59 protein-coding genes (2 of these 59 cut by a window edge) are annotated in these 54,681 nt (G+C 67.9%); 28 read left to right on the forward strand and 31 right to left on the reverse strand.

The window, feature by feature from the left end; genetic code table 11:
• The 6 genes from HNO88_RS03705 to HNO88_RS03730 all read right to left on the reverse strand — a co-directional run.
• Window positions 1-1,333 carry the 5' portion of a prolyl oligopeptidase family serine peptidase gene (locus HNO88_RS03705; protein ID WP_184242722.1) on the reverse strand. Its footprint begins 860 nt before the window's first position, so 1,333 of the gene's 2,193 nt are visible here — the first part of the coding sequence; it begins with the start codon at window positions 1,331-1,333; its stop codon lies off the left edge, out of view.
• Between the two features lie 99 nt (window positions 1,334-1,432).
• Window positions 1,433-2,317, reverse strand: coding sequence for a LysR substrate-binding domain-containing protein (locus HNO88_RS03710; protein ID WP_184242723.1), 885 nt, complete (start codon window positions 2,315-2,317; stop codon window positions 1,433-1,435).
• 67 nt (window positions 2,318-2,384) lie between these two features.
• Window positions 2,385-3,308 carry a hemolysin family protein gene (locus HNO88_RS03715; RefSeq protein ID WP_184242724.1) on the reverse strand — a complete coding sequence of 308 codons (924 nt, stop codon included), beginning with the start codon at window positions 3,306-3,308 and terminating at the stop codon, window positions 2,385-2,387.
• Between the two features lie 8 nt (window positions 3,309-3,316).
• Window positions 3,317-3,823 carry an rRNA maturation RNase YbeY gene (gene ybeY / locus HNO88_RS03720; RefSeq protein WP_184242725.1) on the reverse strand — a complete coding sequence of 169 codons (507 nt, stop codon included), beginning with the start codon at window positions 3,821-3,823 and terminating at the stop codon, window positions 3,317-3,319.
• 118 nt (window positions 3,824-3,941) lie between these two features.
• Window positions 3,942-4,244, reverse strand: coding sequence for a GIY-YIG nuclease family protein (locus tag HNO88_RS03725; RefSeq protein WP_184242726.1), 303 nt, complete (start codon window positions 4,242-4,244; stop codon window positions 3,942-3,944).
• 111 nt (window positions 4,245-4,355) lie between these two features.
• On the reverse strand, window positions 4,356-5,381 hold the full coding sequence (locus HNO88_RS03730) for a PhoH family protein (protein ID WP_184242727.1): 1,026 nt from the start codon (window positions 5,379-5,381) through the stop codon (window positions 4,356-4,358).
• Between the two features lie 254 nt (window positions 5,382-5,635).
• Here HNO88_RS03730 and HNO88_RS03735 point away from each other — a divergent pair, with 254 nt between their 5' ends.
• Window positions 5,636-6,127 carry an RcnB family protein gene (locus HNO88_RS03735; RefSeq protein ID WP_184242728.1) on the forward strand — a complete coding sequence of 164 codons (492 nt, stop codon included), beginning with the start codon at window positions 5,636-5,638 and terminating at the stop codon, window positions 6,125-6,127.
• 90 nt (window positions 6,128-6,217) lie between these two features.
• On the opposite strand, the gene miaB is transcribed toward HNO88_RS03735, so the two are convergent.
• Window positions 6,218-7,564 carry a tRNA (N6-isopentenyl adenosine(37)-C2)-methylthiotransferase MiaB gene (gene miaB / locus HNO88_RS03740; RefSeq protein ID WP_184242729.1) on the reverse strand — a complete coding sequence of 449 codons (1,347 nt, stop codon included), beginning with the start codon at window positions 7,562-7,564 and terminating at the stop codon, window positions 6,218-6,220.
• 83 nt (window positions 7,565-7,647) lie between these two features.
• On the opposite strand from miaB, the gene HNO88_RS03745 reads away from it, so the two are divergent.
• The 10 genes from HNO88_RS03745 to tatC all read left to right on the forward strand — a co-directional run bounded on the left by HNO88_RS03745 (window position 7,648) and on the right by tatC (window position 15,265).
• Window positions 7,648-7,893: a type II toxin-antitoxin system ParD family antitoxin gene (locus HNO88_RS03745; protein ID WP_184242730.1), complete on the forward strand. Its 246-nt coding sequence runs from the start codon at window positions 7,648-7,650 to the stop codon at window positions 7,891-7,893.
• 3 nt (window positions 7,894-7,896) lie between these two features.
• Complete coding sequence (locus HNO88_RS03750) at window positions 7,897-8,199, forward strand: type II toxin-antitoxin system RelE/ParE family toxin (protein WP_184242731.1); 303 nt, start codon at window positions 7,897-7,899, stop codon at window positions 8,197-8,199.
• 48 nt (window positions 8,200-8,247) lie between these two features.
• Window positions 8,248-9,993, forward strand: coding sequence for an arginine--tRNA ligase (gene argS, locus HNO88_RS03755; protein ID WP_184242732.1), 1,746 nt, complete (start codon window positions 8,248-8,250; stop codon window positions 9,991-9,993).
• A gap of 2 nt (window positions 9,994-9,995) precedes the next feature.
• Window positions 9,996-10,766, forward strand: a complete 771-nt coding sequence (locus HNO88_RS03760) for an SPOR domain-containing protein (RefSeq protein ID WP_184242733.1) — start codon at window positions 9,996-9,998, stop codon at window positions 10,764-10,766.
• A gap of 240 nt (window positions 10,767-11,006) precedes the next feature.
• Window positions 11,007-12,011 (forward strand): beta-N-acetylhexosaminidase, encoded by a 1,005-nt coding sequence (nagZ, locus tag HNO88_RS03765; RefSeq protein WP_184242734.1) that lies wholly within the window; start codon window positions 11,007-11,009, stop codon window positions 12,009-12,011.
• Window positions 12,008-12,793, forward strand: coding sequence for a segregation and condensation protein A (locus HNO88_RS03770; RefSeq protein ID WP_184242735.1), 786 nt, complete (start codon window positions 12,008-12,010; stop codon window positions 12,791-12,793). Before nagZ ends, HNO88_RS03770 begins: the two co-directional genes overlap by 4 nt.
• Before the next feature lie 186 nt (window positions 12,794-12,979).
• Window positions 12,980-13,567, forward strand: coding sequence for an SMC-Scp complex subunit ScpB (gene scpB, locus HNO88_RS03775; RefSeq protein WP_184242736.1), 588 nt, complete (start codon window positions 12,980-12,982; stop codon window positions 13,565-13,567).
• Between the two features lie 151 nt (window positions 13,568-13,718).
• Window positions 13,719-14,027, forward strand: a complete 309-nt coding sequence (locus tag HNO88_RS03780) for a twin-arginine translocase TatA/TatE family subunit (RefSeq protein WP_184242737.1) — start codon at window positions 13,719-13,721, stop codon at window positions 14,025-14,027.
• Between the two features lie 25 nt (window positions 14,028-14,052).
• Complete coding sequence (gene tatB / locus HNO88_RS03785) at window positions 14,053-14,430, forward strand: Sec-independent protein translocase protein TatB (protein ID WP_184242738.1); 378 nt, start codon at window positions 14,053-14,055, stop codon at window positions 14,428-14,430.
• 25 nt (window positions 14,431-14,455) lie between these two features.
• A complete protein-coding gene (gene tatC / locus HNO88_RS03790) occupies window positions 14,456-15,265 on the forward strand; it encodes a twin-arginine translocase subunit TatC (RefSeq protein WP_184242739.1) in 810 nt (269 codons plus the stop codon).
• Between the two features lie 9 nt (window positions 15,266-15,274).
• On the opposite strand, the gene HNO88_RS03795 is transcribed toward tatC, so the two are convergent.
• The 3 genes from HNO88_RS03795 to HNO88_RS03805 all read right to left on the reverse strand — a co-directional run bounded on the left by HNO88_RS03795 (window position 15,275) and on the right by HNO88_RS03805 (window position 18,716).
• Window positions 15,275-15,910 (reverse strand): SOS response-associated peptidase, encoded by a 636-nt coding sequence (locus HNO88_RS03795; protein WP_184242817.1) that lies wholly within the window; start codon window positions 15,908-15,910, stop codon window positions 15,275-15,277.
• A 7-nt stretch (window positions 15,911-15,917) separates the two neighbouring features.
• Window positions 15,918-17,684, reverse strand: a complete 1,767-nt coding sequence (locus HNO88_RS03800) for an amidohydrolase (protein WP_184242740.1) — start codon at window positions 17,682-17,684, stop codon at window positions 15,918-15,920.
• A 135-nt stretch (window positions 17,685-17,819) separates the two neighbouring features.
• Window positions 17,820-18,716: an NAD(P)-dependent oxidoreductase gene (locus tag HNO88_RS03805; RefSeq protein ID WP_184242741.1), complete on the reverse strand. Its 897-nt coding sequence runs from the start codon at window positions 18,714-18,716 to the stop codon at window positions 17,820-17,822.
• 355 nt (window positions 18,717-19,071) lie between these two features.
• Here HNO88_RS03805 and HNO88_RS03810 point away from each other — a divergent pair, with 355 nt between their 5' ends.
• The 4 genes from HNO88_RS03810 (at window position 19,072) to HNO88_RS03825 (ending at window position 24,306) form a co-directional block, all read left to right on the forward strand.
• Entirely contained in the window at window positions 19,072-20,373 is a 1,302-nt protein-coding gene (locus HNO88_RS03810; RefSeq protein WP_184242742.1) for a threonine ammonia-lyase, read from the forward strand.
• Between the two features lie 63 nt (window positions 20,374-20,436).
• Complete coding sequence (locus HNO88_RS03815; protein ID WP_184242818.1) at window positions 20,437-21,204, forward strand: SDR family NAD(P)-dependent oxidoreductase; 768 nt, start codon at window positions 20,437-20,439, stop codon at window positions 21,202-21,204.
• A 202-nt stretch (window positions 21,205-21,406) separates the two neighbouring features.
• Window positions 21,407-22,252: an arginyltransferase gene (locus tag HNO88_RS03820; protein ID WP_184242743.1), complete on the forward strand. Its 846-nt coding sequence runs from the start codon at window positions 21,407-21,409 to the stop codon at window positions 22,250-22,252.
• Between the two features lie 758 nt (window positions 22,253-23,010).
• Window positions 23,011-24,306 (forward strand): sensor histidine kinase, encoded by a 1,296-nt coding sequence (locus HNO88_RS03825; protein WP_184242744.1) that lies wholly within the window; start codon window positions 23,011-23,013, stop codon window positions 24,304-24,306.
• 64 nt (window positions 24,307-24,370) lie between these two features.
• Here the strand turns inward: HNO88_RS03825 and HNO88_RS03830 are convergent, their stop codons facing one another.
• From HNO88_RS03830 to HNO88_RS03855, 6 genes are all read right to left on the reverse strand, one after another.
• Window positions 24,371-24,673 (reverse strand): hypothetical protein, encoded by a 303-nt coding sequence (locus HNO88_RS03830; RefSeq protein ID WP_184242745.1) that lies wholly within the window; start codon window positions 24,671-24,673, stop codon window positions 24,371-24,373.
• A gap of 190 nt (window positions 24,674-24,863) precedes the next feature.
• The gene (gene glnA / locus HNO88_RS03835; protein WP_184242746.1) at window positions 24,864-26,273 is read right to left on the reverse strand and encodes a type I glutamate--ammonia ligase; all 1,410 of its coding nucleotides are present in this window, start codon (window positions 26,271-26,273) and stop codon (window positions 24,864-24,866) included.
• Between the two features lie 120 nt (window positions 26,274-26,393).
• Window positions 26,394-26,732, reverse strand: coding sequence for a P-II family nitrogen regulator (locus HNO88_RS03840; protein WP_159873057.1), 339 nt, complete (start codon window positions 26,730-26,732; stop codon window positions 26,394-26,396).
• A gap of 449 nt (window positions 26,733-27,181) precedes the next feature.
• A complete protein-coding gene (gene argC, locus HNO88_RS03845; RefSeq protein ID WP_184242747.1) occupies window positions 27,182-28,117 on the reverse strand; it encodes an N-acetyl-gamma-glutamyl-phosphate reductase in 936 nt (311 codons plus the stop codon).
• A complete protein-coding gene (locus HNO88_RS03850; protein ID WP_184242748.1) occupies window positions 28,114-28,467 on the reverse strand; it encodes an SH3 domain-containing protein in 354 nt (117 codons plus the stop codon). Before HNO88_RS03850 ends, argC begins: the two co-directional genes overlap by 4 nt.
• Before the next feature lie 106 nt (window positions 28,468-28,573).
• The gene (locus tag HNO88_RS03855; protein ID WP_184242749.1) at window positions 28,574-29,962 is read right to left on the reverse strand and encodes a leucyl aminopeptidase family protein; all 1,389 of its coding nucleotides are present in this window, start codon (window positions 29,960-29,962) and stop codon (window positions 28,574-28,576) included.
• 46 nt (window positions 29,963-30,008) lie between these two features.
• Between HNO88_RS03855 and HNO88_RS03860 the strand changes: the two genes are divergently transcribed.
• The 3 genes from HNO88_RS03860 (at window position 30,009) to HNO88_RS03870 (ending at window position 33,011) form a co-directional block, all read left to right on the forward strand.
• Entirely contained in the window at window positions 30,009-30,827 is an 819-nt protein-coding gene (locus tag HNO88_RS03860) for a DUF4163 domain-containing protein (RefSeq protein ID WP_184242750.1), read from the forward strand.
• A 71-nt stretch (window positions 30,828-30,898) separates the two neighbouring features.
• Complete coding sequence (gene map / locus HNO88_RS03865) at window positions 30,899-31,726, forward strand: type I methionyl aminopeptidase (RefSeq protein ID WP_184242819.1); 828 nt, start codon at window positions 30,899-30,901, stop codon at window positions 31,724-31,726.
• 241 nt (window positions 31,727-31,967) lie between these two features.
• On the forward strand, window positions 31,968-33,011 hold the full coding sequence (locus tag HNO88_RS03870; RefSeq protein ID WP_184242751.1) for a DUF7064 domain-containing protein: 1,044 nt from the start codon (window positions 31,968-31,970) through the stop codon (window positions 33,009-33,011).
• A 183-nt stretch (window positions 33,012-33,194) separates the two neighbouring features.
• On the opposite strand, the gene HNO88_RS03875 is transcribed toward HNO88_RS03870, so the two are convergent.
• From HNO88_RS03875 to HNO88_RS03925, 11 genes are all read right to left on the reverse strand, one after another.
• Entirely contained in the window at window positions 33,195-33,857 is a 663-nt protein-coding gene (locus tag HNO88_RS03875) for a CDP-alcohol phosphatidyltransferase family protein (RefSeq protein WP_246381169.1), read from the reverse strand.
• Window positions 33,858-34,201: 344 nt separating this feature from the next.
• Window positions 34,202-35,455, reverse strand: a complete 1,254-nt coding sequence (locus HNO88_RS03880; RefSeq protein WP_184242752.1) for an adenosylmethionine--8-amino-7-oxononanoate transaminase — start codon at window positions 35,453-35,455, stop codon at window positions 34,202-34,204.
• Complete coding sequence (bioD, locus tag HNO88_RS03885) at window positions 35,452-36,084, reverse strand: dethiobiotin synthase (protein WP_184242753.1); 633 nt, start codon at window positions 36,082-36,084, stop codon at window positions 35,452-35,454. Before bioD ends, HNO88_RS03880 begins: the two co-directional genes overlap by 4 nt.
• A gap of 5 nt (window positions 36,085-36,089) precedes the next feature.
• Window positions 36,090-36,881, reverse strand: a complete 792-nt coding sequence (locus tag HNO88_RS03890) for a methyltransferase domain-containing protein (protein WP_312856985.1) — start codon at window positions 36,879-36,881, stop codon at window positions 36,090-36,092.
• Window positions 36,839-37,480, reverse strand: coding sequence for an alpha/beta fold hydrolase (locus tag HNO88_RS03895; RefSeq protein ID WP_184242754.1), 642 nt, complete (start codon window positions 37,478-37,480; stop codon window positions 36,839-36,841). The genes HNO88_RS03890 and HNO88_RS03895 overlap by 43 nt, the downstream gene beginning before the upstream one ends.
• Window positions 37,471-38,634, reverse strand: a complete 1,164-nt coding sequence (locus tag HNO88_RS03900) for an aminotransferase class I/II-fold pyridoxal phosphate-dependent enzyme (protein WP_184242755.1) — start codon at window positions 38,632-38,634, stop codon at window positions 37,471-37,473. Before HNO88_RS03900 ends, HNO88_RS03895 begins: the two co-directional genes overlap by 10 nt.
• A 199-nt stretch (window positions 38,635-38,833) precedes the next feature.
• Window positions 38,834-39,034, reverse strand: a complete 201-nt coding sequence (locus HNO88_RS03905; RefSeq protein ID WP_184242756.1) for a hypothetical protein — start codon at window positions 39,032-39,034, stop codon at window positions 38,834-38,836.
• Window positions 39,034-39,213 carry a DUF4169 family protein gene (locus HNO88_RS03910; protein ID WP_184242757.1) on the reverse strand — a complete coding sequence of 60 codons (180 nt, stop codon included), beginning with the start codon at window positions 39,211-39,213 and terminating at the stop codon, window positions 39,034-39,036. The genes HNO88_RS03905 and HNO88_RS03910 overlap by 1 nt, the downstream gene beginning before the upstream one ends.
• A 9-nt stretch (window positions 39,214-39,222) precedes the next feature.
• Window positions 39,223-40,677 carry a helicase HerA domain-containing protein gene (locus tag HNO88_RS03915; protein WP_312856986.1) on the reverse strand — a complete coding sequence of 485 codons (1,455 nt, stop codon included), beginning with the start codon at window positions 40,675-40,677 and terminating at the stop codon, window positions 39,223-39,225.
• An 80-nt stretch (window positions 40,678-40,757) separates the two neighbouring features.
• Window positions 40,758-41,273, reverse strand: coding sequence for a hypothetical protein (locus HNO88_RS03920; protein ID WP_184242759.1), 516 nt, complete (start codon window positions 41,271-41,273; stop codon window positions 40,758-40,760).
• Window positions 41,274-41,391: 118 nt separating this feature from the next.
• Entirely contained in the window at window positions 41,392-41,937 is a 546-nt protein-coding gene (locus HNO88_RS03925; RefSeq protein WP_184242760.1) for a hypothetical protein, read from the reverse strand.
• A 136-nt stretch (window positions 41,938-42,073) separates the two neighbouring features.
• On the opposite strand from HNO88_RS03925, the gene HNO88_RS03930 reads away from it, so the two are divergent.
• Together HNO88_RS03930 and HNO88_RS03935 are read left to right on the forward strand one after the other, a co-directional pair.
• Window positions 42,074-42,847, forward strand: a complete 774-nt coding sequence (locus tag HNO88_RS03930) for a DUF72 domain-containing protein (protein WP_184242761.1) — start codon at window positions 42,074-42,076, stop codon at window positions 42,845-42,847.
• Between the two features lie 10 nt (window positions 42,848-42,857).
• Complete coding sequence (locus tag HNO88_RS03935; protein ID WP_184242762.1) at window positions 42,858-43,310, forward strand: COG3650 family protein; 453 nt, start codon at window positions 42,858-42,860, stop codon at window positions 43,308-43,310.
• Between the two features lie 63 nt (window positions 43,311-43,373).
• Here the strand turns inward: HNO88_RS03935 and HNO88_RS03940 are convergent, their stop codons facing one another.
• Window positions 43,374-43,799, reverse strand: coding sequence for an OsmC family protein (locus HNO88_RS03940; protein WP_184242763.1), 426 nt, complete (start codon window positions 43,797-43,799; stop codon window positions 43,374-43,376).
• A 121-nt stretch (window positions 43,800-43,920) separates the two neighbouring features.
• Here HNO88_RS03940 and HNO88_RS03945 point away from each other — a divergent pair, with 121 nt between their 5' ends.
• From HNO88_RS03945 to HNO88_RS03960, 4 genes are all read left to right on the forward strand, one after another.
• Window positions 43,921-44,250 (forward strand): Rieske (2Fe-2S) protein, encoded by a 330-nt coding sequence (locus HNO88_RS03945; RefSeq protein ID WP_184242764.1) that lies wholly within the window; start codon window positions 43,921-43,923, stop codon window positions 44,248-44,250.
• A gap of 130 nt (window positions 44,251-44,380) precedes the next feature.
• Window positions 44,381-45,469 (forward strand): PAS domain-containing protein, encoded by a 1,089-nt coding sequence (locus HNO88_RS03950; protein ID WP_184242765.1) that lies wholly within the window; start codon window positions 44,381-44,383, stop codon window positions 45,467-45,469.
• A gap of 34 nt (window positions 45,470-45,503) precedes the next feature.
• Window positions 45,504-45,875, forward strand: coding sequence for a response regulator (locus tag HNO88_RS03955; RefSeq protein WP_184242766.1), 372 nt, complete (start codon window positions 45,504-45,506; stop codon window positions 45,873-45,875).
• Window positions 45,875-46,183 (forward strand): hypothetical protein, encoded by a 309-nt coding sequence (locus HNO88_RS03960; RefSeq protein ID WP_184242767.1) that lies wholly within the window; start codon window positions 45,875-45,877, stop codon window positions 46,181-46,183. The genes HNO88_RS03955 and HNO88_RS03960 overlap by 1 nt, the downstream gene beginning before the upstream one ends.
• A gap of 365 nt (window positions 46,184-46,548) precedes the next feature.
• Here the strand turns inward: HNO88_RS03960 and HNO88_RS03965 are convergent, their stop codons facing one another.
• Together HNO88_RS03965 and HNO88_RS03970 are read right to left on the reverse strand one after the other, a co-directional pair.
• Window positions 46,549-46,830, reverse strand: coding sequence for a DUF427 domain-containing protein (locus HNO88_RS03965; protein ID WP_184242768.1), 282 nt, complete (start codon window positions 46,828-46,830; stop codon window positions 46,549-46,551).
• Between the two features lie 53 nt (window positions 46,831-46,883).
• Window positions 46,884-48,491: a GMC family oxidoreductase gene (locus tag HNO88_RS03970; RefSeq protein WP_184242769.1), complete on the reverse strand. Its 1,608-nt coding sequence runs from the start codon at window positions 48,489-48,491 to the stop codon at window positions 46,884-46,886.
• A gap of 150 nt (window positions 48,492-48,641) precedes the next feature.
• Between HNO88_RS03970 and HNO88_RS03975 the strand changes: the two genes are divergently transcribed.
• The 3 genes from HNO88_RS03975 to HNO88_RS03985 all read left to right on the forward strand — a co-directional run bounded on the left by HNO88_RS03975 (window position 48,642) and on the right by HNO88_RS03985 (window position 51,908).
• Window positions 48,642-49,502, forward strand: a complete 861-nt coding sequence (locus tag HNO88_RS03975; RefSeq protein WP_184242770.1) for a TIGR03620 family F420-dependent LLM class oxidoreductase — start codon at window positions 48,642-48,644, stop codon at window positions 49,500-49,502.
• Window positions 49,499-50,014 (forward strand): SRPBCC domain-containing protein, encoded by a 516-nt coding sequence (locus HNO88_RS03980; RefSeq protein WP_184242771.1) that lies wholly within the window; start codon window positions 49,499-49,501, stop codon window positions 50,012-50,014. The genes HNO88_RS03975 and HNO88_RS03980 overlap by 4 nt, the downstream gene beginning before the upstream one ends.
• A 640-nt stretch (window positions 50,015-50,654) precedes the next feature.
• Window positions 50,655-51,908, forward strand: a complete 1,254-nt coding sequence (locus HNO88_RS03985) for a dipeptidase (RefSeq protein ID WP_184242772.1) — start codon at window positions 50,655-50,657, stop codon at window positions 51,906-51,908.
• A gap of 166 nt (window positions 51,909-52,074) precedes the next feature.
• On the opposite strand, the gene HNO88_RS03990 is transcribed toward HNO88_RS03985, so the two are convergent.
• Window positions 52,075-53,352 (reverse strand): cytochrome P450, encoded by a 1,278-nt coding sequence (locus HNO88_RS03990; protein ID WP_184242773.1) that lies wholly within the window; start codon window positions 53,350-53,352, stop codon window positions 52,075-52,077.
• A gap of 189 nt (window positions 53,353-53,541) precedes the next feature.
• On the opposite strand from HNO88_RS03990, the gene HNO88_RS03995 reads away from it, so the two are divergent.
• Window positions 53,542-54,681, forward strand: the 5' portion of a protein-coding gene (locus HNO88_RS03995) for an amidohydrolase family protein (RefSeq protein WP_184242774.1). Its footprint extends 129 nt past the window's final position; only the first 1,140 of its 1,269 coding nucleotides appear in the window; its start codon is at window positions 53,542-53,544; its stop codon lies off the right edge, out of view.

A 54,681-nucleotide genomic window follows, 5' to 3' on the forward strand; every position in this document is an offset into this window, starting at 1 on the left:
TCGGCGTCGATTTCATCGTCGCCGCACTCCATCGCAAGTAATGGGGCGGCTGCGTGTAGCCATTGACGTCGTAGAGCACGTCTCCGCCAGGCAGCGCGACGATGTTGCTGACGGAGGAGACCGGCGGCACGTCCAGCGCACCCAGGTCCTTGCTGGCGAGGTCATAGATGCCGACCGAGTTCGGCCCGCCGGCGATGCGGGTGACGAACAGCTTGCCGTTGGCCAGCACCAGCGGCTCGTCCGACTGGCCGCCGTCGACGATCGCCGCATCGGTGCGCGCCGGCACGATCGCCTGCGCCTTGGCGAAACCGCCGGTGTATGGCGCGGCGAGCTTCACGACCTTGCCCATCGGCGCATCCTTGCGCGAGACGCCATAGACCGTGCCGTCCCGCGCGATCACCGCGCCACCGATCACACGGTCCTCGTACTCGGCGATCTTGCGCGCCTTGCCATCGGGCGTCAGCACATAGTGCAGCCACTGGCCGCCATCGCCCCACTGCACGGAGGCGAGCGCCGCCTGGCCATGCTCCGCATTGCTGAGGAAGATCTCGGCCGTGCGGGGAATGCCGTCCTTGCCGCTCAGCACCAACTTGTCCTGCGTCACCGGCGTGGCGAGCACGTGCAGGTAGGCGTTCTGGTTGAAGTGCCACTCGGTCTCGGGACTGGTCTTGCGATCGGGAAAGCGCGTATACCAGAAACCTTTGCCGTCCGCGGTCCAGGCGAGCGAGCCACCAGCGGTGGGGAACTGCACGCGGTCTATCGGCGCCTCGACCTCCTTGCCGGTCGCGGCGTCGTAGATGTGCAGCGTGCCGTCCTCGCTGCCGTTCTGCGAGATCGAGACCGCGACCTTGCTGCCGTCGGGCGAGGGCACGAACCAGTCGATCGCGGTGTGGCCGCTCGGGTCCATGGTGTTGGGATCGACCAGCGGCTTGCGTGTCGCCGGATCGGCGGCGCCGTTCAGCGTCACCAGCATCGTCTGCTGCAGCGCCGGGTCGGTATAGGCCGCGAAGGTCCGGTCGCCGGCGTGGTGCAGGCCGGAGAACGCGGGCGAGCGATCCTTGAACATGCGCGTCAGCTTGGCGGCCACGGCGGCCCGGCCCGGCAGCGCATCGAGGTAGGCGCGCGTGCGCTGGTTCTGCGCCTCGCTCCACGCCGTGACCTTGGGATCGGCCGCGTTCTCCAGCTCCCGATAGGGGTCGGCGACCTGCTGGCCCTGGATGCTGTCCGAGGTGGTGCCGGCGGGAAACGGCGGCGGTGGCGGCGGCGCAGCTGCGGTCAGGACGAGGAGCGCGGCACTGCCGGCCAGGCCGAGGGCGAGCGTACGTCGAGCCATGATGTTCCCTGTGTCGTTATTCCGGGTGCAGGTGATAGGCCCGTGGTGCGCGGATCGACAAGCGGCGTGTGAGTACGCGTGACGGGTGAGGCCGGCGCTCTACAAGCCCGCCTTCAGCAGCCACTCGTGGAAGATCTTCACCGGACGGCTTTCCAGGTCCTTCTGGCGGCAGATGAACCAGTAGCGGTAGGGGCTTTCGACATCGATGTCGTAGAGCACCGCCAGCCGATCGTCGCCCGCACGGCGGAAGTGGTCGTCGTGCATGATGGCGATGCCGAGGCCTTGCGCGGCCGCTTCGAGCACCAGCTGGCCCGAGTTGAAGCGGTCGACCGAAGCAGGCTCCAGCTTCTTCATGCCGAGCGCCGCCTTCCAGGCATCGAAGCTGTCGGGCAGGTCGTTGTGGATCAGGATCGTCTGGCGCGAAAGCTTGGCCTGGTCGGGCACCTCGCCCAGTTCCTTGGCGACCTGCTTCGAGACGATCGCGTAGACCTTGTTGTGGTCCAGCTGCACCGAATAGAAGGCGGGATCGGGCGCCTTGGCGAGGATGATCGCGCAGTCGAGAGAGTCGCCGACCTGAGACTCCAGGTTGGGGCCGGTCTCGATGTCGATGTGCAGGCGCGGATGCAGCTTGCGCAGTTCGGGCAGGCGCGGGAACAGCCGCTGGCCGCCGAACAGCGAGGGCACGCCCAGGTGCAGGCGCAGGACCTGGCCGCGATCGATCTGCGCCTCGACCGCCTCGGCCAGCTCCTCCAGCTTGGGGGCGATGGCGTTGTAGAAGGCGTGGCCTTCATCGGTCAGCTTCATCGACTGGTGCTGGCGGGTGAACAGCCGCTTGCCGGTGAAGTCCTCAAGCGCGGCCACGCGCCGCGACAGCGCGGAGGGCGACAGCGCCAGCTCGCTCGCCGCCGCCTTGGCCGAGCCTAGCCGGACCACGCGCACGAACGCCTCGAGCGCGCGCAAGGGGGGAAGGCGGCGAACTACCACCGGACCGCCGGTTCGGGCAGGACTCGGCCCAGGGTTCGCCGGGACGTGCCGGTCGGGCTATTCAGGGTCACTCTCCCTCACTTCGGTCGGCCATCGCTTCGACCGGCGGGTGCAGCCGCAGCCGGCTTACGTGGCGTTCGTTGCCTTGGGTGACCTCCAGGCGCCAGCCGCTCTCATGCTCCAGGATCTGGCCGACCTGGGGCACTTGCTCGGCCAGCACGAAGGCGAGGCCGCCCAGAGTATCGACGGCTTCCTCCACTTCGGCAAGGCGGGGGTCGATCTTCTCCGCAACCTCCTCCAGCTCCAGCCGGGCGTCCGCGTCCCACATGCCGTCCTCCAGCGCGACCAGCAGGATTTCGGGCGCGTCGTCGTGCTCGTCCTCGATCTCGCCGACGATCTCCTCGACCAGGTCCTCGATGGTGATGATGCCGTCCGTGCCGGAATACTCGTCGATCACTACCGCCAGATGGATGCGCTTGGCGCGCATGTCGGCCAGCACGTCGAGCGCGCCGCGCGCCTGCGGCACGAACAGCGGCTGGCGCAGCAGCGTCGTCCAGTCCACCGGCGGCACGTTGCCGCGCGCGAGAATGGGGAACACGTCCTTGATGTGGATCATGCCGCGCACCTCGTCGAGCGACTCGCCGTAGACGGGCATGCGGCTGTGCCCGTGCTCGGCGAAGGCCTCGACCACTTCGTCCCAGCTGGCCGATGCGGGTATGGCGATGATGTCGCCGCGCGGCACGGCGACGTCGTCGGCGTCGTGCTCGGAGAAGTGGAGCAGGTTGCGCAGCATCTGGCGCTCGAGCGGCGAGAGGTCGCCGCTCTGGTCCTGGCTGTCCTCGCCTTCGTGCTCGTTGATGACGTCCTCGATCTGCGAGCGCAGCGACTGGTCGACATCGGAGACGAACATCCGGCGGATCACCCGCCAGATCGAGCCACTACTGTCCGGATCTCCCTGTCCGGAGTCGGTGTGGCGGCCATTCTCGGCCATCGTGTGATTCAGCCCCTGTCAGTTGCAACGTCGCGGCCATATGGGTCCGCCAGGCCCATCACCGCAAGAGCCTTTGTTTCGAGCGCTTCCATTGCTTCGGCGTCTTCGTCGCCGGTTTCGTGATCGTAGCCGGCGAGATGGAGCAGTCCATGGACGATGAGGTGCGCGGCATGCGCTTCGATGGCGATGCCCTTCTCCTCGGCCTCGCGGGCGCATGTCCCGTAAGCGAGGGCGATATCGCCGATCAGTTCGGGCGGTCCGCTAGGGACGAGGTCGATGAGGTCCGAGCGCTCCAGCATGGGGAAGGAGAGCACGTTGGTCGGCTTGTCCTTGCCGCGCCACTCGGCGTTGAGGGCGTGAACGTCCTCGTCCGAGGTGAACAGCACGCTGGCGGTAAGGCGCGGGTGGGCGAGTTCCTCGGCCACTTGCGCAGCGGCCGCGGCAGCACGGGTGGCGAGGGATTCCCAGTCGGTGGCGGCTGGCCAGGGTGCTTCGACGTCGGTTTCGAGGTTCATGGCTTGCTCGTACCGCTCGTGCGGGAACAAAGGAAGCGGGGCCCCCGCCTTCGCGGGGGCGACGGACTTTTAGGCCATCATCTCGTCGGCCCCGCGTAGGCGGGGACCCCGCTTCTCTTCAGCGCAGCACGCCGCCGAGTTGATCCCACAGATCGTCCCAGTCAGGGTTCATCGTCTCGATCAGCCTGATCTTCCACTCCCGCCGCCACTTCTTGATCCGCTTCTCACGCAAGATCGCCGGTTCGATCTCATCGTGAGGTTCTGCAAAGACCAGTCGCGTAAATCCGTTCTCCCGCACGAATTGGGAACCGCGACCTTCGCGATGCTGGTAGATGCGGGCTTGCAGGTTCGCAGTGACGCCGGTGTAGATGCCGCCTCGGTAGCGGTCGCTCATCATGTAGACCCAGCCGCCCCTCTGCATTGCTGACCTCTGAGAAGAACAAGCGGGGCCCCCGCCTTCGCGGGGGCGACGGACTTAAGTGGACCTCAGTATCGTCGCCCCCGCGAAGGCGGGGGCCCCGCTTACTTGCCGCTACTCCCCACCCTCGTAGGCATCCACAATCCGCCCGACGATCGGATGGCGCACCACATCCGCCGAGGTGAACCGCGTCACGTCGATTCCCTCGACCCCCTCCAGCCGCGTGACCGCATCGGCCAGGCCGCTCATGCGATCGCCGCCGGGGATGTCGACCTGGCGCGGGTCGCCGCACACGACCATGCGGCTGTTCTGGCCGAAGCGGGTGAGGAACATCTTCATCTGCTCGCGCGTGGTGTTCTGCGCTTCGTCGAGGATGACGAAGGCGTCGGCGAGAGTGCGGCCGCGCATGAAGGCGATCGGGGCGATCTCGATCTCGCCGCTGGCGAGGCGCCGCTCGACCTGCTCGGGCGGCATGCAGTCGTAGAGCGCGTCGTACAAGGGGCGCAGGTAGGGGTCGACCTTGTCCTTCATGTCGCCGGGGAGGAAGCCCAGCTTCTCGCCCGCCTCCACCGCCGGACGGCTGAGGATCAGGCGCTGCACCGAGCCGGTCATCAGCTGGCTGACCGCCTGCGCCACCGCGACATAGGTCTTGCCGGTGCCCGCCGGCCCCAGCGCGAAGATGATGTCCGCCTTGGCAAGCGAGCGCATGTACTCGATCTGCGTCGCGGAGCGCGGGACGATGGTCTTCTTGCGAGTCCGGATCATGATCGGCGGCGTGCCGAGCGCGGCGTCGCCGGTGATGATCCCTTCCAGGGTCGGTTCTGCGGACATGGTGATCAGCGATTCGATAGCGCCGGAATCAAGGTCGTGGCCCTGCTCCAGCCGGTGGTACATTCCCGTCAGGGTTTCGCGCGCGCGGGACACGGCATCTTCCGAGCCCTCGATCTGGATGCGGTTGCCGCGTGCGGCGATATAGACGCCAAGCCGGTTCTCAACCTGGACGAGGTTGGCGTCGAACTGGCCGAACAAGGTCCCGAGCAGCGCGGGTTGGTCGAAATCCACTTCGACACGAGCCCGCCGCGCTGGGTGGTCGGGCCTGAACTGCGTCATCTCCGGACGCTGCGCTGACTTTCGGGCCATGCGCTCCTTTCATGTGAAAGCGCCATTGTCTGCCGCCAATTTGAGACTTCGCGGCGACTTGCGCAAGGACCGGCGCGCCCATCTGTCCACAATCGCGGCGGCGGTTCGCTGAACGGCGCGTTCATGCAACCCGATACAGGGTGCGACACTTCTGCATTATTCCTGAAGGCACGGTTCCCGACCGGTTCAGCGAGGAGAGGTCATGTTCCTCATCGCAGCGCCAGTCAGTCGGGCGCCGATTATGGAGAGACGCAATGCGTAAGATCATCATGGCCGCGCTGGCGGCAAGCACGCTGGTTCCCGCCACGCTCGTCCCGATCGCGGCCCAGGCGCAAAGCGCGCGAGAAGTCCGTCAGAGCGAACGCGAACTGCGCCGCGACCAGCGCGACCTGCGCGACGCGCAGCGCTATGGCGACCGGGGCGACATCCGCGAGGCGCGCCGCGAGGTGCGTGATTCTCGCCGCGAGGTGCGCGAGGACTGGCGCGACTACCGCCGCACCAACCGCAACGCCTTCCGCCGCCCGGCCTACCAGGGTCCGCGCGGCTATGCCTACCGTCCCATCGCGGTCGGCTACCAGTTCCAGCCGCAGTATTACGGCAACCGCTACTGGGTGAACAACTACAGCAACTATCGCCTGCCCAACCCCGGCCGCAACGCCCGTTGGGTGCGCTACGGCAACGACGTGGTCCTGGTGAACATGCGCACCGGCCGCGTCCTGCAGGTCTACAATCGCTTCTTCTGGTAAGCGGTGGAACCGCGGCGGGGGCTAAAGCCTTCGCCGCCGTGCCTTGGCTCGTCCGCCCCCGCCTTCGCCGGGGCGGCGAGCCAAGATGCTTCAAGCGGCCACTTGCAGCGCGAGCCGACCCGATAGCGAGTTCGGCCCCGCATCCACCAGGTCCACGCGGACCAGATCGCCGATCGCTGCCTCGCCGGTGAAGTGCACCGATTGCAGCCACGGCGACTTGCCCAGCCACTGACCCGGCAGCTTGCCGCGACGCTCCACCAGCACGTCGCATGAGCGGCCCAGGCTTGCCCGGTTGAAGGCGAGCTGCGTGACGTTGAGCGCTCCCTGCAGGCGCTGCAGTCGCTCGTCCATCACCTCGGGCGCGACTTGACCGTCCATCGTCGCCGCCGGCGTTCCGGGGCGGGGCGAGTACTTGAAGCTGAAGCACTGCGCATAGCCGACCGCTTCGACCAGTCGCAGCGTTTCCTCGAACTCGGCCTCGGTTTCGCCCGGGAAACCGACGATGAAGTCGCCCGACAAGGCGAGGTCGGGTCGTGCCGCGCGGACCTGTTCGAGGATGCGCAGGTAGCTCTCGGCGGTATGGCTGCGGTTCATCGCCTTGAGCACGCGGTCCGAGCCCGACTGCACCGGCAAGTGCAGGAACGGCATCAGCTTCGCCTCGCTGGCATGCGCCTCGATCAGGCCGGCCGTCATGTCGTTGGGGTGGCTGGTGGTGTAGCGGATGCGCGCGAGATCCGCGATCGCGGCCAGGTCGCGGATCAAGCCGTCGAGCCCGACCAGCCGACCCTTCGCATCCTCGCCCGTCCAGGCATTGACGTTCTGGCCCAGCAGCGTGATCTCGCGCGCGCCGCCGTCGACCAGCCGCCGCGCCTCGACGATCAGGTCGGCATGAGGCCGCGAGACTTCGGCGCCGCGTGTATAGGGCACCACGCAATAGGTGCAGAACTTGTCGCAGCCTTCCTGCACGGTGAGAAAGGCGCTCGGCCCCGAGCGGCGCCGGGCGGGCAGGTGCCCGAACTTCGTCTCTGCCGGCATGTCGGTATCGGTCGAGCGGCGACCGGCCGCCGCCTCGCGCACCATCTCGGGCAGGCGATGATAGGCTTGCGGGCCCACCACCATCTTGACCGAGGGCGCGCGCGCCATGATCTCCTCGCCCTCGGCCTGCGCGACGCAGCCTGCCACCGCGATCAGCGGCGATGTGCCGTCCTCGCGCTTGAGCCGGCCGATGTCGGAGTAGACCTTCTCCGCCGCCTTCTCGCGGATGTGGCAGGTGTTGAGCACGACGAGGTCGGCGTCGACGCCATCCGGTGCGGCCGTCAGGCCCTGGCTGCCAAGCAGTTCGGCCATGCGCTCGCCGTCATAGACGTTCATCTGACAGCCGAAGCTCTTGACCCGGTAGCTGGTGGGGTAGGTCTTGGGGGACTCGATCTGAGGCATGGCGCGCCGTTACTGCATAATGGCGCTGGGCGACAGGGGGGCGGTCGATTGACAAAGTTTGCCAAAAGCACGATCTTTCCGTCATGGCTACGATGAACATCTCGCTACCCGACCAGATGAAGAGCTGGGTCGAGGCTCAATCCCATGACGGGCGGTACAGCAACGCGAGCGACTACGTCCGAGACCTGATCAGGCGTGACCAGGTGCGACTGGAGAAGATCGCGAACATGCAGCGGCTTGTGGATGAAGGCCGTGCGAGCGGGATCAGCGACGAGACTATGGAGAGCATTCGTGCTCGGGTTTTGGCAAGGGTCGGCATCGAGGCCTGACGGGTGCCAGGCTTCCTGCTGTCGACCGAAGCGTTCATCGATATCGATCGCTTGTACGAGAATGGCGTAGTCACGTTCGGTCTGTCCGCGGCCGATGCCTACTACGAAGGCCTGTTCGCCACGTTCGATTTCCTGGCGAGTTACCCGCACGCTGCACGATTGCGCACTGAGGTCGATCCTCCCACCCGCGTTTACCGATATCGATCACACCTGATAGTTTACGATGTGGGCGATCGGGGCGAGGTTATCATCCAGCGCATCCGCCACGGCCGCGAGGACTGGCAGGGCGACGTGATCAGCCACTAAGCCATCGCAGTTCCCTTCGCGCCGCAAACCCGCTAACCGCGCGGCGCTATGACCGATGCGAACCAGACCCTCTACGCGGCCTTCACCGGCCACCTTGCCATCGCGCTCGATGCGCTGGAAGCGGCGGGCACTCTGCCCGGCGGTCTGAAGCGAGGGGCGATCACGGTCGAGCCGCCGCGCGATCCTTCCCACGGCGATCTGGCCACCAACGCCGCGATGGTGCTGGCCAAGCCCGCCGGCATGAAGCCGCGCGACCTGGCCGAGGCGCTGGTCGGCGAACTCACGAAGCTGCCGAACGTGACCGGCGCCGAGATCGCCGGGCCAGGCTTCATCAACCTGCGCCTTGCGCCCGCCGCCTGGGTTGCCGAGCTGCGCACGATCGCCGAGCTGGGCGCCGACTATGGCCGCTCGGACATGGGTGGGGGCAGCGTCGTCAATGTCGAGTACGTCTCGGCGAATCCGACCGGTCCGATGCACATGGGCCATTGCCGCGGCGCGGTCGTCGGCGATGCGCTATGCACGCTGCTCGAGTTCGCCGGGCACAAGGTCACGCGCGAATACTATGTCAACGATGCCGGCGCGCAAGTCGACGTGCTCGCCCGCTCGGCGCACTTGCGGTATCGCGAGGCGCTGGGTGAGACGTTGACGATCCCGGAAGGGCTCTATCCCGGCGACTACCTCGTGCCGATCGGCCAGGAACTCGCCGCCGAGTTCGGCGCCACCTACGCCTCGGCGCCCGAAACGGACTGGCTGCTGCTGTTCCGCGAGCGGGCAGTCGCCGCCATGCTGGTGATGATCAAGCAGGACCTGGCGCTGCTCGGCATCGAGCACGACTTGTTCTCGTCCGAGGCGGAGCTGCAAGCCGCCGGCAAGCCCGAAGAGGCCGAGGCGTTCCTGCGCTCGCGCGGGCTCGTCTACGACGGCGTGCTCGAAGCGCCCAAGGGCAAGACGCTGGAGGATTGGGAGCCGGTCGAGCTGCCGCTGTTCCGTTCCACCCGGTTCGGCGACGACCAGGATCGCCCCATCCGCAAGTCCGACGGCAGCTGGACCTACTTCGGCGCCGATCTCGCGTACCACTACCAGAAGGCCCAGAGCGCCGACGCGCTGGTCGACATCTGGGGCGCCGACCACGCCGGCACGGTCAAGCGGATCAAGGCCGCGGTCGCCGCCATGACCGGTGCCGACGGGGAACCCACCCCGTTCGAAATCAAGCTGGTCCAGATGGTGCAGCTGCTGCGCAACGGCGAGCCGGTGAAGATGAGCAAGCGTTCCGGCAACTTCGTGACGCTGGCCGACGTCGTGCGCGAAGTGGGCAAGGACGTGGTGCGCTTCACCATGCTGACGCGCAAGCCCGAGGCGCAGATGGACTTCGACTTCGCCAAGGTGGTCGAAGCCTCCAAGGACAATCCCGTCTTCTACGTGCAGTACGCGCATGCCCGCGTCAGCTCGACCCTGCGCAAGGGCGCGGCCGAAGGCTTCGCGCCATCGGGCGAACACGTCGAGCTACTGGGTGAGGAGGAGCTGGAGCTCATCAAGCTTGCGGCGCAGTTTCCCCGCATCGTCGAAGCGGCGGCGTCCGCACGCGAGGCGCATCGCATGGCCTTCTTCCTGCAGGATCTCGCGGCGGCATTCCATGGTTACTGGAACGTCGGCAACGATCGGCCGGAAAAGCGCTTCATCGTGGCACAAGATGGTAACCTTACCTCCGCTAGGCTTTTCCTTGCGACCCAGATCGGGCAGCTGATACGCAACGGCCTGGCCCTGCTCGGCGTCGAGGCAGTGGAGGAAATGTGAGGATGGCGATGTCGTTTCCAGGAGAGGGCGGGCGAGAGGAGCCCGGTTTTCAGCACGGGGACGGCACTGCGGCACCCACGTCCGGCGCCGACCAGCGCCCTTTCGACAGCCGTTTCGAAGAGACCGGCGAGCTCGACCTCGGCGAAGAGGACGTGCGCCTGCCCTGGCTGGAAGGGGATGACGACGACTACGAGGATGCCGGCTCCAACACCGGCCAGCTGATCGCGCTGGTGCTGCTGGGTCTGGCGGCGCTGGCGCTGATCGTCGGCGGCATCTGGTGGCTGCAGCGCGACAGGCCCGACACGACGCTCGTCGCCGATGGCGAGACGATCCAGGCACCCGCGGCGCCTTACAAGACCAAGCCGGCCAACCCCGGCGGCGAAGTGGTGGCCGGCACCGGCGACACCAGCTTCGCGGTGGCGGAAGGCCAGACGCGGCAGGTGCGTATGGGCAGCGATGCCCCGGCTCCGGCGCCCACGCCCAAGGCTGCGGCATCGCCAAGCGCCGCCGCCAGCGAAGCCGCGCCCGCGGACGTGAGCGGCGTCGGGGTGCAGGTCGGCGCCTACTCCAACCGCGAATCGGCGGAAGCGGGCTGGACGCGGCTGTCTTCGCAGTACGAGGCATTGGCCAGTGTGAAGCACCGCATCGTCGAGGGCCGCGCGGACATCGGCACGGTCTATCGCCTGCAGGCAGTGCCTGGCGACGCGGCGGCGGCGAACCGGCTGTGCGGGACATTGAAGGCGGCCGGGCTGAGCTGCCAGGTGAAGCGTTGAGTCAACTCCAGATCCTCCCCTGCAAGGGGAGGTGGCGCGCCTGAAAGGCGTGACGGAGGGGTGTCACCGCTCGTATCGTGAACGACCGAGAGGGTTACACCCCTCCACCACTCGCTCCGCGAGCGGTCCCCCTCCCCTTGCAGGGGAGGATCTGTCGGGCGCACGCTATTGGCGTCTGGCTTGTGCACATCGCCTTGCGCCAAACTTGCGAGTCCGGCGCTTTTCTGCGAGTCCGGCCTGATGGTCCCCGCAATCTTCGGCGTGTCCGGCCTGGCTCTCAGCGCCGATGAGCGCGCGTTCTTCCGCGATGCCGATCCCGCCGGCTACATCCTGTTCGGCCGCAACATAGAAAGCCGCGCGCAAGTCCGTGCGCTTACCGAAGACCTGCGCGCGATTCACGGACGCGAACGCCTCTTCGTCTGCATCGACCAGGAGGGCGGGCGCGTGGCGCGGATGAAGCCGCCGGTCTGGCCGGCATACCCGACCGGCGAGGCGTTCGACCGCCTCTACGAACTTGCTCCGGCGAGCGCGATCGAGGCGGCGCGCTGCAATGCCCAGGCGCTCGGGCTCGATCTCGCCGAGGTGGGGATCACCGTCGACTGCTATCCCTCGATCGACGTGCGCCGGCCTGGCGCCCACGACGTGATCGGCGACCGCGCCTTCGGGTCGGAGCCGATGCGCGTCGCGGCGCTCGGCCGCGCGGCGCTCGACGGGTTGGCGCGGGCAGGGATGACCGGCTGCATCAAGCACATCCCCGGCCATGGCCGCGCGATGGCCGACAGCCACAAGGAACTGCCCACCGTCGCTGCCGGCGAGGACGAGCTGGAGGAGGACCTGCGCCCCTTCCGCAGCCTGTCCCACGCGCGCGTCGGCATGACCGCGCATGTGCGATACACGGCTTGGGATGGCCAGAACCCGGGCACGCTCTCGCCCTTCGTGGTGGGTGAGGTGATCCGCCGCCGCATCGGCTTCGATGGCCTGCTGCTGACCGACGATCTCGACATGCAGGCGCTGCAAGGCTCCGTCCCCGAGCATGCGGCGCGGGCATTGGCGGCGGGATGCGACATCGCGCTCAACTGCTGGGCGAAGATGGACGACATGGTCGGGATCGCCAAGGCCTGCCCGACGATGCCGGAGCGCACCGCACAACGCCTCGCCCACGCGCTCGATCTGCCGCCGCCGACCGACGCCGCTCAGGCCGAGCTTGCCGCCAAGCGGGACGCGCTGCTGGCGCTCGCCGCATGATCGCCGAGCCTGCCACCGACTGGCAGGCCTCCAGCGCGCCTGCCGAGAAGGCGCTCCACCTCGAGATCGACGGCTGGGAAGGGCCTCTGGATCTGCTGCTGGATCTCGCGCGGCGGCAGAAGGTGGACTTGCGCCGCATCTCGATCCTGGAACTGGTCGACCAGTACTTAGGCTACATCGATGAGGCCGAGGAGCTGCGGCTGGAACTGGCCGCCGACTACCTGGTGATGGCGGCCTGGCTGGCGTACCTCAAGTCCGCGCTGCTGCTGCCCAAGGACGAGCAGGAGGAGCCCAGCCCCGAGGAGCTGGCCTTGCGGCTGCAACTACGGCTCGCACGGCTGGGCGCCATGCGCGAAGGCGCGGCGCGGCTCATGGGCCGCGACCGGCTGGGCCGCGACGTCTTCCTGCGCGGCGCGCCCGAGGGTTTGCGGGTCGACCGCCGCAATCGCTGGCAGTGCGAGTGGTTCGATCTCGTGCGCGCCTATGCCGACGTGAAGGTGCGCAGCGAGCCTGTGGTCCACATGGTGCGCGAGCGCATGGTGATGACGCTGGAAAGCGCGATCGCGCGGGTCTCCTCAATGCTGGGCGTCTCGCTCGAGTGGATCGAGTTGCGGGATTTCCTGCCGCCCGCCAATCATGGCGACTGGAGCAACCCGCGCCTGCGTCGTTCGGCGCTGGCCTCCAGCTTCGTCGCCGCGCTCGAACTGGCGCGAACCGGCAAGGCGGAGCTGGCGCAGGAGGAGACGTTCGGGCCGCTCAGGCTCAAGGCGGCGGGGCGGTGATACGGTCTATGCCCCTCTCCCCGGACGGGGAGAGGGTACAGAGCCTTGGCAGCTCGCTGCCTAGGCGTAGTTGGAGAGGGGTTTGTGCGCTCTCCAGCGTCGAACCCCCTCTCCTAGCTACGCTAGGCGGTGAACCGCCAAGCTGCGCTACCTCTCCCCACTTGGGAGAGGGATGAGGTGGGCTCCATGACCCAACCCGACGACCTCGTCCGCGCGGTCGAGGCGACGCTGTTCGCGGCCGAGGCACCGATGTCGGCAGATGCGATCTCGCAGCATCTGGGCGGTGCGATGGTCCGCCCGGCGTTGGGCGATCTGCAGCTGCACTATGCCGGTCGCGGCATCCGCCTGGTCGAGCGCGGCGGGCGTTGGCACTTCGAGACCGCTCCCGATCTGGCCCACCTGCTGCGGCGCGAGCGCGAACACGTCCGGCCGCTCAGCCGCGCTGCCACCGAGGTACTGGCGATCGTCGCTTATCACGAGCCCGTGAGCCGCGCAGAGATCGAGGCGATCCGCGGCGTGCAGACGGCCAAGGGCACGCTCGACGTGCTGATGGAAGCGGGCTGGGTGCGCGTCGCCGGGCGGCGCGAGGTGCCGGGCCGGCCGGTAATCTACGCCACCACGCCCGATTTCCTGGCCCATTTCGGCCTGGGTACGCTGAAGGAACTGCCCGGCATCGACGAGATGCGCGCAGCGGGGCTGCTCGACCCTGTCGATGACGAGATGATCGAACTGGCGTTGGGTGGAGGGAGCAAGAGCGAGGAAGGTGAGGAGTGAACCGGGTGCTCCGTCACACGAAAGACATATCGCGCCGCCATGGGGGCCGCTTACCTCGGTGCAAGGCCTTCGATCGTGCTGGCATCCGGGCGTACAAAGCACTAGATGAGCCCCGCGCCACCACCTGGCGCAAGAACTTGGAGTCGCAGTTATGGGTGGCCTTTCGCTCTGGCACTGGATCATCGTCCTTCTGGTCGTGCTGATCCTGTTCGGCCGTGGCCGGATCTCGGACATCATGGGTGACTTCGGCAAGGGCATCAAAAGCTTCAAGGAAGGCATCAACGACGAGAGCAAGGATCATGCCTCGCCCACGTCTCCTGCAGCGCCGCCTCCGCCCGCGCAGATCGCCCCGCAGCCGCCGGTGCAGCCCGTCGCCACGATCGTCGATCCCGCGACCGGCGTGCCGGTTCCGGAGCCGGGCATGACGCACCTGTCGAACGAGAACAAGACGGGCGCGTAGACCGCAAGCGCGCCGGGGCCACACCATGTTCGACGTCGGTGCATCCGAGATGCTGATGATCGTGATCGTCGCGGTCGTCGTGATCGGGCCCAAGGACATGCCCACGGCCATGCGCACCGCTGGCCGCTGGATCGGCAAGATGCGCCGCATCTCCGGCCATTTCCGCGCCGGCATCGACACCATGGTGCGCGAGGCCGAGCTTGAGGAAATGGAGCGCAAGTGGCGCGAGCAGAACGAGGCGATCATGAAGGCGCATCCCACGCTGCCCTCGGGCGAGGACATGGCCCCTTCCGCGACCGTGTACCCCACGTCGGCGGAAGCCGCGCTCGCCTCGCTCGAAGCGCCCAAGCCGGCAGAGCCGCGCCACGAGGCCGAACCGCAGCTGCCGCTGCCACCGCCATGATGGCGCTTCCTGCAGGCCGGCGCTGATGGCCAAACCTTTTCGCATCCAGGACATCGACGACACCCAGGCGCCGCTGCTCGACCATCTGATCGAGCTGCGCACCCGGCTGATGCGCGCGCTGTTCGCCTTCGGCGTGGCCTTCGCGATCTGCTTCTACTTCGCCGACCAGATCTTCGGATTCCTGGTGCGTCCGCTGACCGCCGCCTTTCCACCGGGCGAAGGCAAGCTGATCTACACCAAGCTCTACGAAGCCTTCTTCGTCGAGGTGAAGGTGGCGATCTTCGCCGCGTTCTTCGTCAGCTTCCCGATCATCGCCAACCAGATCTGGGCTTTCGTCGCGCCGGGGCTCTATGCCAAGGAAAAGAAGGCCTTTTTACCGTTCCTGATCGCGACCCCGGTGCTGTTCACCATGGGCGCGGCGCTGGCCTACTACGTGGTGATGCCCACCGCCTTCCACTTCTTCCTTGGGTTCGAGGGGCAGAAGGGCGGCTTGAAGCTGGAGGCGCTGCCGGGCACCGGCGACTACCTCGCGCTCGTCATGCAGTTCATTCTGGCCTTCGGGATCAGCTTCCTGCTGCCGGTGCTGCTGATGCTGCTCAACCGAGCCGGCATCATCACCCGCGCGCAGACGATCGGCGCGCGGCGCTATGCCATCGTCGGCATCTTCATCGTCGCTGCGGTGGCGACTCCGCCCGACGTGATCTCGCAACTGCTGCTGGCGGTCCCGCTGCTCATGCTGTTCGAGGGCACGCTGATCCTGATGTGGTTCACCGAACGCGGCGATGCCCGCGAAAAGGCCCGAGAGGATGCGGCGCAGAGCGCGGCGGCAGAATAGCAGCCAGCATCAGAACAGCCGCGGCTCGCGCTCGGGCGGCGGCGTCGGCTCACCGGCCCATCGTTCCTGCGTACGATCCACTTGCAAGGTCAGGTCGCATGTCACGCACAGCCTCAGCGCGTCGTCGGCCGAGCCGTCGGTCCAGACCTTCCAGTGTTCGGGCGCAAGGATCACCGGCATGCGATCGTGCACTTCGACCATCTGCGAGCAGGCCTCGGTCATGACCATGGTATAGGCATCGCCCCACTCCGGCGTAGGCCGCCACAGGCCCGCGACCGCCATGGTTTCCAGCCCCTCGACATTGTACCAGGTGCGCGTCATCGCACCGCGCCGGCCTTCCGCTTCTGCCCAGGCCGTGACCGGGATCAGGCAACGCCGGGTCTTGAAGCTCGGGAGCCAGAAGCCGGTGAGCAATTTGTCCTCACGCGCGTTGGTCACGGGCTTGGGCTTGAGTGGCTGCCCCTGCCGTCCCTTGAGGACTAGGGGAAAGCCCCAGGTCATCGCGCGGGCACGACCCTCGGCCACGACCAGCCCGGTGTAGCCGGGGTACACTTCCTCGGCGAAGTTGGCGCCGGCGTCCGGTAGCACGTCGAAGAGGTGGGCGATCTCCGCCACGCCCCTGGTCATGCGGTAGAGGTTGCACATGGCCCGCTCAGCGGCCGCCATCGTCCTTGCGTGGCTGTGCCGAAGCCGGCGACTGCTTCGCCACGCCCCGCGCCGCGCTCCAGGCCTGCACGCCGTTGATCCATGTCTCCAGCACCTTGGTCTGGCGCAGGGCGTCCGGCGTGGCGGTGGTCGGATCGCGGTCGACGAACAGGAAGTCGGCCTTCATGCCGCGCGCAATGCGCCCGAGGCGATCCTCGGCGAACATCGCGTAGGCGGCACCGCTGGTGTACGCGCTAAGCGCCTGGGCAAGCGTCAGCCGTTCCTGCGGTTGCCAGCCACCGGAGGGTTGGCCGTCCGCCCCCTGGCGGCTTACCGCGACGGCGAGGCCGACGAAGGGCGAGGGCGGTTCGACCGGGGTGTCCGATCCGAACGCAAGCCTGGCTCCGGTCGCGGCGACCGACTTCCAGGCATAGGCTCCTGCCAGCCGCTGCGGTCCCAGCCGTGCTTCGGCCATCGTACGGTCGCTCGCCTGGTGCTGCGGCTGCATCGAGGCGATGGTGCCGTGCTGGACGAAGCGGGCGATGTCGGCGGGGGCAAGCACTTGCGCATGCTCGATCCGCCAGCGCCGATCGCCCTTGTAGGTGTCGGATAGCTGGGCGATCGTGTCGAGCGCGGTTTCGTTGGCCTTGTCGCCGATGGCGTGCACCGCGACCTGGAAGTTGTCGATCGCGGCGCGGCTCATCAGGTTGCCCAGCTGCGTCTCGTTCATGCGCGGCAGGCCCGATGTCTCGGGCGCATCGGCATAGGGCGCTTTCAGCCATGCCCCGCGCGATCCCAGCGCACCGTCGAGGTATAGTTTCACGCCCTGGATCTTCAGCCGGTCGCCATAGAGCCAGGCCGATGGGCCGGAGCCGCCGATCAGTTCCATGGCATCGACGCCCTTGGCGTAGGAGACGATGCGGATCCGCAAGTTGCCTGCGTCCCCTGCGCGGCGATAGGCCTGCCAGTCCTGGATGGTGGTGCCCATGTCGGCGACGGCGGTCACGCCTTGGCGAAGGAACTCCAGCTGCGCCTCGCCGAACGCGGTGTCGCGGTCCGAGGGGCGCGGCGGCGGGAGCTTGGCGCGCACGAGGTCCTGGGCGGCATCGACCAGCACGCCTGCCGGCTTGCGCGACCCGCCCACACGCTCGATGCGGCCACCGGCGGGATCGGCAGTGCCTTCGGTCACGCGAGCGGCAGCGAGCGCGGCGGAGTTGACCCAGGCGGCGTGATTGTCGACCCGGCTGAGGAATGCCGGTTTGCCCCCGGTCACACGATCGAGCTCGGCGGCGGTGGGCATGCGGTCGACCCCCGCTGCGTCCTTGGCCCAGTTCGCCTGGTTCCAGCCGCCGCCCTCGATCCAGGCGCGGTCCGGATGCGCCGCCACATAGGCGCGCACCATCACCAGCGCCTCTTCCAGCGAGCGTGCGCCCGAGAGGTCGAGCGTCATCTTGGCGAAGCCGGTTTCCATGATGTGGACATGCGCGTCGATCATGCCCGGCACGACCACGCGGCCCTTGCCGTCGACCTTGAAGGCGACTCGCTTCGGGCGCTTGTCGCTGTCGCGATAGACGGCGGCCAGGCGGCCTTGTTCGTCGATCAGCAGGCCGGTGAAGCGCTCCAGGCCGCCCTTGCCGTCCGGAGTGACGCCGACGACGTTGTCCACCAGCGTGCCGGTGGCGGGGGGCTCCTTGGCAAGAGCGGGGGCGGCGAGGATCAGGAGCGGGAGGGCGACAAGCTTCCAGTTAGGCGACAAGTTCTTTCGTCCTCTCATTTCGTCGTCCCCGCGCAGGCGGGGATCCCGCTTCCTGCGTTCCGCTCAACGCGCGAAGAAAAGCGGGGTCCCCGCCTGCGCGGGGACGACGGTGTTTTGTTGTGAAACAAGAGCGTTGCAGCACGCAGGAGCCGCCTACGCCTTCCCCTTGCGCGGCAGGCGCTTGATGATGGCGCTGGTGTCCAGCCGCCCGCCGCCCATCGCCTGCACGTCGGCGTAGAACTGGTTGATCAGCGCCGTCATCGGCAGCGACACGCCCAGGCCACGGCCTTCGTCCATGGCGAGCCCCAGGTCCTTCCTCATCCAGTCGATGGCGAAGCCGAAGTCGAACTCGTCGGCGTTCATCGTCTTCCAGCGGTTGTCCATCTGCCAGGACTGCGCCGCACCCCCGGAGATCGCTTCGTAGACCCGCTCCATGTCGAGGTGCGAGGCCTGGGCGAAGCGCACCGCCTCGGCCAGGCTGGCGACAATCCCGGCGATGCAGATCTGGTTGGCCATCTTGGCGGTCTGTCCCGCGCCCGCCTTGCCAACATGGACGATGCGCTGCGAGTAGGCCTCCATGACGGGGCGCGCCGCTTCGATCGCCGACTTGCGGCCGCCGCACATCAGGGTGAGCGTGCCGTTCTCCGCGCCGATCTGAGATCCCGTCATCGGTGCATCGACGCAGTGGACCTGCAAGTCGCGCGCCTCCACCGAGATCTGCCGCGCGATCCGCGCCGAGACGGTGGTGTGGTCGATGAAGGTGCCGCCCGGCTGCAAGGTCTTGAACACGCCGCGCGGCCCCAGCACGACGTCGGCGAGGTCGTCGTCGTTGCCCACGCAGGTGATGACCACATCGGCGCCCTCGGCCGCGTCGGCGGGGCTGGTGGCGACGCGGACCTGAAGGCTGGGGTTCGCCTCGTGCCAGGCGTCGATGCGCTTGGGCGAGCGGTTGTAGATCGTCAGCGCATGCCCGGCCTCGCCGATATGCCGCGCGATCGCCCCGCCCATGACGCCGAGGCCGAGGAAGGAAACCTTTCGTGCATCGCTCATGACGCGCATCTCTAGCGCATTCGCCGGGAAAGCAAATGGCGGTTCGGTGGGAAGAGTAGATGGTTCACGCGGAGGCGAGAAGACGCGGAGAAGGAAAGAAGAGGTGTTTCGCGCAGAGACGCAGAGGAGATGAAAGAAGGAACCCGTTGATGCGGCGAAGCCGCCTTGCCCCGCAACAGTGCCGCCGGTCAAAGATCGGAAGAGAAAGGGGCCTGCCGGCCTAGCGCTCCCTCTTTGCGCCTCTGCGCCTCTGCGCGAGCCACTTCCTTCCTTCTTCCTCCGTCTTCGCGCCTCCGCGTGAAACCAGCAAAGGCGCCACCTTCCCAATCCACCCCGTTTCCGGTACCGCGCCCGGATGGACCAGCAGCTCGAAATCATCGCCGCGCCGCCCGCCCAGGCCGCGCTGACTGCCGAGGACGTACGCGCCGCGGCGGGGCGGATTGCCGGCGCGGTGGTGCATACGCCGACGCTGCACAGCAAGACGCTGAGCAAGATCGTCGGCGCCGACGTCTGGCTCAAGTTCGAGAACCTGCAGTTTACCGCCGCCTACAAGGAACGCGGCGCGCTCAACAAGCTGCTGACGCTGCCGCCCGAGGCGAAGACCCGCGGCGTGATCGCGGCTTCGGCCGGCAACCACGCGCAAGGGCTGGCCTATCACGCCGGGCGGCTCGGCATCCCGGTCACGATCGTGATGCCCAAGTCGACGCCGATCGTGAAGGTGCAGCAGACCCGCGGCCACGGCGCGCAAGTGGTGCTGGATGGCGAGACCTTCGACGATGCCTATGCCATCGCGCGGCGCATCGAGGGCGAGCGCGGGCTCATCTTCGTCCATCCCTTCGACGACCGCGAGGTCATGGCGGGACAGGGCACTGTCGCGCTCGAGATGCTGCAGGACGTGCCCCAGCTTGACACCATCGTCGTGCCGATCGGCGGTGGCGGCCTGATCTCGGGCGTCGCGGTGGCGGCCAAGAGCATCAACCCGGCGGTTCGGGTCGTCGGCGTGCAGTCGAACCAGTACCCCGCGATGTACCTGCTCAGCCGCAACGAGGCGGTCGGCGGCGGGGGAGACACGATCGCCGAAGGCATCGCCGTCAAGGAGCCCGGCCTGCTCACCCGCGCGGCCGTCGCCCTGCATGTCGACGAAGTGCGCGTGGTATCCGAGACACGGATCGAGGAAGCGATCTCGCTGCTGCTCGACATCGAGAAGACGGTCGTGGAAGGCGCGGGCGCCGTCGGCCTCGCCGCGTTGCTGCCGCTCAAGAACGGGGCGTTCCGGCCCGAGTTCGCCGGACGCAAGATCGGCGTGATCCTGACCGGCGGCAACATCGACCCGCGCTTCCTCGCCAACGTCATCCTGCGCAATCTCGCGCGCTCGGGGCGCATCGGTCGACTGGCCATCCTGTTGACCGACAAGGTGGGCGAGCTGGCCAAGATCGCCGAGATCTTCACCCGCAACGATGCCAACATCATCGAAGTGCAGCACCAGCGCATCTTCGGCGTGCTCTCTGCCAAGGGCAGCGAGGTGGAGATCGAATACGAGATCCGCGACAAGGATGCGGTCGACGGCCTGCTCCACGACCTCGAGCAGGCGGGCTATACCTACGAGGTGATGACCATCTCGGGACGGCGACCGGGCCGCTCCCAGCGCAAACTCTGAGATCCGCAGGGTTTTGCGACCGTGCCGCGAAACCCCGCCTCCACTCGCACGTTCACTGAGGTGATGAACCTCAAGCAACGCTGCGCCGTCGTCACAGGCGGCAGTTCGGGTATCGGCAAGGCCTGCGCACTGGCGCTCGGGCGCGCCGGGGCCTCTGTCGCGCTCACCTATCATTCCAGCGAGGATGAAGCGCGCCAAGTCGTCTCCGCGATCGAGCAGGTCGGCGGCAAGGCGATCGCCTGCCCGGCCGATGTCGGGCGCGAGGAGGATGTCGAGGCGCTGTTCGCCGCGGCCGAGCAAGCCTTCGGGCCGGTCAGCCTGCTGGTCAACTCGGCCGGGGTGAACATGGCCAATACGCCGATCGCCAGGATGGAACTGGCGCAATTCGACGAGGTGCTGCGCTCCGACCTCTACGGCCCGTTCCTCACCTGCCGCCGCTTCGTGCGCGGGCTCGACGGGGGCAAGGGCCGCATCGTCAACGTGTCCTCGATCCATGAGCGCGCGCCGCGGCCCGGCGCGGTGGACTACGACAGCGCCAAGGGCGGCCTTGCGCAGCTCACCGCCACGCTGGCGCTGGAACTCGCGCCGCAGGGCATCGCCGTGAACGGGGTCGCGCCCGGCATGATCCTGACGCCGATGAACCAATCCGCGCTCGACGACGCGGATGAGCGCAAGCGCAAGGAAGCGGCGATCCCCTGGCGCCGCGCCGGCACCGCCGAGGAAGTCGCCGATCTGGTGGTGTTCCTGCTCTCCGACACTGCGGACTACATCACGGGAACCACCGTCACCATCGATGGCGGCCTCTCCCTGGTGATCGCGCAGGGCGCCTGAGACGTGGCCCGCGCGCAGCATCATGCGGGATGACGCGCTTATCGATCCGAAGCGGGACAGCGTCTTCCTTAAAGGTTCACCGCTGCACAGATTTCGCGTGGGGCTTGCGCGTTTTGTGGTTAAGACACTTTCAACGCGCACAGCCGGCATGCATATCGGCCTTACGCATGATGCCAGGGTTCAAGAAGGAAGAGGCGCCCACGTGACGGCCCCCGTTCGGTTTCCACGTTTCTTTGTGACCAGTCCGGCGCCGTGCCCGTATCTTCCGGGCCGCAGCGAGCGCAAGGTGTTCACCGAACTCAAGGGTCCGCACGCGGACTCGCTGAACGATGCGCTCGGCCGCATCGGTTTTCGCCGCAGCCAGACCGTCGCCTACCGGCCGTCCTGCCTCGATTGCCATGCCTGCATTTCGGTCCGGGTCGCCGCCAACGAGTTCGCGCCGTCCTCGACCCAGAAGCGCAACCTGAAGCGCAACAGCGACCTGGTGGCGACCGTGTGCCGGCCATGGTCCACCAGCGAGCAGTTCGAGCTGCTGCAGAAGTACCTTGGCGTGCGCCACCCCGAAGGCGGGATGACCAGCATGGACGAAGTCGACTTCGCCGACATGGTCGAGCACACGCCCGTCACCAGCTACGTCATCGAATATCGCGAGCCCTCGCTGGACGACATCACTCCGGGCCGGCTGGTCGGCGCCTGCCTGACCGACAAGCAGTGCGACGGGCTGTCGATGATCTACAGCTTCTACGACCCCGAGCACGACGCGCGCCAGGGGCTGGGCAACTACATCATCCTCGATCACATTCGCCGCGCGGCGGAAACGGGGCTGGCTTATGTCTACCTCGGCTACTGGGTCGAGGGCTCGGCCCGCATGCAGTACAAGGTCCGCTACCGCCCGCTGGAGCGCCTCACCCGCGGCGGCTGGGAGCGCATGGCCGAAGCCGAGCAGGACCGCCTCATCGCCGCGGCCGCCAGCATGCCCCGCGGCACTGGCGGCGAGGGTTCGGGCAAGGATGGGCTGGCGGTATCGGGCGGCTGCGCCGTCGGTTGACCGCGCGCGGGTGAAGATCCTTCCCTGCAAGGGAGCTGTCAGTTCGAAGGGCTGACTGGGTGGTTTCACAGCCAGTGTAGTGCACGACCGAGAGGGTTACACCCCTCCACCACTCACTGCGTGAGCGGTCCCTCCCCTTGCAGGGGAGGACCGGTAGAACGCGAGGATCGGCCCAGCTTCGACGACTTTCGCGCAAAATCGCTGCTGGCCTCAAAGCCGCCAGCCGGCATGCGGCTCCCCGATCCTCTCCTGCAAGGGGAGGTGGCAGTCCACAGGACTGACGGAGGGGTGTCACCGCCAGTGTAGTGCACGACCGCGAGGGTTACGCCCCTCCACCACTCACTGCGTGAGCGGTCCCCCTCCCCTTGCAGGGGAGGACCGGTAGAACGCGAGGATCGGCCCAGCTTCGACGACTTTCGCGCAAAATCGCTACTGACCTCAAAGCCGCCAGCCGACACGCGTCTCCTCGATCCTCCCCTGCAAGGGGAGGTGGCAGTCCGCAGGACTGACGGAGGGGTGTCACCGCCAGCTTAGTGAACGACCGCGATGGCTACACCCCTCCACCACTCGCTTCGCGAGCGGTCCCCCCCTTGCAGGGGAGGGTCGGTAAGCCGCGAGGATCGGCCCAGCTTCGAGATCCGAGCAAGCCCGACACCGATGACAAAGTGTTGCGCCGCCTAGCAAAGCTTGACGCTACGTAGCCTTGCGTGTGGCACAAGGTCCTGACGCGTGGCACCGCGCGCGGGTTGGAGAGGACCATGGCAGGCACCAAGTCGCTGCGCTTGTCGGCTTATGCCGCCGTGCTGGTTGTGGCGATCGGACTGGTGCAGGTGATCGCCAGCGTCTCGTTCTATCGCGCCATCGACGCCCGCACCCTGCGCGAGGACCACGCCCGCCGTGTTGCCGAGCTGCTGGTGGTGAGCGAACGTGTCTCGCGGCTGCGGCCCGAGGCGCTGACGCAAGTGATGACGTCCGGTCACCTGGAAGTGGCGCTGGCCGACCGGCCCACAGTCGAGCGCCAGTTGCGCGATCCCGACCTGGGCGAGCTTGCGGTGCAGATCGTGCGCTGGGAGCCGTCGCTGAGCGACAACCCGTTGCACCTGGCGATCGTGCGGGCGGAGAAGGGCAGGCGCGACTTCATCGGATCGATGCAGCTGGCCGATGGGCATTGGCTGAATTTCGAGTCGCAAGATATATCCTCGATGTGGCCGATCGCGCTACGGGCGACTTGGATGACGGTCATCACCGCGCTGGTCTGCCTGGCGCTGGCGCTGCTGGCCTTGCGCGTGCTTACGCATCCCCTGCGCCGTATGTCCGAGGCCGCGCGCGCGATCGGCGGCGGCCGGCGCGTGGTCATTCGCGAAACCGGGCCGACCGACCTTCAGAACCTGGCCCATGCCATGAACGAGATGCAGGATCGCATCGCCCATCTGGTCGAGGATCAGGCGCGTTCGTTCGAGGCGATCGGACATGATTTGCGCACGCCGCTGGCACGCCAGAAGATCGCGGCAGAGCTGGTCGAGGATCCGGAACTCGGCCCGCTGCTGCTGGAAAGCAATGCCGAGATGGAGGCGTTGCTGGATTCGCTGCAACAGTTCCTGCGTGCCCAGCACCTGCGGTCGGAGCCGGAGCCCGTGGACTTGCACGAGCTGCTGCAGGCCGTGGTGGCGCCGCTCGGCGAATGCGTGCGGCTCGACTGTCCGGAACCGGCGGTGGCGGAAACGTATCGCGAGCCGGTGCAACTGGCGCTGGCGGCGCTGATCGAGAATGCCTGCCGCTATGCGCCGACTGCGCAAGTGACTGTCAGGCAGCAGGCGGGGGAGTGGCGGGTGACGATCGTGGACAATGGCCCGGGCATCCCCTCACGCCATTTCGCCGACGTGCTGGAGCCGTTCTTCCGCCTCGACGAGGCGCGCGGGCGGACGACCAAGGGGTTCGGGCTCGGCATCCCGATGGCCCATCGCCTGCTCACCCGCTTTGGCGGAGGCCTCTCGTTCGCGGATGGGGCAGGTGGGGGGCTGGAGGTGACGGTGCGTATTCCGATGGCGGGGTGACGCTTCACTCCACGCCATCGTCATACCCGCCTTGGCGGGGATGACGAGTGAAGAGGCGCACCGATCAGCAGACGCGGCGGCCGTCGCGGTAGCAGGTCTGCAGGTTGCGCTCATATTCGTAGTTGCGGCGGGCCATGTCTCCGTAGTTGCCGTTGCGGTTGTAGCCGCGGCGATCACGGTTGCTGACTTCACGACGGCGATCCCGGTCGCGGCGATCATAGCGGCGGTCGCGATCGGTCCGATAGGCGCGGTTATAGCCGGACTGGCCGCGCTCGTAGCGTGAATCGTGGTTACGGCGATGATCCTTCGCCTCGGCAACGACGCCGGTGCCGAGCATCGAAGCCATCGCGGCCGCGGCGATCATCATCTTGGAAAGCTTCATTGTTCTTGCCTCTTGTCGCATGTTCTCTTGCACGTTGTACGCGCCGCAGCGGCAATCGTTCCGGCGGACGAGGCGAACCGTGCCTGACCTCAGCGTGGACCGAGCATGTCGCGACAAAGAGAAAGGGCGCCCGGATCGCTCCGGACGCCCCTCTCGGTGAACTGACTGGCTCTGATTAGAGCGAGTAGTACATGTCGAACTCGACCGCCGACGGGGTGGTTTCCCAGCGGAGCACTTCCGGCCACTTCAGCTCGAGGTAAGCCTCGATCTGGTCGACGGTGAACACGCCGCCTTCGAGCAGGAAGGCGTGGTCGGCCTGGAGCGATTCCAGTGCTTCACGCAGCGAACCGCAGACGGTCGGCACTTCGGCCAGCTCGGCCGGGGGCAGATCGTACAGGTTCTTGTCCATGGCTTCGCCCGGGTGGATCTTGTTCTTGATCCCGTCGAGCCCGGCCATGAGCAGCGAGGCGTAGCACAGGTAGGGGTTGGCCATCGCGTCGGGGAAGCGGAACTCCACCCGCTTGGCCTTGGTGCCCGAACCGTAGGGGATGCGGCACGAGGCCGAGCGGTTGCGCGCCGAGTAGGCGAGCAGCACCGGCGCTTCATAGCCCGGCACCAGGCGCTTGTAGCTGTTGGTGGTCGGGTTGGTGAAGGCGTTCAGCGCCTTGGCGTGCTTGATGACGCCGCCGATGAAGTACAGGCAGGTGTCCGACAGGCCGGCATAGCCGTTGCCGGCGAAGGTGTTCTCGCCGCCGTTCCAGATCGAGATATGCGTGTGCATGCCCGATCCGTTGTCCTTCATGATCGGCTTGGGCATGAACGTCGCGGTCTTGCCATAGGCCTGCGCGACCATCATCACGACATACTTGTAGATCTGCATGCGGTCCGCGGTGGTGACCAGCTTGCCGAAGGTGAGGCCCAGCTCATGCTGCGCGGCGGCCACCTCGTGGTGGTGCTTGTCGCACGGCAGGCCCATCTCGAGCATGGTCGAAACCATCTCGCCACGAATGTCGGTGCAAGGATCGACCGGTGCGACGGGGAAGTAGCCGCCCTTGGCGCGCGGGCGGTGGCCCAGGTTGCCGGTGTCGTAATCCTTGTTGGTGTTGGTCGGCAGCTCGATGTCGTCGATCTTGAAGCCGTTGCCGTCGTAGCCGTCGTAGAACTTCACGTCGTCGAACATGAAGAACTCGGCCTCGGGGCCGACGTAGACGGTGTCGCCGAAGCCGGCCGACTGCACGAACGCTTCGGCGCGCTTGGCGGTCGAGCGCGGGTCGCGGGCGTAGAGCTCACCGGTCGACGGCTCGACGATGTCGCAGAACAGGATCAGCATCGGCGTGGCGCTGAACGGATCGACGTAGACCGCATCGAGGTCGGGCTTGAGGATCATGTCCGACTCGTTGATGGCCTTCCAGCCCTCGATCGAGGAGCCGTCGAACATCAGGCCGTCTTCCAGCTCATCCTCGCCGAGGACGCTGGAGACCATGGTCAGGTGCTGCCACTTGCCCTTGGGATCGGTGAAGCGAAGATCGACCCACTCGATCTCCTCGTCCTTGATCCGCTTCAGGACGTCCTTTGCGCTGGTCATGGGTATGTATCTCCGGGTTGTTCCTCGGTTCCCGATCCATGGGCCGAGAGAAGCTGGGGTTTGATGATAGTGCAGACCCGCGCCGGCCCCCGCGCCGACGATGGTCCGATAGGGTCGGCGTCAGAGCGCCGCGTCGTCCCGCTCACCCGTGCGGATGCGCACGGCGGTTTCGATCGGCACGACGAAGATCTTGCCGTCGCCGATGCGGCCGGTCTGCGCCGCTTCGGCGATCGCCTCCACCGTGCGTTCGGCCAGGCTGTCGGGCACGACGACCTCCAGCTTCACCTTGGGCAGGAAGTCGACGACGTACTCGGCGCCGCGATAGAGTTCGGTGTGGCCCTTCTGGCGCCCGAAGCCCTTGGCCTCGGTCACGGTGATGCCCGACACACCCACTTCGTGCAGAGCCTCTTTCACTTCGTCGAGCTTGAACGGCTTGATGATGGCTTCGATCTTTTTCACGCCTGCCAATTTCCTTGCATTCGGTCGTGTCCATCCGTCCCCGCGACGAAGGTCAGCCCGATGCCTCGCGCGCGATCTCATCAAGAATCGTGCCAGGCCGGTAGCGCGGTCGTAGGCCCTTTGTGCGGGCGCGAAAAGAGCGGAAATGCTGGAGTTGTTGCGTGAGAGGGCGATGCGGGGATGCTTTGCATCGAAGGTGAGGGTCAGGGCTGATCAATAATGAGGCATGCATGCCTGATTGTTGGGCAGGTCGCACGGCAAAGACCAGCTACACCTTCTCACTTCGTCATTCCCGCGTAGGCGGGAATCCATCTCCTGCGTTCGCGGTGGGCACAATGGCGAGACCAAGCACGCCACGGCCGCAGGCGCGGCAAGTGCACGCGCCGCCGCGTAAAGTGTCAGACCTAGAGATGGATCCCCGCTTTCGCGGGGATGACGAGACAGGAGGGTTAGAGCCGCAGCCCGGCCGTCTCGTCCAGCCCCGCCATCAGGTTCAGGTTCTGCACCGCCGCGCCGCTGGCGCCCTTGCCCAGGTTGTCGAGCACGGCAACGAGCCGGGCCTGCGATCCATCGCGAGCGCCGAACACGAAGAGTTCGAGCGTGTCGACCGGCGCCATCGAGGCGCGAAGCTGCAGAATGTCGGGCCGGTCCTCGCGCACCTGGACGACCGCGCTGTCGCGATAGGTCTCCACCAGGCTGGCGAGCAGCGCGTCGGGCGCGGCGGCCGGCGTTCCCAGGCTCTTCATCGCGGCAAGCTGGAGCGGTACCTCGACCAGCATGCCACGATGCGCCGGCACGACCGCAGGCGCGAACAGCGGCGCATGGGTCAGGCCCACGTGACGCTGCATCTCGGGCACGTGCTTGTGGCCCAAGCCCAGGCCGTAGGCGTGAAAGGCGACGTCGCGATCCGCTTCGAACTGCGCGATCATGGCCTTGCCGCCGCCCGAATAGCCGGAAACGGCGTGGCAGACGTAAGGCCAATCCTTCGGCAGCAGCCCGGCGCTCACCAGGGGGCTAAGCAGGCCGATGAAGCCGGTCGGGTAGCAGCCCGGATTGCTGACGCGCCGCGCGGAGGCTACCCCCTCGCGGCCGATCACCTCTGGGAAGCCGTAGGTCCAGCCGATCGCGGTGCGGTGCGCGCTGGAGGCGTCGATGACACGCACGCGCTCGCTGCGGATCATCGCCACGGCATCGCGCGCGGCATCGTCGGGCAGGCACAGGATCACGAAGTCTGCGTCGTTCAGCGCCTCGGCACGGGCGGCCTCGTCCTTGCGGCGCGCTTCGTCGAGCGTGACCAGCGTGAACTCGGGGCGGCCGGCGAGGCGTTCGGCGATCTCCAGCCCGGTGGTTCCGGCGGCGCCATCGATGAAGATCGTCGCCGTCATGCCAGCGGCTCCAGCAGGTTTTGCGCCACGTAACCGACGAGGCCGTCGTCCTCGAGCTGGCCCCAGGTCCAGGCGCCGGCGATGTCGAGCACCTCGAACAGCGCGCCGGCGGGAAGCTGGGCGATCACCTCGGCATCGGCGCGACCGTGCGTGCGCAGCTCTGCACCCTGCTTGATCCGGTGCGGCATGGGCACGGCATAGTGGGGCACGAAGCAGCGCCCGGCGAGCTTGATGTGCGCCAGGTCACCGCGGACCGGCAGGTGTCCCGGCTCGGCCGCGAGGCTCGGCCCGCTGAGCGCAAGGAGCCGCTCGGCGACGTCCGGACGCGTGGGGGAAAGCTCGAGCGGCAACTGACAGGTGACTCCGAAGTTGGATGGGCGCGCTTAGACGGGTCGGGGGAGAGGTGCAAGTTTGGGTGATCAGCCGACCTGGATCCTCCCCCGGCACGGGGAGGATCTAACCAAGCCCATACCGCTCCTGCAGCATGCGCCACGCCGCCCTCAGCCCCAGCGCGTCGCCGCCCTTCGGCCTGCCCGGCTTGGCCGCGGGCCGCCAGGCGAAGGTGTCGAAGTGCGCCCAGTCCAGGCCTTTGGGCACGAACCGGTCGAGGAACAGCGCGGCGGTGCTGGCGCCGGCAAAGCCGCTGGAGCCGGCATTGTTGATGTCCGCGATGTCGGACTTGAGGAACTCGCGGTAGCCATCGAACAGCGGCAGGCGCCAGCACGGATCGTCGACGGCCTCGCCCGCTTCGAGCAGCGCGCGCGCCGTCTCGTCACGGCGGGTGAACAGCGCCGGCAGGTCGGGGCCTACCGCGACGCGCGCGGCGCCGGTCAGGGTCGCGAAGTCGATCACCAGCTTGGGCTCGTCCTCGCCGGCGCGAGTCAAGGCATCGCCCAGGATCAGGCGCCCTTCCGCGTCGGTGTTGCCGATCTCGACGCTGATTCCCGCGCGCGAGCGCAGCACGTCGCCGGGGCGGAAGGCGTTGCCGGCAATCGCGTTCTCTACCGCGGGCACCAGCAGGTGCAGGCGCACCGGCAGGTTCTCACCCATGATCAGCTGCGCCAGGGCAAGCGCATGTGCGGCGCCGCCCATGTCCTTCTTCATCAGCAGCATGCCCGAAGGCGGCTTGATGTCGAGCCCGCCCGAATCGAAGCAGACCCCCTTGCCGACGATCGCGACGCGCGGGTGCTCGGGATTGCCCCATTCCAGCTCGATCAGCCGCGGCGCATGGCTGCGCGCCGCCGCGCGGCCGACGGCGTGGATCATCGGGTATTCCTGCTCCAGCGCATCGCCGCGCGTCACGCGCAGCTGAGCGCCGAAGCGCTTGGCCAGGAGTTCGGCCTGCTCCTCGAGCTGGGCAGGGCCCATGTCCTCGGCCGGCGTGTTGACGAGGTCGCGCACCAGCGCGGTCGCCTCGGCTTGCGCGAGAGCCGCGGGGATCGCCTTGGGCTCGCTGGTCAGCAGCACACGCGGTCCCTCGCTGGAGGGCTCCGACACATAGCGCTCGAACTTGTATTGTCCCGTGACCCAGCCCAGCAGCGCCGGCCCTGGCACGCCCGACGCAAGGCGGTAGGTCCCGGCCGGCAACGCCAGCGCCAGCTTGGCCAGGCACCAGCTCGACAGCCTGGCGGTTTCGGCAACCCCGGCGGCGACCGACCAGCCATCGCCATCGGGCATGATCGCGTGGGCAAAGCCCTCCGCCTTGAACTTCTGCGCTTCCAGCGCGGCACGCTGCGGAACCAGGCGGTCCTTTAGGAATTGCTCCAGTCCATCCTTGTCGACGAGGTGGATGGCCACGGCCGGTTGGCCGCGGTCTGGCTGGATCAGAGGGTCTTTGTCGGTCATGACTTCGCTCTAGACGCGGGCCCGCAGCGAGCGCGAGAGGAAAAGCATGCAGCGTATCATCCTGGCCGCAACGATCGCCCTGCTGGCGAGCGGATGCGACGCGAGCGTCCCGCCAGCGCCAGCGCCGGAGCCGAAGACGAGCCAGGCTCCGGTCTCGCGTGCGACGCCCAAGCCCCAGCCGACGGCGCAACTGCCTGCCGGCCGGACCGAAAAGGTCAAGAACGATCTCTACGAGTTCGAATATGCCTATCCGCCCAAGGCCGCGGCGATCCCGGCGCTCAAGGCGCTGCTCGACAAGCGGCTGGCGACGTCGCGCGCGGAGCTGGAGAAGAGCTCGAAGAACGACCAGGCCGAAGCCGGGAAGAACGGCTATCCCTACCGCGCGCACAGCTCTGGCGCGAAGTGGGAGGTGGTGGCCGACCTGCCGCGCTGGCTCTCGCTCTCGGCCGAGATGTACGAGTACAGCGGCGGCGCGCATGGCATGACCTTCTTCGATGCGCTGCTGTGGGATCGCGAGCAGAACCTGGCGAGAACCGCGGCGGACCTGTTCATCAGCAAGGCCGCGCTCAGCGCCGCGATCCGCGAGCCGTTCTGCGCCGCGCTCGACAAGGAGCGCGCCAAGCGCCGTGGCGAGCCGGTCAACCGCCAGAGCGGCGACCAGTTCGACGAATGCATCGACCCGGCCGAGCATGCGGTGATCCTGGGATCGAGCAATGGCCGGACCTTCGACCGCATCGGCATTCTGGTCGAGCCTTATGCCGCGGGTTCCTATGCCGAGGGGACGTTCGACATCACGCTGCCGGTGACCGAGCGGATCCTGGGTTCGGTGAAGCCGGCGTACAAGGGCGAGTTTTCGGTGAGGTAAGCTCGTCCTGCCCGCGACGGGGAAGACAGCGCACCCTCGCAATCCTGCGCTTGTTGCGCTATATCGCCGGCATGACCGAATACCAGACGATCGACGCCGCCGACACGCCCCTGCGCGACGGAACCATCAAGCTCCACGGCCCCGACGGGTTCGAAGGCATGCGCCGCGCCGGCCGGCTTGCGGCCGAGATCCTCGACGAGATCGCGCCGATGGTGCAGCCCGGCGTCTCCACCGCCGCGATCGACGACAAGGTGCGCGAGCTGACGCTGGCCGGCGGCGCGGTGCCGGCGACGCTCGGCTATCGCGGGTATCAGCATTCCAGCTGCGTCTCGATCAACCACGTCGTGTGCCACGGCATCCCGTCCGACAAGACGCTGAAGGACGGCGACATCGTCAACATCGACGTGACCCCGCTGCTCGACGGCTGGCATGGCGATTCCAGCCGCATGTACCTCGTCGGCGATGTCGCGTTGAAGGCGCGGCGGCTGGTCGACGTGACCTACGAATGCCTGATGATCGGCATCGAGAAGGCCAGGCCCGGAGCGCGGCTGGGAGATATCGGCGCGGCCATCCAGGCCTACGCCGAGCAGAACCGCTACGGCGTGGTGCGCGAGTTCTGCGGCCATGGTGTCGGGCGCCTGTTCCATGATGCGCCCGAAGTGGTGCACGCCGCGCGCGCAGGCACCGGGCCGGAGCTGAAGCCCGGCATGTTCTTCACCATCGAGCCGATGATCAACCTCGGCAAGCCGCCGGTGAAGCTCCTGGCCGATGGCTGGACGGCGGTGACGCGCGACAAGTCGCTCTCGGCCCAGTTCGAGCACTCGATCGGCATTACCGGAGACGGGTGCGAGATCTTCACGCTGAGCCCCAAGGGCCTGCACAAGCCGCCGTATTCGTAAGATCCTCCCCTGCAAGGGGAGGGCGCCGGCGTAGCGGGTGGTGGAGGGGGGTAACCCTCTTGGTCGAGCGCTACTCTGGCGGTGACACCCCTCCGTCACGCACTCCGTGCGCGCCACCTCCCCTTGCAGGGGAGGATCCAGGCAGCCACCCACCCCCGATATCGCCCGAGCGCTCGCAAGCGGGCGTGACCTCGCCGGCAAGCCATGACAGCCTCTCCCGGGACAAGGAGGAGGACAGCCCATGGCCACCATCGCAGCCGATCTGAGCGGCGGCATCCCGGTCGAGCGCGAGTACGTCCTGGTCGATCGGCCCGCAGCCGGCGTGCGTGACGCGGTCAACGTCTGGATCGAGGAGGAGAACGGCGCTTTCGCCATGCGCCTTGGCGTGGAAGCGGTGGCCGAGGAGTGGGAGCGCCACGAGCTCTGGCTCGACATCGCCTTCCCCGACGGGCGGCTCTACCAGCGCCGGATCGCCGCCGATACGCTGCCCGCGATCGGCCCGGAAGGCTTGCCGACGATCCGCGGCACCGGCCCCATGACCTTCCGCTGCGTCGAGCCGTTCCGCGTGTGGACCGTCGCGTTCGAGGGCGAGGCCGACGTGCTGACCACGCAGACGCTGATCGACACGCCCATTCCCGACGAGAGCCGGTTGCTCCAGTCCGACATCGGTATCGATGTCGCCATGACCATGGCCGCCGTGCCGTGGATCCCGGGATCGCTGCTGCCCGAAGCGGCCGAAGCGCTCGGCGGCGAGCAGGGCGACTTCATGAGCCCGCGCTACGAGCAGCTGTTCCGCTGCGAAGGCTCCTTGCGCATCGATGGCGAGGAGCGCGCCTTTCGCGGCAACGGGCTGCGCATCCGCCGGACCGGCTATCGCGCCTTTGCCGGGTTCGAGGGCCACTGCTGGCAATCGGCGATCTTCCCGAGCGGCAAGGGCTTCGGGCTCAATATCTACCCGCCGCGAAGCGACGGGCAGCCCAGCTATGCCGAGGGCTTCATCCTGGACGAAAACGGCACGCGCATTCCAGCAAGGCCAGTCGACGTGCCGTGGCTGCGCAAGCTGGTGACCGGAGGCGAGGCGGTGTCGTTCGTGCTCGAGACGATCGACGGCCGCCGCGTCGAAGTGCACGGCGAAACCTTCGTCAACATGCGCTCACGCGGGCATGCGGTGCTGCCGCCAGACTTCCCGATCGTCCAGCAGTCCCATGCGCGCTATGTCTGGGATGGCGAGGAAACCGTCGGCATGATCGAGCGGTCGAGCAAGCCGAGTGCGATGGGGGGATAGGGGCTAATTATCCTCTCCCCGAACGGGGAGAGGATACGAAGGCTTGGCGGCTCGCCGCCTAGCCGAAGTTGGAGAGGGGTTTGTGCACTCTCCGGCGCCGAGCCCCCTCTCCCAGCTGCGCTAGCCGCCTTGCGGCAAGCTGCGCTACCTCTCCCCGCCGGGGAGAGGGGTGGGGAGGCACACTCACCGCCGCCCCTGGCCGTCGCGGGCGGCGGCCAGGGCGAGGCGGCGCCCGGTCACCAGCGTCTGCACCACGAACAGAGTCATCAGGATCGCCCCGATCCCGCCGACGAACACGTCGAAGCCGGAGATGGACCCAAACAGGCCCGGGCCGTTGCCAAGCACCATCATGGCTACGGTCAACCCGATCAGCAGGAAGCGCAGTTCGGTGGGTCCGGCGGCGAGGTAGGACAGCTTGAATTCGCCCAGCACGCGCGCCGACAGATAGGCGTGGATCGACAGCAGCAGGTACCCGACGAGCGCGACCATGACGACGTCCATGGTGACATAGGGCGTAGTGCCGATGCCCCACACGATCAGCGCGGTGGTCAGGCCATCGCAGCTGTGGTCGATGAAGTAGCCATAGCTCGGCCGCTCGATCTTGCGCCAGCGGGCGAGGCTGCCGTCCATCGAATCGCCGAACCACTGGATCACGTAGCCGGCGATCGCCAGCCACAGCCACGTGTCCGCCAGGTTGCTGGCGGCGTAGCCTACGAAGGTCAGGATCGCGCCGATGACGCCCAGCGCGGTGAGCAGGTCGGGCGTCACCCAACCGGGCATGCGCGCGCACAGCCAGTTGAGCAGCTGCCGCTCATGACGAGCGAGCACGTTCTCCTGGATGCGCATGGTCTTGAGTTCGGGCTGCGCCGGCGCAGCACTGACGTCGGTGAGCACCGGCCGTGGGCTGGGGTTTGAAGGCGATATGTCGCGCTCGATGCGTTCGTGTCCGCGGGTCGCCATCAGTGTGTCAGGTCCAGGGGAACGATAAGATGATGCAAGGGGATGAGATCCATGGCTGCCCTCCAGTTTCGCGGGAGCACTTGGTCTCTCGGTCGCGGACGTGCAGGTGTGGTCGGCGATCTCGCCTTAGTACGCTTTGACTAGCCTCAAGGCTACCCGTGGCGGGGATCGCTCGGCGAGCAGCCGTGCGATTTGTGCGATCAGTCGAGCCATAGTGACATAAGCGTGTCTCAGAAGCTGATGGCCGCCTCGCCAATGACGTCCCACACCTGGCCGAGCTGCTCGGGGGTGATGCAGTAAGGCGGCATGACGTAGACGGTATTGCCGAGCGGACGCAGCAGCACGTCGCGCTCGCGGAAGAAGGCCATCAGCCGCGGCGCCAGGCTGTTGAGATAGCCGGCGTCGTCGCCGGTCTTGAGGTCGAGCGCGGCGATCGTGCCGAGCTGGCGCGGGTTGTCGAAGTGGCAGTAGCGGCCCAGCGCCACCAGCCGCTCGGCCTGCATGGCGGCGAGCGCGGCGACGCGGTCGAGCACCGGCTCCTCGCGCCAGATCGCGAGGTTGGCGTTGGCGGCGGCGCAGGCGATCGGGTTGGCGGCGTAGCTCGACGAGTGGAAGAACATCCGCGCGCGGTCGGCGGACCAGTGTGCCTGGAACACGGCCTCGCTCGCCATGGTGACCGCCAGCGGAATCGCACCACCAGTGAGGCCCTTGGAGAGGCACAGGATGTCGGGCACCACGCCGGCCTGCTCGCAGGCGAGCAAGGTGCCGGTGCGGCCCCAGGCGGTCATGACCTCGTCGGCAATGAACAGCACGCCATGCGCGGCGCAGATGTCACGCATCTGCGCCAGAACCTGTGGCCGGTAGACCAGCATGCCGCCCGAGCCGAGGATCAGTGGTTCGACGATCAAGGCAGCGGCGTCGCCTGAGCGGCACAGGGATTCCAGCGCATCCAGCGTCGTCTGTTCGGCCCCGGCGGCAGGGAAGGGGATGCGCCCCACGTCGAACAGCAGCGGCTCGTACGTGCGGTTGAACACGCCGCGCGCGCCTACCGACATCGCGCCGATGGTGTCGCCATGATAGGAGTGCTCCATCACCAGGATCCTGGAGCGGATCTCGCCTCGCGCCGCCCAGTAGCCGAGCGCCATCTTCAGCGCGACTTCGACGCTCGTCGAGCCGGAGTCGGAAAAGAACACCCGCGTCAGGCTCTGCGGCATGATCGCCACCAGCCCGGCGGCGAGCTGCTCGGCGGGCTCGTGCGTCCACCCAGCGAAGATCAGCTGATCGAGCCGCTGCGTCTGCTCCGCGACTGCGGCCATGATGCGCGGGTGGCAGTGGCCGTGCGTGGTGACCCACCAGGACGAGATCGCGTCGATGACGGCGCGTCCGTCGCGGGTGTGGAGAACGGCGCCTTCGGCACGCTCGACCAGCGGGATCGGCTCGCCCAGCCCATGCTGGGTGAAGGGGTGCCAGACGGGTGAGGTCATGGCGCGAAGTCCTCCAGCGCGAAATTTTCGGTGAAGGCGCGCGCCAGCGTGGACGCGTCGAGCTTGGCGAGGCGGGGCAGGCGACCGAGCCGCTTGACGTTGCCCATCGCCGCGATCGTCGCCTCGCTGTCGGGCTGGGGATCGCCGATGAAGGCGATGCCGAGCAGGGGCACATCGCGCGCGCGCAGGGCCTCGATGCTCAGCAGGCTGTGGCTGATGGTGCCCAGCGCCGTGCGGGCGACCAGCACGACCGGATGGCGCCAGCGGGCGAAGAGATCGGCGAAGGTCGTGGTGCGGGTGACCGGGACCAGCACGCCGCCCGCGCCCTCGATCACCAGCGGGCCGGATACGGCCGGCGGAGCAAGCGCATCGAGGTCGATCGCCACGCCGTCGATCTCGGCGGCGCGATGGGGCGAGCAGGGCGTGGCCAGGCAATAGGCGTTGGGCAGGATGCGCTCACTCGGGGCGCCGGCCATACGCGCCACCGCCTCGGCATCGCCGGTGCCGTCAGTCTCAAGGCCGGCTTGCACCGGCTTCCAGTAGTGCGCCTGCAGGGCCCCGGTGAGGGCGGCGGCGAAGACGGTCTTGCCGATGCCGGTGTCGGTGCCGGTGACGACGATGGTGCTCATGGCGGCTACCTAGCGCGGGTCAGGTGGCAGGTCATCACTTCGTAAGTCGCCAGCGCGCCGGTGGCTTCGAAGCGCCGCATGACCCGCCGCAGCGCTCCGGCACCGAGGGGGCGGTGACCGGGCGCGGCGGTGTTCGCGCCGATACCGCGCAAGGCGTGGAGGAATCCGGCCGCATCGGCGTGCCGCTCGCGATAGATGTCGGTGGAGAGCGGTTCGGCGAGGCCGAGGGCGCTCAGTTCGGCTGGCGAGGTGAAGGCCGGAGTGCCGGGCGATAGACCCTCGGCGGCATGGGCGGCGCGCCACTCGGCGAACGTGCCGGGGCCGAGCGTGGCGACCATGACGTGGCCGCGCGGCGCCAGCCACGCGCGCCAGCGGGACAGCGCCTGCGCTTCATGCGCGAACCACTGCGTAGCCAGGCTGGCGCAGACGAGGTCGTAGTCGCGCGCGGGCGGCATGCCGCGCTCGCCATCGAGCACGGTATACTGGACCGCGTCGCCGAGCCGCTCGCGGGCACGCTCGATCATGGCGGGGGCGATGTCGGTGGCCAGCCAGTCGCCGGTCAGGCCTTCGTCGCGCAGCGCCTGGGTGAGGAAGCCGGTGCCGCAGCCGATCTCCAGTACCTTGAGTGTGCGGGGCAGCGGCAGCGCGGCGATGCGGCGGGCGAGTTCGCGCGCGGCGAGGCGCTGGACGCGGGCATGGCGGTCATACTCGGCCGCCGCGCCGAACGCGCGCGATACGCTGCCCTCGGAGTGGATCACGCCAGCGTGGCCGCGAACGAACGGATCGCGTCGGCGCACCAGGCCGGGTCTTCGCTGGGCAGCAGGTGGCCGGCCTCCGGATGGGTGCGGCGCATGACGCCCGGCACCGCGGCGAAGACCGTCTCGCGCAAGCCCATCGGCAGCAGCGTGTCGCGCGCGCCTTGCAGCGAGAGGATCGGCAGGCGCACTTGCCCCACCACCGCGCGCAAGTCGCCGTCGCGCAAGGTGACGAGGCCGGCCTGCAGGCGCTCGGCCAGGGGCTCGCCCGCGGGCACCGCGCTGCCGACGCGCGCATGGAAGTCGGCCAGCACCGTCTCGGGCTCCTGCGCCACCGCGCTTACCATGCGGTCGACCACGCGGGCGGGGACGCCGGGAAAATCGGGTGCGGCGGTGAAGCGATCGAAGCCGTTGATCGCGACCATGCCGGCAAGGCCGGGCGGGGGCGCGGCGAGCAGGCGCATGGTGCCGAAGCTGTGAGTCACCGCGAGCACCGGACCGGACGGCAAGGCCGCTGCGCTCCCGCCGAAGTAGCCGGCGTCGTCGCGGACTTGCGCGAACTCGGGCAGCAATGCGGCGAGTGGATCCCACATGGCGGCATCGAAGCCCCAGCCATGGCAGAACAGCAGGCTTAGCGGCATGCGGCGATCGCCTCCAGCAATGCGTCTATATCGTCAGGCGAGTGCGCGGCGCGCAAGGCCAGGCGCAGGCGGCTGGTGCCCGGAGGCACCGTCGGCGGCCGGATCGCGGCGGCGAGGAAGTCGCGCTCCTCGAGCGCCGCGGCGAGCGCCAGGGTTTCCCCCTCTCCCCCGATCACCGCGGGCACGATCTGGCTGGCGGAGCCGCCGTGATCGAGGCCAAGGCGGTCCAGCCCGGCGCGTAGCCGGTCGGCAAGGGTCGAAAGGTGCGCGCGTTCGGCGCTCATCCCCGGCACCAGGTCGAGTGCGGCATCGATGGCGCCGAGCACGGCTGGTGGCAGGGCGGTGGAGAACACGAAACCGCTCGCGGCGTTGACCAGCCAGTCGATCAGCGCGCGGCTGCCGGCGATGTAGGCGCCGAAGCCGCCCAGCGCCTTGCTGAACGTGCCCATGATGACGTCGACCCCGCCGGGTACCGTCGCCGAGAGGCCGGCCCCGCGCGGACCCAGGACTCCGGTGGCGTGCGCCTCGTCGAGGTAGAGCACGGCGTCGTGCGCTCGGGCAAGGGCGGCGAGGCGCGGCAGGTCGACGAGGTCGCCGTCCATGCTGAAGACGCTTTCAGTCACGATCACGCGGGCCGGAGCCTCCGCGCCTCTGGTGGCGAGCAGCTCTTCCAGGTGCGCGAGGTCGTTGTGGCGGAAGCGGTGCTGACGGGTGCCGGCACTGGCGAGGCCGGCGTGCATGCTTGCGTGGTTCAGTCGGTCGCAGAACACCGCCGCGCCGGGCAGCATGGCAAGCAGGGCGGGCAGCGCGGCGGCATTGGCCTGCCAGCCCGAGGCGAAGACCAGCGCCGCCTCGGTGCCCTTGAACGCGGCGATGCGGGCTTCGAGGGCAAGCACGTCGGGGCTGGTGCCGGTCACGAGGCGAGAGGCGCCGCTGCCGGAGCCGTGTCGCGCGGCCCACTCGCGGGCGCGCTCGGTGAGCAGCGGGTGCGTGGCGAGGCCGAGGTAGTCGTTGCTGGAGAAGTCGAGCAGGGTCTTGCCGCCGCGCACGATGCGCCCGCGCGGCGCCAGCGTGGCGGGCCGCAGAACGCGGCGGCGACCGGCCTGTTCGACCTTCGCCAGTGCCGCTTCGAGATGCTCGTCCAGGCTCGCCATTGCCTTGGCGCGGTAGGGGATCGCAGCCGGGGTGACAACGGCCTGCGCTCAGATCCTCCCCTGCAAGGGGAGGTGGCAGTCCGCAGGATGGACGGAGGGGTGTAACCCTCTCGATCGTGCACTACGCTGTCGGTGACACCCCTCCACCATCCGCTGCGCGGACGGTCCCCCTCCCCTTGCAGGGAGGATCTGAGACGAGTCAGCCCTCCAGATCCAGGTACGCGACCACGTCGTTGTCGGTCGCGATCCACAGGGCTTCCTGCGTGGCCTCGTCCTGCTGCGCCGCCAGAGCGAGCGCTTGCGACAGCGGCCCGTAGAACAGCGTCGTCGCCGCGCCGCCCTCGCCGGCATCGTCGAGGTGGTAGAGCCGCACGGTGGCGTCCTGGTAGGTGGAGCGCATCAGTCGGGCTCGCGCCTTGCGCCATCGACGGTGCGGGCCAGGCGATCGGCTTCGTCCTTCGCCAGCCGCCGCTCGGCCGTGGACGCGCCATGACGCGCGCGGTTGGCATCGGCTTGGGACGCGGCGTCGGCGCGCTGCTTCGCCTTGCGCGCCTGTCGCAGGTTGACGATCTCGGCCATGCGCGGGTTCTACGCTTCGACGGAGGCAGTGGCCAGCCCGAGGTGCGGCAGGCCGACCGAGCGCTTGCCGCCGAAGTCGGTGCGCACCACCAGCAGTCCGTCTTTCTCCAGATAGTCGAGCAGGCGCTGGATGCGGCGCGGCGAGCTGGTGCCGTAGACTTGCGCCAGCTCGGCATCGTCGGGGCAGGGGCGACCTTCGATGGCCGCGCGGCCGATGAGCAGGAACGGCGCGAGCAGTTCGTCGGGCACGCCGGCGGCAAGGTCCAGCAGTCCGGTCCAGCGGGCATCGGCGGGATCGTCGATGCCCGCAAGCGCCATGGCGAAGCCGCGTCGGAAGCGCACGACGTCATAGCCGCGCACCGACAATCCGCGCATGCGGCAGCGCAAGGTGAAGTCCTGGAACAGCGTGGAGGCGGGCTGGAACGTGCAGCCTTCCTCCGCGGCCATGTCGGCGAAGATCGCGGCAAGCGCCGCCTCCGTCTCGGCCGGGTCGATCGCGGGCAGTTCCGGCCGGCGCGGCGGCGGCGTGTCGGCGGCGGCGATCCGCTCGACCAGTTCCTCGGGATCGGCGCGCACGGGCGCGGGTCGCACCACTTCGCGGGCGGGCTCGGCCAGGTTGTCGTGCAGCAGCGCGTGCAGCTCCTCCGCCGAGGCGACGGGCGGCGGGGCATAGCTCTGCACCACCGCGCGGCTGCCGGTGCGCACCGCGCCGATGTTGACCGCGACCGGACGGCGGCTGATCGCCGGGCCCAGGCCCAGGAACTGCCCGCGCGCGAGATCGCGGATCGCCTCGGCCTGGCGGCGCTCCATGCCCAGCAGGTCGGCGGCGCGCGCCATGTCGATGTCGAGGAAGGTGCGCCCCATCAGGAAGTTGCTGGCTTCGGCCGCGACGTTCTTGGCGAGCTTGGCCAGGCGCTGCGTGGCGATCACCCCGGCAAGCCCGCGCTTGCGTCCGCGGCACATGAGGTTGGTCATGGCCGCCAGGCTGATGCGGCGCGCTTCCTCGCTCACTTCGCCGGCAGCGGCAGGCGCGAACATCTGCGCCTCGTCGACCACCACCAGCGCCGGATACCATTCCTCGCGCGGGGCATCGAACAGCGCGGAGAGGAACTGGCCGGCGCATTTCATTTGGCTGTCGACCTCCAGCTCGTCGAGCGCGAGGACCACCGAGGCGCGATGCTTGCGGATCCGCGCTGCGAGCTTGCCGATCTCGGCCTCGGCATAAGCCGCGCCATCGATCACCACGTGCCCGAACTCCTCGGCGAGCGTCACGAAGTCGCCTTCCGGGTCGATCACCACCTGCTGCACCAGCGGCGCGCTTTCCTCGAGCAGGCGGCGCAGCAGGTGCGACTTGCCCGAGCCCGAATTGCCCTGGACGAGCAGGCGCGTCGCCAGCAGTTCGCCGACGTCGATCTCGACGGCAGCGCCATGGGGATCATGGCCGATGACGATGGTTGCGCTCACCGGCTTGCGCATAGGCCGGTGCGGCAGCGATTCGGAACCGGAAGGCCCGTGTTTTCCAGAGCTTTCGGCAGATCCGCTGCTTAGAGGTCCGCGAGAGCATCCTCTACGTCGCGGGCGGCTTCGCGCGCATGGTCGGCGGCGCTGGCGGCGGCCTCGTTGCCGCGCTGGGCCAGGTCGGACTCGAAGTCCGACCAGCGTTCCGGCGCGTAGTCCCGGTCGTCCTCTTCGCGACGCTGGGCGCCGCGCGGGGCCCGGTCTTCCCAGCCTCTCTCACTGTCGCTTCCGGGATCGATCGAGCCGCTCCAATGCCGCAGGGTGCGTTGGCCAAAGGCGATCCAGGAGCCGGTATCCTGCGCCCAGCGCGGCAGCTCGACGACCAGCGTGCCGTGCTCGAAGTCGGGCCGCACGCGCAGGCCGTCGTCGCGCGTGTCGGCGGAAGGCGCAAGATCGGGGGCCTGGGCATCGCCCTGGATGGGCTGGCTCAGCACCACCGGAGCCGATGCGCGGCGGTCACGGTAAGGGGCGAAGCTCGGTACCGTCGCGAACGCGAGGTAGGCCCCGGCTGCGGCACCGATCACACCCAGTGAAAAGATCATGCGCGTCGCGCCCATATGCACCTTGTAGCAACCTTCCGTCAGCAGCGCACCCAATATCGGCTATCGGCTGACGCGCGGCTGAATGTCCTACAGGTGCGACAATGTCGCAGCGCGCCGGTCAGCTCGGGGTGACGGTCTCTGGAGCGACGACCGGAGCACTGGCCTGGATCGCAGCGTCGGCCGGATCGGAGCTGCCAGCCGCGCTTTCGGCAACGCGCACGTCGGCCGCGGCATCACGCGCGGCTTGCGCCGAGTCCGCGGCATCGTCGCCGACACGCGCCAGCACGACCGTGGTCGGCTGCTCGCGCTGTTCGAGCAGTTCGGGAGGCAGCGCCTCGGCCTCGCCCGGCAGCGGCGTGGAGCTGTCGAGCAAGTCGGCGCCGTAGTCCGGCTCAGCCATGGTCGCGTCGCTGCCGGCGTAGGCGTATTCCTGCTGCGCGGTCTGCCAGCTGACCGGAGTCAGGTCCTCGGGCGGCGCCTCGAAAGCGAGCACCGGCGTGGCGTCGGCGGATGCCTCCCGCACGCCGAGAAGGTCGCGCAGGCTGTCCGCCTTCTGCGTCATCGTCGTGGGGGTCGCCAGCGCCATGAGGGCGCCGGCCAGGAGACCACCGCCCAGGATGCCGCCGGAATACTTAAGCGCCTTGGCCTTTTCGCTCTGGGTCATGGCATGTCGCCCCGTGTTGATCTTGCTCCTGTCGCCTCAACGTCGATCGGCCCGCGCGTGTTCCAGGCGGCGCTTCACATAGGTCATCGATCGCATGGAGCTCGCGCGGGAGCCGGGCCCATGCCATCGTAGCATCATGAGCAAAGGCGCGATCCGCATCGGTGTCGGCGGCTGGGTCTACCAGCCCTGGCGCGACAACTTCTATCCGGCGGGCCTGGCGCATACGCGCGAGCTGGCCTACCTCGGCGCGCATCTCACCGCGACCGAGATCAACGCCACCGCCTATCGCCTGCAGAAGCCCGCGACGTTCGCCAAGTGGCGCGACACGGTGCCCGGAAGCTTCCGCTTCGCGCTGAAGGGCTCGAACTACTGCACCAACCGCAAGAACCTCGCCGAGGCGGGGGAGAGCGTCGCGAAGTTCGTCGGGCAAGGGCTGGTGGAACTGGGCGAACGGCTCGGGCCGATCAACTGGCAATTGCGCGACACCAAGCGCTTCGATCCCGACGAGATCGAAGCGTTCCTGGCGCTGCTGCCCAAGAGCCACGAAGGCGTGACACTGCGCCACGCGATCGAGCCGCGTCACGAGAGCTTCGACGATCCCGCCTTCTACGCGCTCGCCAAGGCGGCCGGCGTCGCGGTGGTGGTGAGCGAAAGCGAGAAGTTCGCCGATTTCGCGGCGGCCGATGGGCCGTTCGTCTATGCGCGGCTGCAGCGCTGTCGCCCGGAGGAGGCGACCGGATATCCGCCGCCGGAGCTTGCCGCGTGGGCCGATCGGGCGCGCGGCTGGGCGAAAAACGGGCGTGAGGTCTACGCCTTCTTCATCGCCGGCGCCAAGGAGCGCGCCCCTGCCGCCGCGCAGGCGCTGATCGCCGCGCTGGCAGGGGATGCGGTGCAACCGGCCGAGTGCTAAGGCGCGTGGCATGACCACGATGCGCACCGCCGCCCTGTCCTTGCTCGCGCTCGCCGCCCTGTCCGCCTGCCACGCGCGCCGAGGCGAGGACAATGGGGGCGTTCCGGGCGACAGCGATTCGGCCAAGCCGTTCAGCGCCATCGCGCCGCGCGACACCTTGCACTTCGTCGGCACCGAACCGTTCTGGGGCGGCACCGCGCGTGAGGGCACGCTGACTTACACGACACCCGCGAAGCCGGAGGGCACCAAGCTGGCGGTCAACCGCTTCGCCGGTCGCAACGGACTGGGGCTGAGCGGAACGCTGGACGGAAGGGCCTTCGACATGACGGTCACGCCGGGCACCTGCGGCGACGGCATGTCGGACCGGCGCTTCCCCTATTCGGTGACGCTGCGCATCGGTGACGAGGTCCGCCAGGGATGCGGCTGGACCGACACCAAGGGGTTCACCCAGCCCAAGGGCTGAGCGCGTCGCGGTTCGTCGGCGGAGCGCCTCCCCGCCGACGATCGGCAGGGAGGCGCCTGGCGCTTAGCCTTCGAACGACGTGGTCAGGGTGATCTCGCAGTTGAGCAGCTTGGAGATCGGGCACCCTGCCTTGGCCTCCGCCGCGATTGCTTCGAACTCGTCCTGCGACAGCCCGGAAACCTTGCCCTTCAAGGACAGCTCCGACTTGGTCACCTTGAAGCCACCGTCCGCGGGCACCAGCGTCACCTTGCATTCGGTCTCCAGCGAGCCATCGCTGTGGCCGGCTTTGGCCAGTGCGAAGCTGGTGGCCATCGTGAAGCAGCTGGCGTGGGCGGCGGCGATCATCTCTTCCGGGTTGGTGCCGGGCGCATCCTCGAACCTTGTGGCGAAGCCGTAAGGCGCGTCGATCGCGCCCGAGCGGCTGGTGACGTGGCCCTTGCCTTCCTTGCCGAGGCCTTCGTAGCGGGCAGTGGCGGAGTTGACGGTCATCTTGGATCATCCTTGCAAGTGAAAGTGTTCGGATCGAGCCGGCTTTGGCGCCGTCTCGGCAACTGTTCTGGACAGCCAGGCAGCCGGCCGGGCATCATCGCCCCGCATTCGGGAGCATGCCATGGAATTCATGAAGGTCGCGAGTGTTGCCGATGTCGCCGAAGGCAAGCCGCTGGCGGTCGAGGCAGGCGGGCACAAGCTGCTCCTCGCGAAAGTCGACGGCGCGCTCTATGCCACGCAGCGCAAGTGCCCGCACCTGGGCTTCATCTTGTGCCGCGGCAGGATCGAGGACCGCGCCATCGTCTGCCCACTGCACAAGGCCCGCTTCGACCTGGCGACCGGGCAGGTCGAGCGCGACCCGCGACTGTGGATCATCGGCATGACGGTCAAGTCCGGCCTGCAGACGTATCCCGTGCGGGTCGAGGGGGGCGACGTGCTGATCGGCGTTTGACCGCAGTTCACGACTGGACAAGCCGTCTTCGCAAGTGCAGCGTCCCAAAAAGGCTAGCTGCGGAACTCTTGACCGGAGCGCGCATTGTGAGCCTGGGCATGGTGCCGCAAATGGAATGCAAGGGCGATCGATGTCGCACGATAATGATGTGACCTCGAATGTTCGGCCCGGCTGGAATGCGGAGCAATCGCATTACAATCCCGGCCGTGAGGCGCGTGGCGTCCAGGCGCCGGAAGATCAGTTCTTCGAAGCGTCGGGCGTCCTGTTCGAACAGGCCATGGCGCAGACTCGCATGGCGGTTTGCCTGTGCGATCCGCACCAGCCCGACCTGCCGATCGTCTTCGCCAACCGCGCCTTCCGCAACCTGACCGGATACGAAGAGCACGAAGTCGTCGGCCAGAACTGCCGCTTGCTCCAGGGACCGGAAACGGATCAGCGAGAGGTCGACAAGATCCGTGCCGCGCTCGCATCGGAAGATGTCGTGGTGGTCGAGCTGCTTAACTACCGCAAGGATGGCTCGACGTTCTGGAACGCACTGCACCTGGGGCCGATCTATCGCTCGGACGGTCAGCTGGCGTACTTCTTCGGCAGCCAGTGGGACGTATCGGAAGTGCGCGCCGCGCGTGCCGAGGAGCGCCACGCCCGCATCATGGCGCGTGAATTGTCGCACCGGATCAAGAACATGTTCGCGGTCATCTCGGGCATCGTCAACATCACCGGGCGCGTGCGCGGCATTCCCGGCGAGGCGGCCGAGATCAATGGCCGGATCCAGGCGCTGGGCCGCGCCTACGAAACCACGCTGGACGAGGCGTCGAGCGGCGCCATCGAGATCGGCCCTGCGATCCGCGCGATCCTGGCGCCCTACGATGCCGATGCCGAGCGGCTCAAGTTCCTGGGCAACGGCTTGCGCGTCCACTTCGCGACCGTGTCCGTCGTCGGACTGGTGCTGCACGAGCTGGCGGCCAATGCCACCAAGTTCGGCGCCTGGTCCAAGGACGGCGGGCGCGTCGAGGTGGACTGGCATGAGACCACGGGCGAGGATCCCGGCAAGCTGCTGGTGCGCTGGCGCGAGTACGACGGCCCCCACATCCCGATACCACCCGAGCAGCGCGGCACCGGCAGCCAGATCGTCGACCGCATGCTGCGGCACGGCGGCGGCTCGATGACGCGGCAGTGGCACCATGATGGCCTCGAAGCCACGATCGTGATCCCGGCATGAGCGGGCACACCCTACCCTTGGAAGGTCGCCCTGCATGAATATCCTGATGCTTGAGGACGAGCCCCTGATCCTGATGGACCTGGAGTTCGCCGCCGAGGACGAGGGCTGTCGCGCGCTGTGCGCCTCCAGCGTGAGCGAGGCGATGGCGATCCTCGACAGCGAGCGGATCGACAGCGCCATTCTGGACGTGACGCTGAAGGACGGCGAGACGTGCGTGCCGGTGGCGCGAGCGCTCGATGAGCGGGGCATCCCCTATCTCCTTCACTCCGGCGATCTCGACCGCCACGACGAAACGGTACGCGCGCTGGGCGCCGAGCTGGTCGCCAAGCCCGCCAGTGCGGCGACGGTTATCGCCCGCGCCATCAAGTATGCGCGCGACGCGCATCGTCAGACGGCGAACGGATGATGGCCAAGTCCGAACCCAAAGCCGTCGATGCGCTCGCCTGGCCGATAGTCGCCGCGGATGCCTGGTTTCTTGGCGCCGAAGCGAGCTGGGTCATCTGGCTGCGCTGTGCCCGCCTGGCGCAAGGCGGCGCCCCGGCCAACCGCGAAGCCATGCGCATGGTCGAAGAGAAATGGCACGCGCAAGTCGACCTCGCCGCGGCGCTCGCCACCGGCCGCTTCGGCACCGAGCCGAGCCAGGTCGCCGGTCGCACCATCGACCACTACCGCTCGCGTGTCAGCGCGAACCGGTCGAGGCTGACGCGCAAGTAAGGCTTGCGCGGGACGGTTTAGATCCTCCCCCTCTAAGGGGAGGTGGCAGTCCGCAGGACTGACGGAGGGGTGTAACCCTCTCGGTCGAGTACTTCACCAGCGGGGACACCCCTCCGTCACGCCTTTCAGGCGCGCCACCTCCCCTTGCAGGGGAGGATCTTCGAGCACTTGTTCTCCCCGATGCGGGGAGGGGGACCGCTCGGGCAGCGAGGGGTGGTGGGGGACTCGCGTCATCCCGCGAGCTTGGACGGAACCCGCCGGCAGCCTCGCTCCATGCCGAGACTCCCCTCCACCACGCTTCGCGCGGTCCCCCTCCTCGTGCCGGGGAGGACAGGCGCGGATCCTCAGCCTCTCTTCCCAGTCACTCAGCCGACTTCGACGCCTTTCCAGAATGCGATGCGGTCGCGGATCTGCGCAGCGGCAGCCTTGGGCTCGGGGTAGAACCACGCCGCGTCCTTGTTGGTATCGCCGTCGACTTCGAGCGAGTGGTAGCTCGCCGTGCCCTTCCAGGGGCACAGGCTGGTGGTGGAACTCGGTCGCAGCACCGTGGCGTCCACGGCTTCGCGCGGGAAGTAGTGGTTGCCTTCGACCACCACCGTGTTGTCGCTGCTGGCGATGACCTTGCCGTTCCAACGTGCCTCGACCATTCGGCGCTCCTTCGCAGGTGTTTGCGGCAGGCTGCGCCCGATCGGCGCTGCATTCAAGCGGCGACAGTGACCCGTGCGTCCTCCAGCACCATCTCGGCGCCTTTTTCCGCGATCATCATCGTGGGCGCATTGGTGTTGCCCGAGACGATCGCCGGCATCGCCGAGGCATCGATCACGCGCAGGCCCTCCACCCCGCGCACGCGCAGCCGCGCATCCAGCACCGTGCCCATCGCCGCGGTGCCGACCGGGTGGAAGATCGTCGTGCCGATTTCCGCCGCAGCGCGCTCCAGTTCGGCCTCGCTCTGCAGGTGCATGCCCGGGCGGGTCTCCTCCGGGTGGTACCTGGCCAGAGCCGGCTGCGCGACGATCTGGCGGGTGATGCGGATCGCCTCTGCCGCCACGCGCCGGTCCTCGGGTGCCGAGAGGTAGTTGGGGCGGATCACCGGCGCGCTGTCGGGATCGCGATCGGCGATGCGGGTGGTGCCGCGGCTCTCGGGCCGCAGGTTGCAGACACTGGCGGTAAAGGCGGGAAATGCGTCGAGCGCGCCCCCGAAGGCCTCCAGGCTGAGTGGCTGGACATGGTACTCCAGGTTCGCGGTGGCGAAGCGCGGGTCGCTCTTGCAGAACAGCCCCAGCTGGCTCGGCGCCATCGCCATCGGCCCGGTTCGCCGAGCCAGGTATTCCAGCCCGATCAGCGCCTTGCCGAACAGATGCCCGGCCCGCTGGTTGAGCGTCGCCACGCCCGAAACCTTGTAGGCACAGCGCAGCTGCAAGTGGTCCTGCAAGTTGGCGCCGACCTCCGGCCGGTCGACCAGCGGCGCGATGCCCAGGTCCTTCAGCCGCGCCGCCTCGCCGATGCCGCTGCGCTCCAGGATCGCCGGCGAGCCGATCGCGCCCGAGGACAGGATCACTTCGCCGCGTGCGCGCGCCGATCGTTCCTGGCCGCCGTGCTTACCACCCTGGCGCCAGGTGATGCCCGTCACGCGGCCGTTCTCGACCACGACCCTGTCGACGTGCGCGCCGGTGACCACGCGCAGGTTCGCCCGGCCGCGGACCGGCTTGAGGAAGGCGTCCGACGCGCTCCAGCGCCAGCCGCCGCGCTGGGTCACCTGGAAGAAGCTGGAGCCTTCGTTGTCGCCGGTGTTGAAGTCCGGGATGGCAGGCACGCCATACTGCCCGGCCGCCTCGCGGAAGGCTTCGAGGATGTCCCAGCGCAGCCGCTGCTTCTCCACCCGGATCTCGCCGCCCACGCCGTGGAACTCGCCGCCTTCGTAGTGGTCTTCTGCGCGGGTAAAGTAGGGCAGCACGTCGTCCCAGCCCCAGCCGGTGAGGCCCGCCTGGCGCCAGCCGTCGTAGTCCGCCGCCTGCCCGCGCATGTAGATCATGCCGTTGATGGACGAGCAGCCGCCCAGCACCTTGCCGCGCGGGTACTTGAGCGTGCGGCCGCCCAGGCCTTCCTCCGCCTGTGTCGTCATGCACCAGTCGGTGCGCGGGTTGCCGATGCAGTAGAGGTAGCCCACGGGCACGCGGATCCAGATGTAGTTGTCCCGTCCGCCGGCCTCGAGCAGCAGGACGCGGTTGCGCGGGTCGGCGCTGAGCCGATTGGCGAGCACGCAGCCCGCGCTGCCGCCGCCGGCGACGATGTAGTCGAACTCGTCCATGTGAAGGCGCTAGGGCCGCTGCCGTTCTCTAGCAAGTCTCGCCGCGATCGCGGCTCGTCCCGACGATGCCGCGATCCTTTCGCCGGCAAATCGCTTGAAGCCGCCCGCCCGGCGTTCCTAGATGCGGGCAGAACATGGAGGAAGCCTCGCGTGAGCACACCGGTCATCGGCAAAGTCGGCATCTGGTCCATGGAATTGCGGTTTGGCGACCGCGCGCAAGCGCTGGAGGCGACCGCCGAGCTGGACGAGCTGGGCTATGGCGCCTTGTGGGTTCCTGGCGGGATCGACTCGGGCGTGCTCGCGGACATGGAGGCCTTGCTGCAAGCCAGCAGAAGGATGGTGATCGCCAGCGGCATCCTCAACATCTGGAAGCACGAGCCGGCGGACGTCGCCGCGTGGTTCAAGGGGCTTGGCGAGGCGGAGAAGGCGCGCCTGCTGCTCGGCATCGGCGTCAGCCACGGTCCGATCATCGGCGAGCGATGGAGCAAGCCGCTGGAGGCGACCGGCCGCTTCTTGGATGGGCTGGAGGCGGGCGGAATGGCCATGGACCACGTCTGCCTCGCCGCGCTCGGCCCCAAGATGGTGGCGCTATCGGGCGAGCGGACCGCGGGCGCGCATCCCTATCTGGTCACGCCCGAGCACACCGCGCAGGCCCGCGAGATACTGGGGCCGGGCAAGCTGCTGGCACCTGAGCAGGGCGTGGTGATCGAAGCCGATCCGGCCAAGGCGCGCACGCTGGCGCTCGGTGCCGTGGAGCACTACGCGCGGCTGCCGAACTACCGCAACAACTGGAAGCGGCTGGGCTTCGAGGACGCCGAGATCGACGCCTGCAGCGATCGCCTGCTCCATGCGCTGTTCGCCATCGGCTCTGTCGAGGCGGCCGCCGAGCGGGTGCGGGCGCATCTCGACGCCGGTTCCGACCATGTCTGCCTGCAGGTCATCGTCGATCGCGAGGCCGGCTTCGCGCCCTTGCGCCGGCACTGGCGCGATCTGGCCGAGGCGCTGCTTTGAGGGCCGGCGACGACGACGCATGGCAGTTTTCGGGCGCGTGCGACGATCCCGGCCGCCTGCGCGGGCGCTGCATCGGGCACCGCGTCACGATCGAGGCGCCGCCCGAACTGGTTTGGGACTTCGTCGCCGACTTTCAGGGTTGGTCGAGCTGGAACCCGCTCTACGGCGACACCATCGGCTTGGCCGAGGAAGGCCAGCCGCTGCGCTTCACGGCCCGCCTGGCCGGAATGAAGCCGCGCAAGGGCAGGGCCGTGGTCCGCAAGGTGGAAACGGACACGACGCTGGAATACGCGATCTCCGGCCTCGGCGGCCTGGCGAAGGTGTACCGCTACGTCGAGATCGAGGAACTCTCACCCATCCGCTGCCGGGTCGTGAACGGCGAGATCATGGGCGGGCCGCTGGGTGGTGCGCTGTATCGAGCGTTCGCCGCCAAGGCGGGCGAGGGGCTCGAGGCGATGAACGAGGCGCTCAAGCACGTGGCCGAGCGCAAGTGGCGGGGGCGGCCGGGGTAGCGCGCGCGCTTGGCTGGTTGCGGGTCGGCGGTGAGGTTGCCCTCAGCTCCTCAGTTCAGAGGACGCCTGTGGCTTGCTTCCGAACCAAGCCAGGCAAGCTCAACCACGGCAAGTGAAGGCGAACCAGCCAAGCCGAGCTAGGCAGAGCAAAATGAAGCCAACTGCGCCAGGCGAACCGAGACAAGCGAAGTCGAACGAGCAAAGCTGAGCAAGAATGCGAAGCGGGGGCCGGGCAATCCAAACAAACAAAACCAAACAAGTTAAACAAACCAAACCAAACAAGTTAAACAAACCAAACCAAACCAAACCAAACCAAACCAACCATCGTCGCCCCCGCGCAGGCGGGGGCCCCGCTTACCTTCTTCCGCCGACAGCGCTTGTACAAAAAAGGGAGCGGGGCCCCCGCCTTCGCGGGGGCGACGGTTTTGTGTGGGGGCATTTGTCTGAACGGGCCGGGGCGCCTGCTTGAGCAGCCGCGTGGATGTAAACTCTCCGCCACTTGTGGGTCGTTGGCGGGCATGTGCGGGAGCACGACACTCAGGCCTCGCCTATTCGCGCGCGCCAAGGCATTTCCCACCCCGCTTGACGCCAACCCACGGCGCCGCGCATGGTCCGGCTGTTACCCCTACTAAGGATCCTCATGCGCACAGCCCTGCTCGCCCTCGCTTTGGCCGCTCCCGCGGGTTCGGCCATCGCCGCCAGCCCGGAGCAGACCGCGCAGGCGGCGCTCAGGGCTGCGCCGGTCTGGGACGGACACAACGACGTGCCCGAGCAGTTGCGCGAGCGGCGCAAGGACGTGCTCGAAGGTTTCGATTTCCGCGACACCACCGCCACCGCCGACCCGGCCACGGACCAGAAGGCGATGCACACCGATCTGGTGCGGCTGCGGCAGGGGCGGGTCGGTGCGCAGTTCTGGTCGGTCTACGTCTCGGCCGACCTGCCCGAGGCGCAGGCGGTGCAGGCGACGCTCGAGCAGATCGACGTCACCAAGCGCCTGGTCGCGCGCTATCCCGCCGAGATGCAGCTGTGCACCAGCGCGGCGCAAGTCGAGCAGGCGATGAAGGCGGGCAAGGTCGCCTCGCTGATCGGCATGGAAGGCGGGCACTCGATCGGCGGCTCGCTGGCCGTGCTGCGCCAGATGCATGCGCTGGGCGCGCGCTACATGACGCTGACGCACTTCAATACGCTCGCCTGGGCCGATGCCGCCACCGATGCGCCCAGGCACGGCGGACTGACCGACTTCGGCCGCGACGTCGTGCGCGAGATGCAGCGGATCGGCATGCTGGTCGACCTCAGCCACGTCAGCGCCGACACCATGCGCGACGCCCTTGAAGTGGCACGCGCTCCGGTGATCTTCAGCCACTCTGGCGCCCGCGCCGTCAACGCCCACCCGCGTAACGTGCCCGATGACGTTCTGGCCTTGCTCAAGGCGAACGGCGGCATCGTCATGATCGATTTCGCGCCCGACTACGTCAGCGAGGAAGTGCGCGCCTGGAGCGCGGCGAAGAAGGCAGAGGCCGCGCGCAACGCCGCGCTCTGGATCGGCAATCCCGACGGGCTGAAGAAGGCCGACGCGGACTGGCTCGCCGCGCATCCCGCACCGCGCGCGACGCTGGTGCAAGTGGCCGATCACATCGACCATGCGGTCAAGCTGGCGGGGATCGATCATGTCGGGCTGGGCGGCGACTTCGACGGTGTCGGCTCGCTGCCGACCGGGCTGGAGGACGTCTCCACTTATCCGGCGCTGTTCACCGAACTCGCCCGCCGCGGCTACACGCGCGCGGACCTGGAGAAGATCGCCAGCCGCAACATGCTGCGGGTCATGAAGGCGGCCGAGGCCTACGCCGCCACGCGTCGCAGCGATCCGCCGGTGGAGTCTGCGACGACGTTCTGAGAGCGCGCAAAAGCGTCCTTTTGCGATCCTCCCCTGCAAGGGGAGGTGGCGCGCGGCGCCAGCCGCGTGACGGAGGGGTGTCACCGTCAGCGTAGTACGCGACGGAGAGGATTACACCCCTCCACCACCTGCGGTGGTCCCCCTCCCCTTGCAGGGGAGGATCTGACTACCCCGCTTTCCAAACGAGCGGCAGGTTGCGGATCGAGAGCAGGCCGGGGAACACCGTCGTATCCGCGCCCGGCTTGACCCGGAACTCCGGAATGCGCGCGAACCACTCTTCCAGCAGCACGCGCAGTTCGCGGCGCGCGAGGTGGGCGCCCAGACAGATGTGCACCCCTCCGACAAAGGTGAAGTGGCGGTTGGCCTTGCGCTCGGGGTCGAACTCGCGCGGGTTCTCGAACCGCGCAGGGTCGAAGTTGCCGGCCGGATTGAGGCACTGGAACGTGTCGCCCTTGCGCACCTGGATGCCGTGCCACTCGAAGTCGAGCTTGGCGCTGCGCGCGGAGGAGAGGATCGGCTGCGTGCGCAGGAACTCCTCGACCGCCGAGTTGATGATCCCCGGCTCCCGGCGAATGCGCGCCTGCAGCTCGGGCTGGAGCGCCAGGCGGCGGAACATCTGCGCGATCGTCGCGGCCACGGTGTCGAGTCCGCCCAGCCACAGGAACCAGACCGTGCCGATCTTTTCGTCCTCGGTCAGGGCGCGTCCCTCGACCTTGCCGTGGACGATGGCGGAAACCAGGTGCTCGTCGGGTTCGCGTTCCTTTTCCGCGATGAACCCGCGCAAGTAGTCGAGCACTCCGCGCAGCGCCGCCTGCATCTTTTCGAGACTGCCCGAGTGCAGGATGTCCCACTCCCAGTCGAGGAACTGGGTGAACTTCTCGTCCGGGAAGCCCATCAGGCCCATGAAGATGCGCACCGGGAACACGCGCGCGAAATCCCAGGCCATGTCGACCTCGCCCTTCTCGGCCACCGCCTCGATCATCTCGACGCAGATGCGGCGGATGCGTGGCTCCAGGTCGCGGGTGATCCGCGCCGGAGAGAAATACGGCATCAGGAACAGGCGGTATTTCTGATGGTCCGGCGGGTCGATCGCCAGGGGGATCGACTTGAAGGTCTCGCCGATCAGGCGCTGGAACTCGGCGGTGCCGGCATTGGAGAAGTGTTCGTTGTCGGAATAGACCCGCTCGATGTCCTCGTAGTGGCTGACCACCCAGCTGCCGGTGCGATTGCCCGAGATCGCGCCCAGGCCATGGCTGGCGGGCGGATTGAACAGCAGGCGCGGCACGTCGGCCCCGGCAAGCCAGCCGACCGGCTCATAGGGATCGACGAGGTCGTTGGGGACGTTGCCCATGGCGAAGCCCAGGTCGACGATGCGGTCCCTGGGCACGTTGTCGGGCGCATCGAAGTCGACGCGGATCGCGTCGAGCGTGGCGGTATCGGACATCCTCGTCTCCCTTTTGGGCAGAGTTTGACGCGAGCCCGGCCCGCTCGCAAGCGGCGCTGAGAACAACGGGCTCAAGATCGACACCCCTGGGCGATTCATCGTGGCCGCGTTGGCCTAACCATTGTATTTATAGGGCTGGGCTGACAAAATGAGACACAATCAGCTTTTTGCCTTCCCGGGAGACGTGCCATGGCAGATGCCGACAACAACGATATTGCGCAGAACGCGCGCAAGTACTGGTCCGCCGAAGGGTACACCGAAGGCGGCGTGATCCGCGAGGTCGACTACGCGACCCAGTCGGGCGGCCTCGATCCGATGTTCGAAGGCATCAAGATCGTCGACACGGACACCCACATCACCGAAGCGCCGGACCTGTTCACCAGCCGCGCGCCGGCCAAGTGGAAGGACAAGGTTCCGCAGGTCAAGCTCGACAAGGACGGGGTCGAGCGCTGGTACGTGGGCGATCGCAACTTCGGCTCGATGGGCGGCAACGTCATCCGCAAGGACAACAACAAGCTGCTGGGCCGCCTCGCGTTCCCGAAGCTTGAGCAGGCGCACCCCGGTGGCCACCAGCTGAAGGAACGCCTGCAGGCGATGGACGACATGGGCGTCTATGCCCAGATCGGCTTCCAGAACTCGGGCGTGACGCAGGCCGGCTCCCTGATGAGCCTGGGCGACGACGAGCTCGCGCTCGCCATCGTGCAGATGTACAACGACGCCTCGGCCGACTTCCAGAACGCCTCGGGCCAGCGCATCTTCAACATGGCGCACCTGCCGTTCTGGAACCAGAAGGCGATGGAAGCAGAGGCACGCCGCTGCCACGACATCGGCCTGCGCGGCTTCGTGCTGCCCGACACGCCCGAGCGCGTCGGCGTGCCCAGCTTCATGCACGACTACTGGACCGGCTTCCTCGAGATGTGCGAGGCGACCGGCATGCCGCTGAACTTCCACCTCAACTCGGCGGTGGATCCCAACACGCTCACCTGGGAAGGCTTCCAGTTCGAGCAGACGCTGTCGGTCGTCGCGACCATGTTCTCGATCGGCAATGCGGCGACGCTGGGCAACTGGTGCGTCTCGGGCCGCCTGGACCAGCACCCCAAGCTCAAGATCGGCCTGATCGAGAGCGGCGCGGGCTGGGTGCCCTTCGCCATCGAGGCGCTGGAGCATCAGTTCAACGAGATGCTGCCGCGCTTCTCCAAGACGCTGAACCGCCGCCCGGCCGAGTACTTCCGCGATCACTTCTGGTGCACATTCTGGTTCGAGAAGGTCGCGCCCAAAATCCTGCTGGAGACCATCGGCGAGGACAAGGTGATGTTCGAAACCGACTTC

Source organism: Novosphingobium chloroacetimidivorans (assembly GCF_014204535.1).
Classification (GTDB): domain Bacteria; phylum Pseudomonadota; class Alphaproteobacteria; order Sphingomonadales; family Sphingomonadaceae; genus Novosphingobium; species Novosphingobium chloroacetimidivorans.

Coding starts and splice junctions, on each gene's coding strand:
- HNO88_RS03715 (WP_184242724.1), bottom strand. CDS start 3,308: ATGGCCGAGAATGGCCGCCACACCGACTCCGGACAGGGAGATCCGGAC.
- ybeY (WP_184242725.1), bottom strand. CDS start 3,823: ATGAACCTCGAAACCGACGTCGAAGCACCCTGGCCAGCCGCCACCGAC.
- HNO88_RS03725 (WP_184242726.1), bottom strand. CDS start 4,244: ATGCAGAGGGGCGGCTGGGTCTACATGATGAGCGACCGCTACCGAGGC.
- HNO88_RS03730 (WP_184242727.1), bottom strand. CDS start 5,381: ATGGCCCGAAAGTCAGCGCAGCGTCCGGAGATGACGCAGTTCAGGCCC.
- HNO88_RS03735 (WP_184242728.1), top strand. CDS start 5,636: ATGCGTAAGATCATCATGGCCGCGCTGGCGGCAAGCACGCTGGTTCCC.
- miaB (WP_184242729.1), bottom strand. CDS start 7,564: ATGCCTCAGATCGAGTCCCCCAAGACCTACCCCACCAGCTACCGGGTC.
- HNO88_RS03745 (WP_184242730.1), top strand. CDS start 7,648: ATGGCTACGATGAACATCTCGCTACCCGACCAGATGAAGAGCTGGGTC.
- argS (WP_184242732.1), top strand. CDS start 8,248: ATGACCGATGCGAACCAGACCCTCTACGCGGCCTTCACCGGCCACCTT.
- HNO88_RS03760 (WP_184242733.1), top strand. CDS start 9,996: ATGGCGATGTCGTTTCCAGGAGAGGGCGGGCGAGAGGAGCCCGGTTTT.
- nagZ (WP_184242734.1), top strand. CDS start 11,007: ATGGTCCCCGCAATCTTCGGCGTGTCCGGCCTGGCTCTCAGCGCCGAT.
- HNO88_RS03770 (WP_184242735.1), top strand. CDS start 12,008: ATGATCGCCGAGCCTGCCACCGACTGGCAGGCCTCCAGCGCGCCTGCC.
- scpB (WP_184242736.1), top strand. CDS start 12,980: ATGACCCAACCCGACGACCTCGTCCGCGCGGTCGAGGCGACGCTGTTC.
- HNO88_RS03780 (WP_184242737.1), top strand. CDS start 13,719: ATGGGTGGCCTTTCGCTCTGGCACTGGATCATCGTCCTTCTGGTCGTG.
- tatB (WP_184242738.1), top strand. CDS start 14,053: ATGTTCGACGTCGGTGCATCCGAGATGCTGATGATCGTGATCGTCGCG.
- tatC (WP_184242739.1), top strand. CDS start 14,456: ATGGCCAAACCTTTTCGCATCCAGGACATCGACGACACCCAGGCGCCG.
- HNO88_RS03795 (WP_184242817.1), bottom strand. CDS start 15,910: ATGTGCAACCTCTACCGCATGACCAGGGGCGTGGCGGAGATCGCCCAC.
- HNO88_RS03800 (WP_184242740.1), bottom strand. CDS start 17,684: ATGAGAGGACGAAAGAACTTGTCGCCTAACTGGAAGCTTGTCGCCCTC.
- HNO88_RS03805 (WP_184242741.1), bottom strand. CDS start 18,716: ATGAGCGATGCACGAAAGGTTTCCTTCCTCGGCCTCGGCGTCATGGGC.
- HNO88_RS03810 (WP_184242742.1), top strand. CDS start 19,072: ATGGACCAGCAGCTCGAAATCATCGCCGCGCCGCCCGCCCAGGCCGCG.
- HNO88_RS03815 (WP_184242818.1), top strand. CDS start 20,437: ATGAACCTCAAGCAACGCTGCGCCGTCGTCACAGGCGGCAGTTCGGGT.
- HNO88_RS03825 (WP_184242744.1), top strand. CDS start 23,011: ATGGCAGGCACCAAGTCGCTGCGCTTGTCGGCTTATGCCGCCGTGCTG.
- HNO88_RS03830 (WP_184242745.1), bottom strand. CDS start 24,673: ATGATGATCGCCGCGGCCGCGATGGCTTCGATGCTCGGCACCGGCGTC.
- glnA (WP_184242746.1), bottom strand. CDS start 26,273: ATGACCAGCGCAAAGGACGTCCTGAAGCGGATCAAGGACGAGGAGATC.
- argC (WP_184242747.1), bottom strand. CDS start 28,117: ATGACGGCGACGATCTTCATCGATGGCGCCGCCGGAACCACCGGGCTG.
- HNO88_RS03855 (WP_184242749.1), bottom strand. CDS start 29,962: ATGACCGACAAAGACCCTCTGATCCAGCCAGACCGCGGCCAACCGGCC.
- HNO88_RS03860 (WP_184242750.1), top strand. CDS start 30,009: ATGCAGCGTATCATCCTGGCCGCAACGATCGCCCTGCTGGCGAGCGGA.
- map (WP_184242819.1), top strand. CDS start 30,899: ATGACCGAATACCAGACGATCGACGCCGCCGACACGCCCCTGCGCGAC.
- HNO88_RS03870 (WP_184242751.1), top strand. CDS start 31,968: ATGGCCACCATCGCAGCCGATCTGAGCGGCGGCATCCCGGTCGAGCGC.
- HNO88_RS03875 (WP_246381169.1), bottom strand. CDS start 33,857: ATGCGCATCCAGGAGAACGTGCTCGCTCGTCATGAGCGGCAGCTGCTC.
- HNO88_RS03880 (WP_184242752.1), bottom strand. CDS start 35,455: ATGACCTCACCCGTCTGGCACCCCTTCACCCAGCATGGGCTGGGCGAG.
- bioD (WP_184242753.1), bottom strand. CDS start 36,084: ATGAGCACCATCGTCGTCACCGGCACCGACACCGGCATCGGCAAGACC.
- HNO88_RS03895 (WP_184242754.1), bottom strand. CDS start 37,480: ATGCCGCTAAGCCTGCTGTTCTGCCATGGCTGGGGCTTCGATGCCGCC.
- HNO88_RS03900 (WP_184242755.1), bottom strand. CDS start 38,634: ATGGCGAGCCTGGACGAGCATCTCGAAGCGGCACTGGCGAAGGTCGAA.
- HNO88_RS03905 (WP_184242756.1), bottom strand. CDS start 39,034: ATGCGCTCCACCTACCAGGACGCCACCGTGCGGCTCTACCACCTCGAC.
- HNO88_RS03910 (WP_184242757.1), bottom strand. CDS start 39,213: ATGGCCGAGATCGTCAACCTGCGACAGGCGCGCAAGGCGAAGCAGCGC.
- HNO88_RS03920 (WP_184242759.1), bottom strand. CDS start 41,273: ATGATCTTTTCACTGGGTGTGATCGGTGCCGCAGCCGGGGCCTACCTC.
- HNO88_RS03925 (WP_184242760.1), bottom strand. CDS start 41,937: ATGACCCAGAGCGAAAAGGCCAAGGCGCTTAAGTATTCCGGCGGCATC.
- HNO88_RS03930 (WP_184242761.1), top strand. CDS start 42,074: ATGAGCAAAGGCGCGATCCGCATCGGTGTCGGCGGCTGGGTCTACCAG.
- HNO88_RS03935 (WP_184242762.1), top strand. CDS start 42,858: ATGACCACGATGCGCACCGCCGCCCTGTCCTTGCTCGCGCTCGCCGCC.
- HNO88_RS03940 (WP_184242763.1), bottom strand. CDS start 43,799: ATGACCGTCAACTCCGCCACTGCCCGCTACGAAGGCCTCGGCAAGGAA.
- HNO88_RS03945 (WP_184242764.1), top strand. CDS start 43,921: ATGGAATTCATGAAGGTCGCGAGTGTTGCCGATGTCGCCGAAGGCAAG.
- HNO88_RS03950 (WP_184242765.1), top strand. CDS start 44,381: ATGTCGCACGATAATGATGTGACCTCGAATGTTCGGCCCGGCTGGAAT.
- HNO88_RS03955 (WP_184242766.1), top strand. CDS start 45,504: ATGAATATCCTGATGCTTGAGGACGAGCCCCTGATCCTGATGGACCTG.
- HNO88_RS03960 (WP_184242767.1), top strand. CDS start 45,875: ATGGCCAAGTCCGAACCCAAAGCCGTCGATGCGCTCGCCTGGCCGATA.
- HNO88_RS03965 (WP_184242768.1), bottom strand. CDS start 46,830: ATGGTCGAGGCACGTTGGAACGGCAAGGTCATCGCCAGCAGCGACAAC.
- HNO88_RS03970 (WP_184242769.1), bottom strand. CDS start 48,491: ATGGACGAGTTCGACTACATCGTCGCCGGCGGCGGCAGCGCGGGCTGC.
- HNO88_RS03985 (WP_184242772.1), top strand. CDS start 50,655: ATGCGCACAGCCCTGCTCGCCCTCGCTTTGGCCGCTCCCGCGGGTTCG.
- HNO88_RS03990 (WP_184242773.1), bottom strand. CDS start 53,352: ATGTCCGATACCGCCACGCTCGACGCGATCCGCGTCGACTTCGATGCG.